Annotated in this window: 43 protein-coding genes and 2 pseudogenes; 29 read left to right on the top strand and 16 right to left on the bottom strand. The window is 53.9% G+C overall.

What is annotated here, in order from left to right; translation table 11 throughout:
• Positions 1 to 106: 106 nt before the first annotated feature.
• A complete protein-coding gene (locus HA48_RS14675; RefSeq protein ID WP_128601982.1) occupies positions 107 to 1120 on the bottom strand; it encodes a LacI family DNA-binding transcriptional regulator in 1014 nt (337 codons plus the stop codon).
• 113 nt (positions 1121 to 1233) lie between these two features.
• Here HA48_RS14675 and HA48_RS14670 point away from each other — a divergent pair, with 113 nt between their 5' ends.
• Positions 1234 to 2064, top strand: coding sequence for an SDR family oxidoreductase (locus HA48_RS14670; protein ID WP_128601981.1), 831 nt, complete (start codon positions 1234 to 1236; stop codon positions 2062 to 2064).
• Between the two features lie 7 nt (positions 2065 to 2071).
• Positions 2072 to 3214 (top strand): phytanoyl-CoA dioxygenase family protein, encoded by a 1143-nt coding sequence (locus HA48_RS14665; protein WP_128601980.1) that lies wholly within the window; start codon positions 2072 to 2074, stop codon positions 3212 to 3214.
• 97 nt (positions 3215 to 3311) lie between these two features.
• On the opposite strand, the gene HA48_RS14660 is transcribed toward HA48_RS14665, so the two are convergent.
• Together HA48_RS14660 and HA48_RS14655 are read right to left on the bottom strand one after the other, a co-directional pair.
• Positions 3312 to 5459: a beta-glucosidase family protein gene (locus HA48_RS14660; protein ID WP_128601979.1), complete on the bottom strand. Its 2148-nt coding sequence runs from the start codon at positions 5457 to 5459 to the stop codon at positions 3312 to 3314.
• 36 nt (positions 5460 to 5495) lie between these two features.
• Positions 5496 to 6155 carry a TetR/AcrR family transcriptional regulator gene (locus HA48_RS14655; RefSeq protein ID WP_208613135.1) on the bottom strand — a complete coding sequence of 220 codons (660 nt, stop codon included), beginning with the start codon at positions 6153 to 6155 and terminating at the stop codon, positions 5496 to 5498.
• Between the two features lie 164 nt (positions 6156 to 6319).
• Here HA48_RS14655 and HA48_RS14650 point away from each other — a divergent pair, with 164 nt between their 5' ends.
• Both HA48_RS14650 and HA48_RS14645 read left to right on the top strand, forming a co-directional pair.
• Complete coding sequence (locus HA48_RS14650; RefSeq protein ID WP_128601978.1) at positions 6320 to 7213, top strand: EamA family transporter; 894 nt, start codon at positions 6320 to 6322, stop codon at positions 7211 to 7213.
• A gap of 41 nt (positions 7214 to 7254) precedes the next feature.
• Positions 7255 to 8331: an NADH:flavin oxidoreductase gene (locus HA48_RS14645; protein ID WP_128601977.1), complete on the top strand. Its 1077-nt coding sequence runs from the start codon at positions 7255 to 7257 to the stop codon at positions 8329 to 8331.
• A 95-nt stretch (positions 8332 to 8426) separates the two neighbouring features.
• Here HA48_RS14645 and HA48_RS14640 read toward each other — a convergent pair whose 3' ends face one another.
• A complete protein-coding gene (locus HA48_RS14640) occupies positions 8427 to 8765 on the bottom strand; it encodes a cupin domain-containing protein (protein ID WP_128601976.1) in 339 nt (112 codons plus the stop codon).
• 556 nt (positions 8766 to 9321) lie between these two features.
• Here HA48_RS14640 and HA48_RS14635 point away from each other — a divergent pair.
• The 10 genes and pseudogenes from HA48_RS14635 to HA48_RS14590 all read left to right on the top strand — a co-directional run bounded on the left by HA48_RS14635 (position 9322) and on the right by HA48_RS14590 (position 20202).
• A complete protein-coding gene (locus HA48_RS14635) occupies positions 9322 to 10308 on the top strand; it encodes an autoinducer 2 ABC transporter substrate-binding protein (protein ID WP_128601975.1) in 987 nt (328 codons plus the stop codon).
• Positions 10309 to 10568: 260 nt separating this feature from the next.
• Entirely contained in the window at positions 10569 to 12089 is a 1521-nt protein-coding gene (locus HA48_RS14630; protein WP_128601974.1) for a sugar ABC transporter ATP-binding protein, read from the top strand.
• The gene (locus tag HA48_RS14625) at positions 12082 to 13071 is read left to right on the top strand and encodes an ABC transporter permease (protein WP_128601973.1); all 990 of its coding nucleotides are present in this window, start codon (positions 12082 to 12084) and stop codon (positions 13069 to 13071) included. Before HA48_RS14630 ends, HA48_RS14625 begins: the two co-directional genes overlap by 8 nt.
• A 1-nt stretch (position 13072) precedes the next feature.
• Complete coding sequence (locus HA48_RS14620; protein ID WP_128601972.1) at positions 13073 to 14026, top strand: ABC transporter permease; 954 nt, start codon at positions 13073 to 13075, stop codon at positions 14024 to 14026.
• A gap of 28 nt (positions 14027 to 14054) precedes the next feature.
• Positions 14055 to 15691, top strand: a pseudogene (locus tag HA48_RS14615) (FGGY-family carbohydrate kinase).
• Positions 15691 to 16311, top strand: a complete 621-nt coding sequence (locus HA48_RS14610) for a KpsF/GutQ family sugar-phosphate isomerase (protein ID WP_128601971.1) — start codon at positions 15691 to 15693, stop codon at positions 16309 to 16311. The pseudogene HA48_RS14615 and the gene HA48_RS14610 overlap by 1 nt, the downstream one beginning before the upstream one ends.
• Positions 16312 to 16483: 172 nt before the next feature.
• Positions 16484 to 16876 carry a VOC family protein gene (locus HA48_RS14605; RefSeq protein ID WP_128601970.1) on the top strand — a complete coding sequence of 131 codons (393 nt, stop codon included), beginning with the start codon at positions 16484 to 16486 and terminating at the stop codon, positions 16874 to 16876.
• Between the two features lie 114 nt (positions 16877 to 16990).
• Positions 16991 to 17566 (top strand): TetR/AcrR family transcriptional regulator, encoded by a 576-nt coding sequence (locus HA48_RS14600; protein WP_128601969.1) that lies wholly within the window; start codon positions 16991 to 16993, stop codon positions 17564 to 17566.
• A gap of 962 nt (positions 17567 to 18528) precedes the next feature.
• Complete coding sequence (locus HA48_RS14595) at positions 18529 to 19005, top strand: nuclear transport factor 2 family protein (RefSeq protein WP_128601968.1); 477 nt, start codon at positions 18529 to 18531, stop codon at positions 19003 to 19005.
• Between the two features lie 189 nt (positions 19006 to 19194).
• The gene (locus HA48_RS14590; protein WP_128601967.1) at positions 19195 to 20202 is read left to right on the top strand and encodes an alpha/beta hydrolase; all 1008 of its coding nucleotides are present in this window, start codon (positions 19195 to 19197) and stop codon (positions 20200 to 20202) included.
• A 188-nt stretch (positions 20203 to 20390) separates the two neighbouring features.
• Here HA48_RS14590 and HA48_RS14585 read toward each other — a convergent pair whose 3' ends face one another.
• Positions 20391 to 21116 carry a type 1 glutamine amidotransferase gene (locus HA48_RS14585; protein WP_128601984.1) on the bottom strand — a complete coding sequence of 242 codons (726 nt, stop codon included), beginning with the start codon at positions 21114 to 21116 and terminating at the stop codon, positions 20391 to 20393.
• Between the two features lie 112 nt (positions 21117 to 21228).
• On the opposite strand from HA48_RS14585, the gene HA48_RS14580 reads away from it, so the two are divergent.
• Positions 21229 to 21996, top strand: coding sequence for an AraC family transcriptional regulator (locus HA48_RS14580; protein WP_128601966.1), 768 nt, complete (start codon positions 21229 to 21231; stop codon positions 21994 to 21996).
• Positions 21997 to 22136: 140 nt separating this feature from the next.
• Here the strand turns inward: HA48_RS14580 and cynS are convergent, their stop codons facing one another.
• The gene (gene cynS, locus HA48_RS14575; RefSeq protein ID WP_128601965.1) at positions 22137 to 22607 is read right to left on the bottom strand and encodes a cyanase; all 471 of its coding nucleotides are present in this window, start codon (positions 22605 to 22607) and stop codon (positions 22137 to 22139) included.
• A 29-nt stretch (positions 22608 to 22636) separates the two neighbouring features.
• A complete protein-coding gene (locus HA48_RS14570) occupies positions 22637 to 23296 on the bottom strand; it encodes a carbonic anhydrase (RefSeq protein ID WP_128601964.1) in 660 nt (219 codons plus the stop codon).
• Between the two features lie 109 nt (positions 23297 to 23405).
• On the opposite strand from HA48_RS14570, the gene cynR reads away from it, so the two are divergent.
• Positions 23406 to 24296, top strand: coding sequence for a transcriptional regulator CynR (gene cynR, locus HA48_RS14565; protein ID WP_128601963.1), 891 nt, complete (start codon positions 23406 to 23408; stop codon positions 24294 to 24296).
• 156 nt (positions 24297 to 24452) lie between these two features.
• Here cynR and HA48_RS14560 read toward each other — a convergent pair whose 3' ends face one another.
• Complete coding sequence (locus tag HA48_RS14560; RefSeq protein ID WP_128601962.1) at positions 24453 to 24668, bottom strand: YdgH/BhsA/McbA-like domain containing protein; 216 nt, start codon at positions 24666 to 24668, stop codon at positions 24453 to 24455.
• Positions 24669 to 25145: 477 nt separating this feature from the next.
• On the opposite strand from HA48_RS14560, the gene HA48_RS14555 reads away from it, so the two are divergent.
• Complete coding sequence (locus tag HA48_RS14555) at positions 25146 to 25709, top strand: TetR/AcrR family transcriptional regulator (protein WP_128601961.1); 564 nt, start codon at positions 25146 to 25148, stop codon at positions 25707 to 25709.
• Position 25710: 1 nt separating this feature from the next.
• Here HA48_RS14555 and HA48_RS14550 read toward each other — a convergent pair whose 3' ends face one another.
• From HA48_RS14550 to HA48_RS14535, 4 genes are all read right to left on the bottom strand, one after another.
• Positions 25711 to 26292, bottom strand: coding sequence for a TetR/AcrR family transcriptional regulator (locus tag HA48_RS14550; RefSeq protein WP_128601960.1), 582 nt, complete (start codon positions 26290 to 26292; stop codon positions 25711 to 25713).
• A gap of 241 nt (positions 26293 to 26533) precedes the next feature.
• The gene (locus tag HA48_RS14545; RefSeq protein ID WP_128601959.1) at positions 26534 to 27952 is read right to left on the bottom strand and encodes an efflux transporter outer membrane subunit; all 1419 of its coding nucleotides are present in this window, start codon (positions 27950 to 27952) and stop codon (positions 26534 to 26536) included.
• A complete protein-coding gene (locus tag HA48_RS14540) occupies positions 27952 to 31113 on the bottom strand; it encodes an efflux RND transporter permease subunit (RefSeq protein WP_128601958.1) in 3162 nt (1053 codons plus the stop codon). Before HA48_RS14540 ends, HA48_RS14545 begins: the two co-directional genes overlap by 1 nt.
• 1 nt (position 31114) lies before the next feature.
• Complete coding sequence (locus HA48_RS14535; RefSeq protein ID WP_128601957.1) at positions 31115 to 32263, bottom strand: efflux RND transporter periplasmic adaptor subunit; 1149 nt, start codon at positions 32261 to 32263, stop codon at positions 31115 to 31117.
• 292 nt (positions 32264 to 32555) lie between these two features.
• On the opposite strand from HA48_RS14535, the gene HA48_RS14530 reads away from it, so the two are divergent.
• The 4 genes and pseudogenes from HA48_RS14530 (at position 32556) to HA48_RS14515 (ending at position 34670) form a co-directional block, all read left to right on the top strand.
• Positions 32556 to 33077, top strand: coding sequence for a GNAT family N-acetyltransferase (locus HA48_RS14530; RefSeq protein ID WP_128601956.1), 522 nt, complete (start codon positions 32556 to 32558; stop codon positions 33075 to 33077).
• Between the two features lie 133 nt (positions 33078 to 33210).
• The gene (locus HA48_RS14525; protein WP_128601955.1) at positions 33211 to 33429 is read left to right on the top strand and encodes a ParD-like family protein; all 219 of its coding nucleotides are present in this window, start codon (positions 33211 to 33213) and stop codon (positions 33427 to 33429) included.
• Positions 33410 to 33591: pseudogene (locus tag HA48_RS22565) on the top strand (type I methionyl aminopeptidase); the annotation flags it as partial. The gene HA48_RS14525 and the pseudogene HA48_RS22565, both read left to right, overlap by 20 nt.
• A 134-nt stretch (positions 33592 to 33725) precedes the next feature.
• The gene (locus HA48_RS14515; protein ID WP_128601954.1) at positions 33726 to 34670 is read left to right on the top strand and encodes an alpha/beta hydrolase; all 945 of its coding nucleotides are present in this window, start codon (positions 33726 to 33728) and stop codon (positions 34668 to 34670) included.
• Between the two features lie 271 nt (positions 34671 to 34941).
• Here HA48_RS14515 and HA48_RS14510 read toward each other — a convergent pair whose 3' ends face one another.
• Together HA48_RS14510 and HA48_RS14505 are read right to left on the bottom strand one after the other, a co-directional pair.
• Positions 34942 to 36189, bottom strand: coding sequence for an MFS transporter (locus HA48_RS14510; RefSeq protein WP_128601953.1), 1248 nt, complete (start codon positions 36187 to 36189; stop codon positions 34942 to 34944).
• A 5-nt stretch (positions 36190 to 36194) separates the two neighbouring features.
• A complete protein-coding gene (locus HA48_RS14505) occupies positions 36195 to 37088 on the bottom strand; it encodes a dihydrodipicolinate synthase family protein (RefSeq protein WP_128601952.1) in 894 nt (297 codons plus the stop codon).
• A gap of 217 nt (positions 37089 to 37305) precedes the next feature.
• Between HA48_RS14505 and HA48_RS14500 the strand changes: the two genes are divergently transcribed.
• The 3 genes from HA48_RS14500 to HA48_RS14490 all read left to right on the top strand — a co-directional run bounded on the left by HA48_RS14500 (position 37306) and on the right by HA48_RS14490 (position 39717).
• Entirely contained in the window at positions 37306 to 38613 is a 1308-nt protein-coding gene (locus HA48_RS14500; RefSeq protein WP_128601951.1) for an aminotransferase class I/II-fold pyridoxal phosphate-dependent enzyme, read from the top strand.
• Between the two features lie 54 nt (positions 38614 to 38667).
• Complete coding sequence (gene leuE / locus HA48_RS14495; RefSeq protein WP_128601950.1) at positions 38668 to 39306, top strand: leucine efflux protein LeuE; 639 nt, start codon at positions 38668 to 38670, stop codon at positions 39304 to 39306.
• A gap of 96 nt (positions 39307 to 39402) precedes the next feature.
• Positions 39403 to 39717: a DMT family transporter gene (locus HA48_RS14490; RefSeq protein ID WP_128601949.1), complete on the top strand. Its 315-nt coding sequence runs from the start codon at positions 39403 to 39405 to the stop codon at positions 39715 to 39717.
• Positions 39718 to 39762: 45 nt separating this feature from the next.
• Here HA48_RS14490 and HA48_RS14485 read toward each other — a convergent pair whose 3' ends face one another.
• On the bottom strand, positions 39763 to 40365 hold the full coding sequence (locus HA48_RS14485; RefSeq protein WP_128601948.1) for a helix-turn-helix domain-containing protein: 603 nt from the start codon (positions 40363 to 40365) through the stop codon (positions 39763 to 39765).
• A gap of 43 nt (positions 40366 to 40408) precedes the next feature.
• Between HA48_RS14485 and HA48_RS14480 the strand changes: the two genes are divergently transcribed.
• Both HA48_RS14480 and HA48_RS14475 read left to right on the top strand, forming a co-directional pair.
• Complete coding sequence (locus HA48_RS14480; RefSeq protein ID WP_128601947.1) at positions 40409 to 41098, top strand: B3/B4 domain-containing protein; 690 nt, start codon at positions 40409 to 40411, stop codon at positions 41096 to 41098.
• Between the two features lie 142 nt (positions 41099 to 41240).
• Positions 41241 to 41807, top strand: a complete 567-nt coding sequence (locus HA48_RS14475; protein ID WP_244182862.1) for a LysE/ArgO family amino acid transporter — start codon at positions 41241 to 41243, stop codon at positions 41805 to 41807.
• Positions 41808 to 42108: 301 nt separating this feature from the next.
• Here the strand turns inward: HA48_RS14475 and HA48_RS14470 are convergent, their stop codons facing one another.
• Positions 42109 to 43044: a LysR family transcriptional regulator gene (locus HA48_RS14470; RefSeq protein ID WP_128601945.1), complete on the bottom strand. Its 936-nt coding sequence runs from the start codon at positions 43042 to 43044 to the stop codon at positions 42109 to 42111.
• A 99-nt stretch (positions 43045 to 43143) separates the two neighbouring features.
• Here HA48_RS14470 and HA48_RS14465 point away from each other — a divergent pair, with 99 nt between their 5' ends.
• The 3 genes from HA48_RS14465 (at position 43144) to HA48_RS14455 (ending at position 45205) form a co-directional block, all read left to right on the top strand.
• Positions 43144 to 43578: a DMT family transporter gene (locus HA48_RS14465; protein WP_128601983.1), complete on the top strand. Its 435-nt coding sequence runs from the start codon at positions 43144 to 43146 to the stop codon at positions 43576 to 43578.
• Positions 43579 to 43587: 9 nt separating this feature from the next.
• Positions 43588 to 44079: a DMT family transporter gene (locus HA48_RS14460; RefSeq protein WP_128601944.1), complete on the top strand. Its 492-nt coding sequence runs from the start codon at positions 43588 to 43590 to the stop codon at positions 44077 to 44079.
• Positions 44080 to 44200: 121 nt separating this feature from the next.
• A complete protein-coding gene (locus HA48_RS14455; RefSeq protein ID WP_128601943.1) occupies positions 44201 to 45205 on the top strand; it encodes an LLM class flavin-dependent oxidoreductase in 1005 nt (334 codons plus the stop codon).
• Positions 45206 to 45353: the final 148 nt, after the last annotated feature.

The raw sequence follows: 45353 nt of genomic DNA, 5'->3' as shown, positions 1-45353 counted from the left end.
GAGTCGCGCTGAGGTCAATATTCGATGAAATAGGGCCATAAAAATGCAAACGAGCATAATATGCTAACGACTAAGCTCAACGTTTCAATGCTTATCAATCAATGCATCAGATGTTGTAAGGCGTTACAACAATCACGCGTGATAACGGTATTTCATCCTCTGTCTCCGGCAAAAAACCATGAAAACGCAGGATTGCGCTAAAGGCCGATCGTGCGTCTTCATTCAGGTCGTGATCAATCACCGCATCCATTTTTTCCGCAGCCAGCAGTCTGCGGTTCTCCTCATCCAGATCGTGACCAATAAAGACTTTTATATCGCGTTGCATTACTGAAAAAGCCTGTAGAATCGCGCTGTTGCCCCCGCCCACGCTGTAAACAGACTGGATAGAGTGATCTTTTTCCAGCGCGTTGCGCATCTGTGTAAAAGTCAGCGAATCGATACCATATCCTTCACTGACGGCCAGGTTCTTCAGATAGGGTGCCTGCTGATTTAGCGCCTGAACGAAGCCCGCCATGCGCTGTTCTTCTCCACGAAAATCCGTACTACCGATCACTACCGCGACCGTTTGCGCCTCTTTCAAAAGCCATCGGGAGAGAAGCCATGCTGCTGTTCGTCCCGCACCGATATTATCCATTCCCACATAGCAAACCCGACTGCTGTTTGGCAGGTCAGTAACCAGTGTAATCACCGGCACGTTAAGCTCCGCCAGCTCTGCAATAGCGCTCTCAAGTAACGGATGATCGCTGGCTTTGAGCAGTACACCGTAGCTGTCATTGCCGCAGCGACGCAGTTCGCGTTGCAATGCTTCAGGCGTCACCTCTTCAAAAATGTGACAACGCAGCGTCAGCCGGAAAGGCGCAAAGCTCTTAAGCTGAGAAAGCAGCGCTGCCACCGTCAGTGAGCTGAAGCGTTCCGGCGCATGCATCACCAGATCGATCGGCAGTGTGCGACCACTTGCAAGGCTGGCGCGCTGCTGTAATTCCAGATCGCTGATGGCCTGAGCAATGCGTCGGGCAGTACGGGGACTCACACTGCCGCGCTGGTGCAGCGCTCTGTCGACCGTAGCTTTACTGACGCCAGACTGAGCGGCGATCTGTTTAACAGAGAATGACCTTGCCATGAATTGAGGTCTTTTTGAGGTTATGTAGGCGTATTGTTAACTGAATGTAATTGCTATGGTCAGGCTAAGCAAGCAGACAACCCCTGGATCACCTCAATATAAAAGGACCACAAATGGACCTGAGTGAAAACAGTAGTTTCAACAATAAAGTGTTTGTTGTTACCGGCGGAACGCAGGGACTGGGCGCCGCTGTTGCCCACCTGCTGGTAAAGCGTGGAGCGCGGGGCATAGTGATTTGCGGGCGTAACGCGAAAGCCGGACGTGAACAGGCAGAACTCCTCAGCCATACCGGGTGTGAAGTGATATTTGTTGAAGCGGATATCAGCTCAGCAGAAGCCTGCAGAAAAGTGGTGGCAGCAGCGGAATCGGCGTTTGGCACGCTGCATGGGCTGGTGAACTGTGCGGGTATGTCCGATCGCGGCACTATCCTCGACACCTCTCCGGAATTGTTTGATGCAATTATGGCGGTCAACATTCGCGCGCCGTTTTTTCTGATGCAGGCGGCGATCAAACTGATGATTGCCACAGGCGTTGAAGGCAGCATTGTCAATATCATTACCATGACTTCTCATGGCGGCCAGAGCTTCCTGACAGCCTACGCCGCATCCAAAGGCGCGCTGGTCACGCTGACCAAAAACGTGGCTTTCAGCGTCATGCGCAATCGTATCAGGGTAAACGGTCTGAATATTGGCTGGATGGACACGCCACATGAGCACGATATTCAGCGGCAATATCATGATGCTGATGAGAATTGGCTTAGCAAAGCTGAGCAGGAACAACCGTTCGGGCGCCTGCTGAAGCCAGCCGAAGTCGCACGTAGCGTAGCGTTTCTTCTTTCTGAGGAGTCAGGAATGATGACAGGCGCGGTGATCGACTTCGACCAAAGCGTGGTGGGCTGCGGCGACAACGGTGGCTTTCAGCCATCACATGCTCTGACTCTGTGAGGTAAAAATGAACACTCTCTTTATCAATGACAGCCATCTCTCCCTTGATAAGTTCGCTACGCTGTGCGCGCAAACGCTGCGTAAAGACGATTTTCCCCTGGCACGTTCCGCCGATAAAAATGTGCTGATCTACCATCGTGAAGATCTGCTGGCCGCAGCAGCTACAGATCGTCAAAGCTTGTTATGTGAGCTGCATCAGGCATTGTCTGCCGGACCGGGCGTGTTCGTGGTCCAGGACTTATACAGCGACGTCTCCGTTATAGACCGCAGCAATAGCGTGTTTGAAGATATTCTCGTCAGTGAAGCAGCAAATGGCGGCGGTGGCGACCACTTTGCCAAAGCTGGCAGCAATGGCCGTATCTGGAATGCGCTGCAAAAAGTAGCAGAGCGTGACGCCGATGTATTCATCGAATACTACAGCAATCCCTTGCTGGCGCTGATTTGCGAAGCCTGGGTCGGCCCCGGCTATGAAATGACGGCACAGGTGAACCAGGTTCGTCCGGGCGGTAAAGCGCAACAGCCGCACCGGGATTACCATCTCGGATTTCAGCTCAATGAGGTAGTCGCCCGTTTCCCGCTGCCGCTGCAGATTCTGTCACAGTACCTGACACTTCAGGGTGCGGTCGCGCACAGTGATATGCCGCCAGAATCAGGGCCGACCCAGCTTTTACCGTGGTCGCAGCAGTATGCAGAGGGCTATCTTGCATGGCGAGATCCGCGTTTTATTGAGTTTTTCCAGCAGCATGCCATTCAGCTGCCACTTAAAAAAGGCGACGGATTGTTCTTCAATCCGGCGCTGTTCCATGCTGCGGGAAATAACACCACGCAGGACCACGTGCGTACGGCTAATTTACTGCAGGTCTCATCTGCCTTTGGCAAAACAATGGAAAGGGTAAATCACGTCAAAGTGATGGAAGCCATCTATCCTTGCCTGCTGAATAAAGCCTTAAGCGGTGAGCAGTTACAGGCGCTCGTGGCAGCAAGCGGTGAAGGCTACTCCTTCCCGACCAACCTTGATACCGATCCGCCGCTGAATGGCCTGGTGCCAAAAACTCAACAGCAGTTGTTACTGGAAGCGTTACAACAACGTTGTTCAGCTGAAGAGTTTATCCGGCAACTGGCAAACCATGAAAATAAGAGGAAAGCATAACCTTACGAATACAACAGGTATGGCGTAGTGCACTGACACATGCGCTACGTCATGCCGTCAGGAACTGAACTCTGTTTTATTCCTGCCCGTGGAAAAATCAGTAATGTATTTCTGACGCAGCCAGCCCGGCTACTGCGTGCAGCACGGCGTCGCTGGCCGTTTTGCAAAGAAGTACTCTGTACTGACCCGCTCTGGTGGTCCAGGCATGTTTTGGTTCATTCCAGCTGGCGACCACTCGCGGCTCCAGATCCAGTTCAACGTGGCAGCTTTCACCCGGCTCCAGATACACGCGTTTAAACGCGGCAAGCCGCGGCACATAGTGATTGTCATCCGGCTCGACAAACAGCAACGGCACGTCTGCACCGCCGCGATGTCCGCTGTTGGTGACCCTGAACGAGGCGGTGAGCTTTTTACCATCGGAGGTGACTTGCAGCTCGCCATACTCAAAGGTGGTGTAGCTCAGCCCGTGGCCAAACGGAAACAGCGGCACCTGTTGCGTGCGGGCGTGCCAGCGATAGCCAACGTCTGAGCCCTCCACGTCGTAATCCATATGGATGATACCGCCTTTAACGGGCGTGCCCGGCAGGGAGGTTGTGCTGGCCGGATCGGTCTGCTCCGGATGCGGCAGCTGCGCCTCAGAGGCCGGAAAAGTAACCGGCAGCCGGCCAGACGGATTTACACGACCAAACAGCACGCCGGCAACCGCCTCACCGCCACCGGAGCCGGGATACCAGGCCTCCAGCACCGCCGGTACTGCATCAAGCCACGGCATCGTCACCGGGCCACCGGTTTCCAGCACCACAATGGTTTTGGGATGCGTTGCTGCCAGCGTTTTGATCAGCGTGTTCTGCGCATCACTAAGTCCCAGCCCCTGCGAATCCAGCGCTTCGGACCGCCACTCATCGGCGAACACGATAACCGCATCCGCCCGGCGCGCGGCGCTGACGGCTTCAGCAAGGTTATCGCCGCTGAGATACTCAACGTCTGCTGCGCCCGATTCTGCGCGTATTGCATAAAGTGGCGACGATGGCTGGTAGACCTTGTCCGTCTGTATGCCCATAAAGTTAACGCCCGGCAGACGCAGACTGCCCACCGGTGTGACGCAGGACGAGCCGCCGCCTGCCAACACGCCGTGATCGGCATGTGCCCCCACCACCAGCAATCTTTGGGCACCGCGCGCCAGCGGCAGCACATCGTCCGCGTTTTTAAGCAGAACGATCCCCTGCTCCGCCTCACGCTGCGCGATCAGCCGGTGTGCCATATAGTCGATATCACCATGCGGCTGGGCTATGTGTTCAACGGCCCCTACAGCAAACAGGCTGCGCAGAATGCGGCGCACCATGTCATCAATACGGTTCTGCGGTACACGCCCCTCCGCCACGGCTCTCTTCAGCGGCTCACCAAACCAGACTTCTTCGTCAAGATTGGCACCGGACTGCACGTCCAGTCCGGCGAGCGCGGCTTTTTCTGCCGAGTGGGTGGCACCCCAGTCCGACATGACCCAGCCAGGGTACTGCCAGTCTCCCTTAAGAACATCACTAAGCAACCAGGCACTCTCAGAAGCCCAGTCACCATTGACCAGGTTATAGCCGGGCATTACCGAGCCTGGCTTGCCCGTTTCGATGGCCAGCTCAAACGCCAGCAAATCGGACTCACGCATGGCGGCTTCACTCAGATCGGAGCTGACGACCACCCGCCCTGTTTCCTGGGGGTTGAGGGCAAAATGCTTGACGGTTGAAACCACGTGCTGCGACTGAATACCTCGCACCGAGTGACCTGCCATGATGCCGGTCAGCAGCGGATCTTCAGAGAGGTACTCGAAGTTACGGCCGCCGCGGGGTTCGCGGATAAGGTTAGCGCCGCCTGCCAGCTGAACATTAAAGCCTTTGGCAAACGCCTCCCGCCCGACCAGCTCACCGGTCTGTTCGGCCATCTCAGGGCTGAAGGTCGAAGCCAGCAGCAGGCCCGAGGCCAGGGCAGTGGCATTATCGCCCGGACGAACATTGCCAAGAGCTGTAACGCCAAGGCTGGCGTCTGTCTGCTGCATGGCCGGAATGCCCAGGCGAGGAATGCCCGGATAGTAAGCAGCTGAGCCTATCGCGCCTTCAGGCAGCGGCTCATTACTCATCGGGATCGCCATCGGCCCTGACAGCCAGGCGTATTTCTCATCTTCCGTCATCTGCGCCAGCACGAGGCTGGCCTTTTCATCGGCCGTCAGGCCCGCTTTCTGCCACTCATGGTTCATCAGCTCTCCTTCTTTTACCGGTGATCTGCCGGCGCGTCAGGCGTTACCCTCCGGCCGGCCTTTTTTAAGTACGCTGACCAGCTGCATTCCTGCTTCAAGAATCTCACTGCGCGGCCGCGAAAAGCCGTCTTCCATCCAGTCCACCGCGATGTTCAGAAGCCCCCGCGCTACCGCTGTTGACACAATATTTTCCGTCACGCTACGCCCGGGGTTGAGCGTCTGCAGCAGGATTTGTCCCAGCATTTCACGCCAGCTTTTGCACACCTCCCGGGCTACCGGGCTGATGTACACGGCCTCAACGGCAAACATGCGCGCATCGTCAGGATCGGTGGTGAAAAAATTGAAAAAGCGCCCGAGCATCTCACGCATTTGAACGTCGGGCTCAGCAGTATTAACAGGTACATCCCGAATGATACCGATGATCCGCTGGCTGGTTTCACGGTGCAGGGCGAGGAAAAGCGCCTCGCTGTTCTGAAAGCTTTCATAAAAGTAGCGCTCCGTCAGGCCTGCTTCTTCGCATACTGCCCTTACGGTTGCATTGTGGAAGCCGCGCTCGGCAAAGATACGTGCTGCCGCATGCAGCAGCTTTTCCCGTCTTTCCAGCCGACGTTCTTCAGCGGAATTGCCGCGATACTGTCTCATAGCGCCTCCTGTAGCGTAGACCGCAATGCTAGATATGACATGATTTGATGTCAAAAAAATTCACCACCCTTTAATCATGTTACTGATCCGGCTTTTCAGTTAACCAGACTGCCATTCTCATTACTGAAACATATTTGACAACAAACAATGTCACAAATAGACTGCCGGACGCATTCAGTTTCTGACATGGACCGTTGTCACTATTGGCCGGAGTAGATATGTCTTTGAAAGATTTTGCGCTTGCGCTGGTCGTTATCGTTGCGTGGGGGTTGAATTTTGTCGTCAGTAAAATCAGCCTGGAAGGCGTGCCGCCTATGCTACTGGGCGCGCTGCGCTTTGCCCTGGTTGTGTTTCCGGCCATTTTTTTCTTCCGCCGGCCGCAAATACCCTGGCGCTGGCTCATCGCTTACGGCCTGACCATCTCCATGGGGCAGTTTGCTTTCGTATTCGAATCCATTAAACAGGGTATGCCGGCGGGCCTTGCCTCAGTTGTACTGCAGGCACAGGCGTTTTTCACGCTTATTCTGGCCTCACTGCTGCTGAAAGAAAAAATGACGCCGGCGGGCCTGACCGGCCTGCTGATAGCCGCAGGCGGACTGCTGTTAATCAGCGTTCAGGGCGCTCACGGGGCTCCGCTAAATGCCATACTGCTGACGCTGCTGGGCGCGCTGTGCTGGGCGTTGGGTAATTTGATCACCCGTCGTTTTCGCGGCGTGAACCCGATGGCGCTGGTTATCTGGGGCGGGCTCGTTCCGCCGGTACCGTTTTTTGCCCTGTCGTGGTTCATCGACGGACCGGACGTTATCGCCGCCTCGCTGCAGCACATTACGCTCACGTCGGTGCTGAGCATTATCTACCTCTCATTTGTCGCAACCCATCTGGGCTTTGGCCTCTGGAGCCGCCTGCTGGCCGTCTATCCGGCAGGTAAAGTGGCACCACTGTCTCTGCTGGTTCCGGTTGTCGGACTGAGCGCCTCCGTCTGCTTGCTGGATGAACACCTTTCCACGTCCCAGTGGTGTGGCTGCGCGCTGGTTATGGCGGGGCTCGTGGTAAACGTTTTTGGCTCGCGTCTGGCTCGCGCCGTCCGGCCACAGCGCGCCTCGGCACGCTGAAACACAGAACAGAACTCACTGAAAACCGCAGGAGAAACCAAGTGAAACCCGATCTGCTTACCCCTCTTACCCTGCCACGCGGCCCGGAACTGGCTAACCGCCTGCTGCTGGCGCCGCTCACCAATCAGCAGAGTCATCCCGACGGCACGGCCACTGAAGATGATTTTCGCTGGATTGAGAGCTGCGCCCGTAACGGCTACAGCATGGTCATGACCTGCGCTGCTAACGTGCAGGCGAACGGTAAAGCGTTTAAGGGGCAGCTCGGCATCTGGAATGACGCTCAGCTTCCCGGACTCACCCGTATGGCGGATATCATTCGCCGGCACGGCAGCGTCTCTTCCGTACAGCTTCACCACGGCGGCATGCGCGCCGGCTTTAACCTGCCGGGCTACGCCGTCGGGCCCAGCGCAAATCCAGCCTACGCCTCCCGGGGGCTGACGCAGGCTGAAGTCAGACAGCTGCGCGATGATTTCATCACCGCAGCGCTCCGCGCGCAGCGTGCCGGCTTTGACGGTGCCGAGGTGCACGCCGCCTTTGGCTGGATCCTCAGCCAGTTCCTGTCGCATACCCTGAACCAGCGTCAGGACAGCTACGGCGGCAGCACAGAAAATCGCGCCCGTCTGATTTTTGAAATCATTGACGGTATTCGTGAGGCCTGCCGCCCGGACTTCCAGATTGGCCTCAGGCTGTCGCTGGAGCGCTACGGCATGCGATTTGAAGATATCCTGTACGTTGCGCAGCGCGCGCTACGAGAGGGCAAAATCGACTATCTCGATCTGGCGCCGTGGGACATCAGCAAGGTCATGGAAGAGGGGGAGTTTGCCGGCCAGCGCGCAATCGACGTTTTTGCCCGCCTGCCACGCGGAGAAGTCAGGCTGGGCGCATCCGGAAAGATTATGAGCGCAGCCAGGGCCCGTCAGGTACTGGACGCCGGTCTGGACTTTGTCATGATCGGCCGTGCCGCCATCCTGCAGAACGATTTTCCGCATCAGGTGCTTCAGAATCCCGACTACATCACGCCCCCGCTGCCCGTCAGCGCCGCTTACCTAACGCAGCAGGGCCTCAGCCCCGACTTTATTAACTACATGCGCAACTGGGATGGATTTGTTGCGGAATGACCTGCCAACGTTAAAAGGAAGGACCATGCTCAGCTACGTTAGCTGTCCTTGGGTGATAATATGACATAACAATTTTGTGCAAATTTGCGACAGGATTAAGGGAGGTCAGAACGATCTCCTCGTGGCGTCGGATGTGAAATAACTATAAATTCAACAGAAGACGCCGTATCATTTTTGGCCTGATGCTTTGCTCCTGGCGGGATTTCCAGCCCCTGCTGAGCCTCTATATGGTGTATCTCACCTTCCAACTCCATTGAAAGAACACCCTTGAGCACAAAGAAAAACTGTCTGGAAACGGAGTGAAAGTGTCGCTTTTCAGCAGTGCCCGGGGGCATTTTTTCATGAATCACCAACATGTCCTGACGGTTAACCAGATACCAGCCATCGCACTCATCGCCCCAGACATAATGCTCCGCATTATCTTTTGAAATCACGACCCTTCTCCTTTAAGCACGTACCTATATTTCAATAACGTAAAATACCGTAACTCAAGCTGACATCATCCAAAGAGCTCCTCCAGTCATAGTATGGATAGTGACGATGTTCATTAGCTCCCTCTGTGGAAATAAGGGCTCAGGATTAGCGGAAATTTCATGCATCACGCAGGCTTGTCGTCCAGGGCAGGCGCACGATTACTCCTCTGCTCTCGTGACCCTGTTCACACTCTGCTCAAATAAAACGCATCGCTGCGGTCTGCCTGCCGGAAAAATCTCTCCCTCACACTTTTATGTTAAATAATTGTTATACCATTAGGCTAATCTTGTTAACAAAAGCTCACTCTACACTTTGAAAACCCACTCAATGAATTCTCAAATGGATATTTTTAACCTTAAATTAACATACATAATTATATAAATTAACAACTTTGGGCATTGCTCACATTCTGCTCAATAGCTTGCGAAAAGGGATATCTCCTTAAGTTAATCTCTGAACGTGGATGTAATAGCAGTAGCCTGTCCCCTTATCAGAACCTCATAGAAAGGTAACGAAATGAAATTCAACCTCGCATTAGTCAGTGCATGTGTGGTTTCCGCATGCATGTTATTTACAACACCCGTATTCGCCGCCAAACCTTATGATATCGCCGTCGTCGCCAAAGTTACCGGCATTCCCTGGTTCACCCGCATGGAGGTCGGCGTAAAAGAAGCGGCGCAGAAACTGGATGTCAACGCTTACCAGGTCGGTGCTTCCACCCCAGATCCGGCTCAGCAGGTTAAAGTCATTGAAGATTTAATCGCTAAAAAAGTTGACGCAATCATTGTGGTACCTAATGACGCTAAAGTGCTTGAGCCGGTGCTGAAAAAAGCCCGCGATCAGGGCATCATCGTATTAACGCATGAGTCGCCGGACCAGCAAATTGGCCAGTGGGATGTAGAAACCATCGACAGCCAGAAATATGCTCAGGCCAACATGGACGAACTGGCAAAAGATATGGGTGGCAAAGGGGGTTATGCTATTTATGTCGGCTCCCTGACCGTGCCATTGCACAATGCGTGGGCCGATGCCGCAATCAAATATCAGAAAGAGAAATACCCGGACATGCATGAAGTGACTTCACGTTTGCCGGTGGCTGAAAATATTGATAAGTCTTACTCCACTACGCTGGATTTAATGAAAACCTATCCTGACCTGAAAGGCATTATCGGGTTCGGCTCGCTCGGCCCGATCGGTGCCGGTCAGGCTGTACAGCAGAAACGTGCGAAAAATAAAATCGCGGTTGTCGGTATCGCTATGCCAGCCCAGGCGGCGCCCTATCTGATGCGCGGTGATATTAAGAAAGTCCTGCTGTGGGATCCGAAAGATGCCGGTTACGCCCTGGTGACGGTTGCCGATCAGCTGCTTCAGGGTAAAGAGGTTACCAAAGACCTGAGTATCGAAAAACTGGGCAAAGCCGATGTAGATATGGATAAAAAAGTGATTCGCTTTAATAAAATTCTTGAAGTCACACCAGAGAATGCGAAATCACTTGGCTTCTGATCGGACGTTTTAATTATTTTATTTTCCGGAGATTCATTATCTCCCGCGCCACACCAGGCAAATAGAAGCAGATACGGCGTCGTATGCTGTGCTGTATCTCAACTTCTGATCAGACAATAAAAATTTATACCCTGAATAATTCGGGTTGGGTCAAAGCAGAACATGCGTGAATCCCTGCGATCACATCATTTGGTGAGGCGGGTGAACGGATGCAGCCATATCCCCGGCCCGAATATACCCGGTATGCTAAAGGATCTGTGATGAATACGCTCAACACGTCCCCTGCCCCTGCTGAAGCCTTTATCAGCCTTGAGAAAATCAGCAAAAAATTTCCCGGCGTATTAGCGCTGGATAATGTCAGCCTGACGCTTAATAAAGGCGAAGTACATTGTCTGGCCGGTCAGAATGGCTGTGGAAAAAGCACCATAATTAAAGTCATTTCCGGTGTCTATCAGCCAGAAAAAGGTGCGGCAATTACGCTGGACGGAAAACTGTTTCATACCCTGACGCCGCAGCTCTCTTCCTGGTACGGCATTCAGGTTATTTATCAGGATCTCTCTCTCTTTCCCAATCTGTCGGTGGCCGAAAATATTGCCATTCATCGTTATCTACCGGGCGGTGATTTTTGGGTACATCGCGAGTCAATGCGCAAAAAGGCTGTGGCGGCGATGCAACGGGTCGGAGTTTCTCTGGATCCGGATCGTAAAGTAGAAAAGCTTTCGATCGCTGACCGTCAGTTAGTGGCAATATGCCGCGCAATCGCCGCTGACGCCACGCTGGTGATCATGGATGAACCTACGGCATCACTGACCCGCACTGAGGTTAATGGCCTGCTGAGAGTGGTGAGTGAGCTGAAAGCCGCCGGCATTTGCGTAGTGTTTGTCAGCCACCGCCTGGATGAAGTGATGGAAGTGGCCGACCGTATCAGCGTGATGCGCGACGGCAAACTGGTCGGCACCTGGCCGGCCAGTGAACTCGACAGCAATGAGCTGGCGTTCCTGATGACCGGGCAGCGCTTTACCTACAGCCACCTGCCGCACCGGGCGCCCGCCGGGGTGACGCCGCTGCTGGAGGTTAGCCATCTGAGCCGCAAGGGCCAGTATCATGATATCTCGCTGTCGCTGCGTCAGGGCGAGATCACCTCGATTATTGGCCTGCTCGGTTCAGGGCGAACAGAACTCTGCCTGAGCCTGTTCGGCATGAGTCAACCGGACAGCGGTGAGATCCGCATCAACGGCAATGCGGTGAAATTCCACTCTAACCGTGACGCTATCCGGCACGGTATCGCCTATGTGTCAGAAGACCGTCTGACGCAGGGGCTAATCATGGAGCAATCCATCTATGACAATACGCTGGTATCAATATTCGACAAGCTGCACACCCGCGCAGGGTTGATGGATCACCGCAAAGCCGCGTCGGTGGTGCAAGATCTGATCCGTGACCTGAACATTAAAGTTTCGGACAGTAACTTACCCGTAAAGACGCTTTCCGGCGGTAATGCACAGCGTATCGCCATCGCCAAATGGGTGGCGACGCAGCCACATATCCTGATCCTCGATTCACCCACTGTCGGCGTAGATATAGCCAACAAAGAGGGGATCTATCGTATTGCACGCGATCTGGCGGAGTCCGGCATGGCGGTGCTGATGATTTGCGATGAGATCCCGGAGGCGTATTACAACAGCCATCGCGTGCTGGTAATGCGCAAAGGCGAACTGGTCGCGGAGTTCGCGCCGCACCAGAGCAGCGAAGCGCAGATTGCGGAGGTGATTAATGGGTAACAGATCTCTCTCGAAACTGCTTTCACAGCACGAATTCTGGCTGGGATTACTGGTTCTGATGTTGGTGATTGGTCTGAGCGTCCGCACCAGCGAGTTTATGACGCTGGGTAACCTGACGGACGTCGCCACCAGCTACGCCATTCTCGGCATTCTGGCCTGCGGTCTGTTTGTGGTGCTGATCGCCGGTGGCATCGATATCTCCTTCCCGGCCGTCACCTCCATCGGCCAATATGTGATGGCGAGTTACATTATCCATCACGGCGGCAGCTTCCCGCTGGCCTTTGCCATGTCGATGGGGACCGGTTTGCTGCTTGGGCTGGTCAACGGTTTTCTGGTTTACTGGCTGCGCGTACCGGCGATCATCATCACTATCGCCACGCTGAATCTGTTCTACGGTTTGCTGGTGTATCTCACCAACGGCACCTGGCTGTACGGTTTCCCCGACTGGTTTATGAACGGCATTAACTGGTTCTCCTTTACTGCCGCCGATGGTTACGACTATGGCCTGACCCTGCCCCTTCTCAGCCTGCTGGGGGTGATCATCGCTACTGGTGTACTGATGAATCGTACCCGCGTGGGGCGCCAGATTTACGCCATGGGCAGCAATCGTGACGCCGCGTCGCGTCTCGGTCTGAATATTTTGCGGCTGCATTTTTACGTCTACGGTTTTATGGGTTTGCTGGCAGGCATTGCTGCCGTGGTGCAGGCGCAAATCACTCAGTCGGTCGCCCCCAACTCCCTGCTCGGTTATGAACTGACGGTACTGGCGGCGGTAGTTTTAGGCGGCACCAGTATGACCGGCGGGCGCGGCTCGCTGACCGGCACCATACTGGGCGTGATGCTGCTGGCCTTTCTGCAGAATGGTTTGACCTTACTCAGCATTTCATCTTACTGGCATCAGGTTTTCAGCGGCGCGATCATTCTGGTCAGCATCAGCAGCACCGCATGGAATGAGAAACGCAAACTGGCAAAGGGGATGTGACATGACAACCTTAAACCGACTCCTCCCCGGCGACCGCATTATCCGTTTGCAGTTGCTGATTACCGTCGCCGTTGCCGTGCTGTTCTCGTTCACGCTGGGCGGCAGCTTCTATAGCATCGGCAATTTCCAGTCGATCGCTTCACAGTTACCGATTTTGGGCATGCTGGCGCTGGGGATGGGGATCACCATGCTTACCGGCGGTATTAACCTTTCCATCATTGCCGGTGCCAATGCCTGTTCGCTGGTGATGGCGGCCATTCTGGTGGCGCACCCTAACCAGCCGCAATATTTCGCGCTGGCGATGCTCGCCGGACTGGCCGTGGCGGTAGTGATTGGCGTGCTTAATGGTGCGCTGATCGCGTATATCGGGGTTTCGCCAATTCTGGCGACGCTCGGTACCATGACGCTGATCGCCGGGTTGAATATTCTGCTGACCAACGGCGCGGTGCTTTCCGGTTTTCCGGCGGCCATTCAGTATCTCAGTAACGGCAGCCTGCTGGGCATTCCGGTTGCCCTGCTGTTATTCCTGCTGGTGGCGCTACTGCTGTGGGTCTTACTGGAACACACCACGCTGGGTCGCAGCCTGTATCTGATGGGCTCCAACGAACAGGCGACGCGCTTTAGCGGTGTTAACACTCACAGAGTCACCATCGCGGTTTACGTGCTCTCTGCGCTGCTCGGATGGGGTGCAGCACTACTGATGATGTCCAAATTTAACTCGGCGAAAGCGGGCTATGGCGATGCTTATTTGCTGGTGACCATTCTGGCGTCTGTGCTCGGCGGAGTTAATCCCGACGGCGGTTTTGGCCGGGTCATCGGGCTGGTACTGGCGCTGATCGTTCTGCAAATGCTGGAGAGCGGCCTGAACCTGATGGGCGTCAGCAGTTACCTGACCATGGCTCTCTGGGGTTGCGTCCTGATCCTGTTTATCGCTCTGCAAAACAGAAAATCATAAGCGAAGGCTTTTTAAGAAAGGAAAGAACATGGCGAGTTATTTTATTGGCATAGACGTAGGAACCGGCAGCGCCGCGCGGGCGTTTTTGATATGACTGGCCGCATGCTCGGCCAGGCCAGCCGTGAGATCACGCTATACCGCCCGAAAGCCGATTTTGTTGAACAGTCTTCTGATGAGATCTGGCAGTCTGTCTGTAACGCTGTGAGAGACGTGATCAGTCAGGCGGATATCAATCCGATTCAGGTAAAAGGCATCGGTTTTGACGCCACCTGTTCGCTGGTGGTGCTGGACAAAGAGGGCAAACCGCTAACCGTCAGCCCGTCCGGACGCAGTGAGCAAAACATTATCGTGTGGATGGATCACCGCGCCATCACGCAGGCAGAACGCATCAATGCCACCGGCCATCGCGTGCTGGAGTTCGTTGGCGGGATTATTTCACCGGAGATGCAGACGCCCAAACTGCTCTGGCTGAAACAGCACATGCCGACCACCTGGAACAACGTCGGGCATCTGTTCGACCTGCCCGATTTCCTGACCTGGCGCGCCACGCAGGATGCTACACGTTCATTATGTTCTACCGTGTGTAAATGGACATATATCGGTCACGAAGACCGCTGGGATCCGAGCTATTTCCGCCAAATCGGCCTGGAAGATTTGCTGGAAAACAACGCGTCGAAAATTGGCAGCGAAGTGAAAACCATGGGTGAGCCGCTGGGGCATGGTCTGACACAGCGCGCCGCCGCAGAGATGGGGTTGATCGCAGGCACCGCGGTCAGCGTCTCGATTATTGATGCCCACGCAGGTAGCCTGGGCATCCTTGGTGCCAGCGGTGCATCCGGCGAATCCGCGGACTTTGACAACCGCATTGCACTGATTGGCGGCACGTCTACGGCACATATGGCGATGTCGCGTAGCGCGCGCTATATCAGCGGGATCTGGGGGCCGTATTACTCAGCGATCCTGCCGGATTACTGGTTAAATGAAGGTGGACAATCCACCACCGGCGCGTTGATTGATCATGTCATTCAGTCGCACCCCTGCTATCAGGATCTGCTTAAACAGGGCAAAGACAGCGGTAAGAATATTTACGAAGTCCTGAACGGCATTCTGCGTAAAATGGCGGGCGAATCAGAGAATATCGCGTTCCTGACCAAAGATATTCACATGCTGCCCTATTTTCACGGCAACCGCTCACCGCGCGCCAACCCGACCCTGACGGGCACCCTGACTGGCCTGAAATTGTCACGCACCCCTGAAGACATGGCGCTGCATTACCTCGCCACCATTCAGGCGCTGGCGCTCGGCACTCGTCACATTATTGAGACCATGAACCAGAGTGGTTACTGCATTGATACCATGATGGCGTGTGGCGGCGGCATCAAAAACCCAATCTTTGTGCAGGAGCACTCCAACGCGACGGGCTGCGCGATGCTGTTGCCGGAAGAGAGTGAAGCGATGCTGCTTGGCAGCGCCATGATGGGTACCGTCGCGGCGGGCGCTTACGACTCGTTGCCGGAAGCGATGGCAGCCATGAGCCGTATCGGTAAAACCATCACGCCACAAACCAACAAAATCAAAGAGTATTACGATCGAAAATACCGCGTCTTCCATGAGATGTACCACGACAGCATGAAATACCGTCAGCTGATGCAGGGAGAAGCCTGATGAGTGCGGAAGAGGAATTTACCCTGGCGTGTCAGGGCTGGCAGACCTACAGCCAGGAGTTACTGGCGCTGCAGCATAATCTCAATGCCACGACCTGGCAGCAGCTGCTGATGCTGGTCACCGGCTGCAAGGGAAAAATTGCCGTGACGGGCGTTGGCACCTCGGGCATTGCTGCGCGAAAAATCGCTCACATGCTGGCATGCGTCGAGCAGCCGGCTGTGTATCTCAGCGCTACCGATGCGGCCCATGGCGATCTGGGCTTTATGCGCAGCAACGATCTGATGATCCTGATCTCACGAGGCGGCAACTCTGAAGAGCTGACGCGTCTGTTGCCGACGCTGAAAACCAAAGGCGTGACGATTATTAGCGTGACGGAGAATCCGGACTCAGCGATTGCCCGCGCCGCTACGCTGGTGGTGAAAACGCATATCCAGCGTGAAATTGACCCGCTTAATATGTTAGCCACTACTTCAATTGTGCTGGTGCTGGCGGTGTTTGATGCGCTGTGCGGCAACATCATGCTGCGCAACGGTTTCGATCAGAAGCAACTGTTGGACGTTCATCCGGGCGGAAATGTCGGTAAAACGTTGCGCGAACAGTCGTCAAATCCACAGGAATAGATCCGGTATAATGCATCCCAGTTAAAGTTAAAGCCTGAACCCACGGCCGAAATCTCAGACTTAAAGCACAGTGGCGTTTCAAAAAAACAGCAAAACTTGCTGATACAGGGTGAGAAAATTTCTTATCAGGCCAGGCGTTTACTAACCCGTTTACCCGAGGAGACCTATATAAATGTCAGTGACTAACGGTGCGCATCATATTGGCTTAGCTGTCAGCAAACTTGAAGAGAGTGCTGAATTCTTCACAAAATTGTTGGGCTGGGAAGAGGTTAAACGACGCGATGATTATCCTGCCATCTTTGTAAAAGATGACTCACTAATGATCACGCTCTGGAAAACGCAAACAGAAGAGCCGCTTAAATTTGATCGTAAAACGAACGTCGGGCTCCATCACCTGGCTTTGCGGGTTAACAGTCAGGAGGCAATGTATCAGCTTCTTGAGGTATTAAAGGAAAATCAGATTGAGATTGAATTTGAGCCAACCCTTCGGGGCGAAGGTCCATCAATGCACATGATGTGTTACGAACCGAGCGGCATCAGAGTCGAATTCTACTACGCTGCATAGTTGCTTTCTGACGTTTCTCTGCAGGAAATGCCCGGCTCAGGACTGAACGTCATTATTTCCGGAAATTTTTCAAAAATCATTGACTGAGTAGAACGTTGGTTCTACTTTTAGCGCATGAACAAGAAAACAACGAATACCCGGGAAAAAATCCTGGAAACTGCCGAGCAGCTTATCTACCAAAACGGCATCCACGCAATGGGCATGGACCTTTTGGTTAAGACCTCCGGCGTTGCCAGGAAGAGTATTTATCGCCATTTCGCAAACAAAGAGGACGTGGCGTCGGCTGCGCTGACTGAGCGCGACGAACGGTGGATGCATTGGTTTAGAACCGAGTCTGATAAAGGTGACACGCCTCAGGAGCGCATTCTGAATATGTTCACCGTTCTGAAAAGCTGGTTTGAGTCTGAAGGCTTCCGCGGCTGTGCGTTTATTAACACGGCCGGAGAGGTGGGTGACCCGGACGATCCTGTGCGGCAGATAGCCAAAATGCACAAACAGAAGTTGCTGGATTATGCGCTTGAACTCAGCGTTCAGTTGAACATTGAACATCCTGAGGCGCTTGCCAGAAAGCTGATGATTCTGTTAGAGGGCGCTATCACAACGTCATACGTGATGGGCGACTGTAGTGCCGCAGATAAGGCGCGGGACATTGCGAAAATGATGCTGGAACAGGCCTCACCCGGAACGTGAGTATCGCAAACAATCTTTAACCCGGGCGCGAAATGCCCGGGACGCTTGCCGGCAGGTTGCACGTTGGTGCCAGGGCCTGCTGTGCCAAAGGGGAAAACCTGACCAGCCCGCAACATGAAGGTTATCCTGGCATTTCGTACACACCTATTTATTAATAATCTTATATTTATGAAGATCAGATAACTGTCTGTTAAAAATATGATGGCAATAAAATAGCTGTCAGACATCAATACAACATGCATCAAACTACCACTCTCTCATCCTATTTCCTCCCCTTGCATATTCTCTGGAAAAATAAATAAAAAGGCAGATTTCTTTTAAAGAGATTGTGAAACTCCCTGCAAAACGGGCTTATGCATAGCCCGTTTAAAACTCAAACTCCTGAAAAATTCGATGCCCTCTGTTACTAAGGAAAAACCGCCATCGGGAACCTTCACGACTGCACTTCGGCTCGTTTAAACCTGTTTATCCCGCGGCTCTATTTTTTGCTCCGCGCGGTATAACACCATTCTTTACTGAGTGTTTTGACCGGTGTTGAAAATACTTATCGACTCAGGTTATTCACCCTCAAGCGACATTTTACGCCCCTCCTCTTCCTGCTTAACGCCCGAAAACAGATAAACTTAAATAGTTAATTATTACTTTAAAAACAGGTAATTAATTGAGTTTTTACGGCAAAGCTGCGCCCCTCAGAATTGTTTATCCAAAAAAAACTGTTGACGAGGTAGAACGATCGTTCTACCTTTAAGCCACAGACAGGGTACGGGGCGATACCGGTAAAGAACTCCGGAATCTGCAGAACGGTTTTCTTATCAGAACTCAGAACGGCATTAACGCCAGCAGCGTGAGCTCTCTTGTCGGAAATTCAGAAGTTATAAAAGATTTTTCTGTAGTGGACCCTTTGTCGGGTCTGCGTAACAAAAACGATTTTTACCCAAATCAAAATTTACAGGAGTTTTACCATGACCGATTCACAAGTACGTCCACCGCTTCCTCCTTTCACTCTGGAAACAGCAATTGAGAAAGTACGCCTTGCTGAAGATGGCTGGAACAGCCGCGATGCAGCTAAAGTTGCACTGGCTTACTCGCTGGATACCAAATGGCGTAACCGTGCTGAGTTCGCAAATAACCGTGAAGAAGCGCAGGTCTTCCTCGACCGTAAGTGGAAAAAAGAACATGAGTACCGCCTGATCAAAGAGCTGTGGGCGTTCGGCGGTAACCGCATCGCGGTCCGTTATGCTTACGAGTGGCACGATGACTCTGGCAACTGGTTCCGCTCATACGGTAACGAGAACTGGGAGTTTGAGGCCGATGGCCTGATGAAGCGTCGCTTCGCCTGCATCAACGACATGCCTATCAAAGAGAGCGATCGTAAGTTCTTCTGGCCACTGGGTCGCCGTCCGGACGATCACCCAAGCCTGTCCGACCTGGGTCTGTAAGTCATTCACCCGCGTCAGGCCCGCGACTGCTGTCATAGCCGGGCCTTTTCTCAACCAGCTGATGTAAAAAAATAAGCGGGTTGTAGCGGGGAAACCAGCTCCGTTTTGCAGGTGAACATTGTTACCGGGGCATTAAAGCTTCCATTTACATAGCGAGCTATGTAATAGCACAATATTAAAGGCCATATTATGAAACTTAAATCCATATTGCTGACTGCCGCAATGGCGGCCGTTTCAGCCAACAGCTTTGCCGATGCACCTCAGCCAGAGCGTCACGTGCAGGAATTCCTGAAGGCGCTGAACGGCGTCGGCGGCAAGCCGATTGAGCAGCTGTCTCCGCAGGATGCTCGTCAGGTACTGATCAACGCTCAGAAAGGCGCAAAACTCCCCGCCGCTGACGTCACCGAAAAGACGATTAACGTTGATGGCGGGACAATCAAACTCAACATCGTGAAACCGCATAACGCGCAGGGAACCCTGCCCGTCTTTATGTTCTTCCACGGCGGTGGCTGGATCCTGGGCGATTTTGCGACGCACGAACGTCTCGTACGTGACCTGGTCAGTGAGTCCGGCGCGGCGGCCGTCTTTGTGAACTACACCCCATCGCCGGAAGCGCATTTCCCTGTGGCAATTAACCAGGCGTATGCGGCAACCCGTTGGGTAGCCGAACACGGAAAAGAGATTGGCGTTGACGGCAAGCGCATGGCGCTGGTCGGCAACAGCGTCGGCGGCAATATGGTTGCAGCCGTGGCCCTTCAGGCCAAACAGTATAAAACGCCAGCTATCCGCTATGAGGTCATGTTGTGGCCTGTAACTGACGCGCATTTCGATACCGGCTCTTATAACCAGTTCGAAAACGGGTACTTCCTGTCGCGTAACATGATGAAGTGGTTCTGGGATGCCTATACCACCAAAGAGAGCGACCGCAATAACATTCTGGCTTCGCCGCTGCGCGCGACCCCCGAGCAGCTGAAGGGACTGCCGCCGGCGCTGATCCAGACTGCCGAACTTGATGTGCTGCGCGATGAAGGTGAGGCTTATGGACGCAAGCTTGATGCCGCCGGCGTTGACGTAACGGTCACCCGCTATAACGGCCTGATCCATGATTATGGCCTGCTGAACGCGCTGAGTGATGTGCCTGCCGTACGCGCCGCGCTTGGTCAGGCCGCTTACGGGATTAGAGAACACCTGAAATAGCCGCATGTAGCTGGCCGGCTCTGCCGGCTGGTCACTGACCCGGCTGGCTGTCGTCCGGATTAGCACGCAAATTCACCGGAACCGGGCCATTTAGCGCTTCTCTTTGCCCCCATTAAGTGCGTGACCCTGCTTAATTGGGGGCTTTTTTCATTCGTGCTCTTTAACGCCGTCCAGTTCGTCCGGTCAGCTTATGCCGCCGACTGACGGTAGCGGTATTCGAGTTTATCAAGGAAGGTGAACAGCACTCTGTTCATTTCACTGTAGTCATTGGCCCGTAACGCATTGCGAGACTGAACAAAACGATAGTCGGCAGCGCGATTTAAATCTCCGTCGGAATTAGCGATCAGCATTTCGACAACTGCCGGCGTAAGTTCCATATGACACTGAAAACCGTAAACCAAACCGGAATAAGCCACTATCTGACGCGGGCACCCTACGCTCCAGGCTATGATCTCCGCCTCAGGCGTAAGTCCGGGCATATCGTTGTGCCAGTGGCCCACTTCAAGCGTACTGCCAAAGTGAGAGAACAGTTCGTGCATCCTTCCTTTATCGGTCATGACGATCGGGAATTTGCCTATCTCTTTTTCCGGGCTGTGGGCAAATGCCGCACCTAATGCTTCACCAATCAGCTGGGCACCCAGGCAGACGCCGATGACGGCTCTGCCCAAATGTACGGCAGAGGCAATCAGGGCCTGCTCGGCGCCGGAATTGAAGTGCGGGCACTCGTCGAGGGTAACGGAAGGATCCTGCGGACCGCCCATGACGATCAGCAGATCAATGTTCCGCGCATCGTCGGGAAGTGGCTGCCCGGCATAAACGCGGGAAAAGGTGACCTTATGGCCACGGATCATGGCCCATGTCTCGTAAACGCCGGGCGCCTCGAAAGTTTCATGCACAATAAAATGTACCCGCACTGGAATAAGCTCCTGAATTTTGGTGTTCATTAAATAAATTGCGCTATTCCGTTAAAGCTCCGGCCTGGATAGCGTTTCAGGGATCATGTTAAACGTAAGAGGGTAATCTGAAATGCCAGTTAGCATGGATAAAGCGCCAAGACACGATGACGAAACGGGCTGGTCAGCCACGGCCATCACTTACCGGCGCGGTGAGGTCGATCTGCCCCATTACCATCTTGAAGGGCAACTACTGTTCGCGATCCGGGGCGTTATGCTGGTTGAAACCGCAGAGAGGCGATGGGTTATTCCACCCCAGCGCGCGCTCTGGATCCCGCCTTTAAGGGTTCACTCATACAGGCTTCTGTCACGTACGGAACTGCGTGCGGTGTACGTCAGCAACCGCCTGATTACTGAATGTTCAGATTTCACCCGCAGTGGCTGTGTTCATGAAATAAACGCGACGCCACTGGTCAAAGAGCTTATTGCCGGGCTTTTTACGGATGTACATAACGGCCTGATAAAGAAGAGGATGGTGCGGTTACTGCTGGAATTACTCTGCGAAGCCCCTCTGACATCGGCAGAACTTCCCATGCCACAGGATGAACGATTATCTCGTGCAGCAAACGAGCTGATGTTCAGGCACCGCTGGGAAGCGTCTTTAACAGATATGGCTGACATTGCTACTATGTCGGAACGATCTTTCTCCCGCCTCTTTTTACGTGATACGGGTTTCAGCTTCAGAACCTGGAAACAGCGCGCCAGAATATATGCATCATTAGACCTGCTCTCTGACAACGTTCCCGTTAAGCAGATCGCCTGGCAGCTCGGCTTTTCATCTCCGGCCACCTTCTCTGCTGCGTTTCATTTAGTGATGGGCGTCACGCCTGGTGAGTTCTGAACTGACGTGACCGTGGCTGGCTGGCTGGCTGGCTGGCCACCTGATTGACATCCGTCCTCATATTCATCGCAAGGCACGGCGGAGATAAGCGCAGAGGCAGCCCGGCCACCATGCAGGCGCCGGGCCGAATCAACGTAAAGTCAGAAAGGCCTGGTGGGCAGATATTTGCCGTCCAGGGTGATCACGGCACGGTGACCGCCTTCCGGATCTTCAACTTTCTTAATGTCCAGCTTGAAGTTAATGGCGCTGATGATGCCGTCGCCGAACTTCTCGTGAACCAGCGCTTTAAGAGTGGGGCCATAGACTGACATCATCTCGTAAAAACGATAGATGGTCGGGTCAGTCGGTATGCCCTCTGCAAAGCTCCCGCGAACCGGGATCGACTGCAGCAGCGCCACCTCATCGGCATTCAGGTCGAGCTTTTTACCCACGACTTCCGCCGCGCTGGCGGGCAGCGGATGCTGGCCAAGCAGGGCTGCCGTCACGAAAGCTTCGGACAGGCCCGTTCCGTCAACGATTTCAGCAAAGGAGAGATCTTTGCGGGCCTTTGCCAGAATGATGGTCTCGGTCAGTGCATGACGTGCGGTCTGGGTTACTTGAGTCTGGATCATGGTCTCTTCTCCTTAAATACGTACGGGGTTCAGGCAACGTGCCTGGCTTGTGTGGAAACTGCGCTTACTTCCGGATTGTCTGCCAGGGACACAAAGGCACCGGTGCGGCCGTCAAAGGCGTCGATACGCCCGCTCTCAATGTCGTAAATCCAGCCATGCAGGGTTACACGGCCCTCTTCCAGCGCCAGGCGAACCGACGGATGCGTCTGGATATTAGCCAGCTGCGCGATAACGTTTTCGCGTACCATAGCCGCAACTCTGGCCGGCTGATCGGCATGCTGGCGGGCCTCATTTACCACCCGCGCGGAGTCGGCATATTTCAGCCAGCTGGACACGGCCGGCATATGGTCCAGGCATTTACAGGTGGCAACGGCGGTCATGGCGCCGCAGTCAGAGTGCCCGCAGATCACGATGTCGTTGACCTTAAGCGCGGCAACCGCATATTCAACTGATGCCGACACGCCGCCTGGTTCCGGACCATAAGACGGCACAATGTTGCCGGCATTACGGATGACAAACAGATCGCCAGGCTCGCGCTGGGTGACCAGCTCAGGCACCAGTCGGCTGTCGGAGCAGGAGATGAATAACGCTCTCGGGCTCTGCTGGTTCGCCAGGTTCCTGAACAGCTTTACGCGCTCAGGAAAAGCGTTCTTCTGGAATTTCAGAAACCCTTCAATAATCTCTTTCATGGTTGACGTCTCAATGTCGTTTGTGTGTAACAGAGAATAAACAGCGCGTGACATAAGGTAAAAGTCTCATTTATTATGAATTAAATCAGGTAATCTTATGAGGTAAGCCATGCTCGCCCGTCACATACGGTACTTTCAGGCTGTTGCAGAACACCTCAGCTTCACGAAAGCTGCCGCCGCTTTGCACGTCTCTCAGCCAGCCCTTTCGCAGCTCGTTAAGCAGCTGGAAGAGGAACTGGGTACGCAGTTGTTTGACCGTACGGGACGTACAACACGCCTGACCGATGCCGGAGAGGCTTATCTGCAGTATGTGCGCCGGGCGTCTCAGGAGCTGAGGGAAGCCACCCGCGCTATTCATGACGTGAGCGATTTGAGCCGGGGATCACTGCGCTTAGCCGTGACGCCGACCTTCACCACCTATCTGGTCGGGCCGCTCATTGAGGCATTTCACTTACGTTATCCGGGAATAATGATTAACGTGCGGGAAATTTCACAGGAGCGCATCGAGGAGATGCTCCTTGCGGGAGATCTGGATGTGGGGATCGCGTTCGGTGAGGTGAACAGTCCGGATATTGACGCAATCACCTTGCTGGATGAGACCCTTGCCCTGGTGGTCAGCACCCGGCATCCACTGGCAAAGTCTGAATCGGTCGGTTTACAGGCACTCAGCACAGAGGCTCTCGTCCTGCTCAGTAAAGAGTTCGCGACCCGCGAACAGATTGACGGCTACTGCCGTAAACACGGCATACATCCAAAGGTAATGATGGAGGCTAACGCGCTCGGTGCGGTAATAGAAATTGTCCGCAGGACACTTTTATCCACGCTGCTACCCGCAAAGACCGCCCTTGCTCAGGCTGATCTGGTCGCGATCGCGCTTAAACCTGAGCGCCTGACGCGCACCGCAGTGCTTATGCAGCGCAGAGATGCATACCAGAGCTTTGCCGCCCGGGCGTTTACTGAGATGGCCGCAGAAGTATCCGCTCAGCTGAGTGTAGAATAAACGTTATCACTCAATAAGACGGAGGCAGAGCGGTTCAGGGATGCCGGCTGCCGTGTCGAAAAAGTCAGTACCTGATCTGTTGTGCAATAAAATTCAGATGCGAAAAAGGCCACCCGACAGGTAGCCTCTTCCGGCACTTCCCTTTGCGACCATCCCTTATTTGTGTAGCTCTGCGGTCATATGGATGATGTTACTGGTGCTGGCCTCGGTGATGGTGTACCGGGCGCCCTGCTGCTGCGCCTGCGCAGCAATTTTAGCTTCAGCACCGTCCAGTGTGGAGCCTGTCGCAGTAACAGTTTGCGCGAAGCCTGATGCTGAGATCAGTGAAAGAGCGGCAACGGCGGCGATTGACATAACTTTGATAGTTTTCATGGTCTTAATCCTTAGTTTGGGTAGTTGATACATGTCTGCTTTCGATGGAACAGAGATTAACTAACCCATGCCATAAGGTAAAAGTCTCAATTATTATCAAGTGAATCAGATAATGTTATGAGTATAGTTATACTCATCGGGCATTTTCTGATGAGCGCGAATCCCGACAGCTCCAGGAAGAGGAAGCAGGCAAGTAGCCTGAAAGCCTTATGGGAAGCCGCCGACAAGGACGGCACGCCCGTCGAAGATTAACGAACCGGATTATCGATAAATGGTCAGGATAGAGATGTTATGTTTAATGTCGTGGGGATTTTTAGTTGGCAAAGATAAAACGTCTGTATACCGTTACTGAATAATCATATACCCCTACCCTGTACACACTCCTGATTCGCCTCTCATTAAATTCACCCTTTAAAATACTATGGTTATATATATCAATAAATAGTAAAATGTTCCTTTCATTTGTCCGGAGTTATTATGAATCGTAGCGATCAAATTCTCGATGCAGCCGAGCAATGTATGCGGCAGAAGGGTTTCCATCAAACGACAATCCAGAATATTGCCAGCCAGGCAGATGTCAGCATTGGTTTGATCTATAAGTATTATAAAAATAAAGAGGCAATTATTGAAGCGCTGGTTAAAAATGTGGTGCAGCGCATGATCGCTTTACTGAATGCCGATTTCGCAAAGATCGCCCATGCGGGCGGAATCATCCATTCCGCACAAGATATTGTGCCCCCGGATGTCGAGAAAAGCATTGTACTGCTGATAGAGATATCGTCAGAAGCCACGCGCAATGAACGGATTCAGCAGATTATGCATGATGCCTGGCAGACTTTGAAAAATAATTTTATTCTGCAGCAACAGGGATTTAATCCGGCATTGGAGGCTAATGTGATTCAAACCCGTTTGTATGTAATGTCATTGGTGATAGATGGGATGATCATTCGTCGCTGTATGAAGCAACGCGACGTACCCATCAGCTTTATGTCATTTTTTGATACGGTTACGCATGACGTCAATCTGCACGCCACCACGTAAATCACTGCAACAGATGGCGGCTAAGAATACCGTCAATGCGCTTCAGTTCTTGCTGGTCCACCTTTTTCTCACCAAATGCACGACAGGCCACGCCATCCACCAGCATCAGCAAAAATTGAATGCGGTTAGTGCGCGTTTGCGGACTCGCCCCGGGACTTTTCTGTGCAAATTGCTTGTCTAGCTCCGCAACCAATAGTTGCTCCTGATGTGCCAGCATTTCCCGGACCGATGCATCACGAGACGCCTCCGAATACATTTCAAGCAATAAACACCGATCCTGAAACGGCCAATCCTGCCAAAATGAAGATTCCGCATCAATAATATCTTTAGTCGTGGTTTGTTGTGGCAAATTGGTCGCTAAAAATACACGCCAACTCACTGCGATACTTTTTATCGTTTCATTGACAAGCAACTCTTTACTACAGAAATAGCGATATATCTGGCCCGCCCCTAAACCCGATTCACGGCTAATATCGGCCATGCTCGTGCCATGAAAACCGGAACGACTAAAACAGTTTTTCGCTGCCGAAATGATTAACTGCTGACGCTGTTGTAAGAAAGTTAAATTATCTGGTTTGCTCAAAGATATCTCCTGAAAACAGACTGCGATATAACGCTATTTATTTAATTTTGGTACATGGTACGCGAGGCAACAGTTCGATGGAACCCCGATAATAAATCCTGCCACAGGATAGGCTCTTGACCGCAACTATGGCGCATTTTTATTCGCGTCTGATACAAGCTCCATGAATGGCAACCCTACAAAGATATGACGTAATTTTGTAGGGTGCTCACTCATGTGCGCCAGCGTGCGCCCAATGAACCTACAGTTTCAGCTTTGACTCCTCCCGCGCCGTGCCGCCGCCCATTACCTTGTAGAAGGTGTTGAGGTTCTGATAGTACGCCTGTTCAACGCTGACCAGGCTGGTCCGCGCGGTATAGAGCGTACGCTGCGCGGTTAACGCATTCAGATAAGTATCTACCCCACTCTGATAACGCAGGTCCGCAAGGTGATAGTAAGTTTGCGAGGCAGCAACGTTGTTACGCTGGCTGGTCAGTTGTTCGTTGATAGTGCCACGGCGAGCCAGTGCATCAGCCACCTCCTGAAAAGCGGTTTGCACCGATTTTTCATATACCGCTACGTAATACTCCTTCTGCGCTTTGGTGTAATTCAGCAAGGAAACATTGTATCCACCTTTAAATATCGGCAGTGAAATACTCGGTGCAAACGACCAAATGCCCGCGCCGTTTTTGAACAACGACGAAAGATCGGCACTGCCGACGCCACCACTGGCGGTCAGTGAAATACTCGGGAAGAAATTGGCACGCGCCGCACCGATGCTGGCATTTGCTGCTTTCAGATTATGCTCGGCCTGCAACACATCGGGACGATTATTCAGAGCGTCCGAAGAAACGCCAGCCGGCACTTCACGCAATGCATGACCAATTGCCTCAATGCCCTGCGGCAGCAGATTATCCGGCACGCTGTTACCCACTACCAGGTCCAGCGCGTTCTTATCCTGCGCCACGCTGGTGGTGTAGCTGGCCACATCCGCCTGTGCAGACTGATAGGTGGTTTCTGCTGAAGCCACATCAACCATCGAATCGACACCGTTTTGCAGACGTTTTCGCGTTACGTCCAGTGACTGGCGCGCACTCTCTGCCGTCTCCTTCGCAATCGCCAGATTGCTGCGGTCGGCTGCTAACTGTAGCCAGTAATCCACGGTACTATACAGCACCGTCAGGCGCGTACTGCGTGCGCCCTCCAGCGTGCCCAGATAGGTTTCATACTGCTGACGCGACAGGCTCTGGTTTTTACCAAACAGATCCAGCTCGAATGAACTGACGCTCCCTTCCGCTGAGTAGGTATTAGTCAGGGCGGTTTGATTGCCCTCTCCTGTCAGTGCGCGTGAGCGAGTCCCGCTTATGCCAGCGCTGAGTGTCGGGAAGAGATCGGCACGCTGCTCACCATACTGCGCATGCGCCGATTTCACACTCGCTACCGCTTCGCGCAAGTCACGGCTGCTATTCAACGCCATCGCGACAACCTGGCGGAGTTGAGTATTCAGCACATAATCCTGCCAGCTGATATCACGGTAGTTAGCCGCTTTCTCTTGTTCGTTGTGCCGGGCATCATCAGCAAGGACGGCTCCTCTGGGACGCTCGTAATGCGGATCCAGCGAAACGCATCCCGTCAGGAAACAGGGTAAAAACACCGCTAAAAGTTTTGCAGACATGGCCATTACTCCTCCGCCTTCACAGTTGATTGGGTTGACTGTGCATCATCCCGCGGAATCGCCGGGAAGACGCGACGGACCAGCACAAAGAACAGCGGTACAAAGAAGATAGCCAGCAAGGTTGCGGTTAAGGTCCCGCCAATAATACCGGTGCCGATGGCGATACGGCTGTTGGCCCCTGCGCCGGTGGAGATCGCCAGTGGCAGCACCCCAGCGGTAAACGCCAGCGAGGTCATGATGATAGGACGTAAACGCAGAGTGGCCGCATGAACCGCCGCTTTAACAAGGTTCTCCCCCTTGCGATAGTGCTCTTCAGCAAACTCCACAATTAAAATGGCGTTCTTCGCCGACAGTCCGATGATGGTGAGCAGCGCTACCTGGAAGTAAACATCATTTTCTAAACCTCGCAGCGTGATCGCCAGCAGCGAACCAATCACCCCTAACGGCACCACCGTCATGACGGAGAACGGCACTGACCAGCTCTCATACAGAGCGGCAAGGCACAGAAACACCACAATCAGTGAGAACGCATAGAGCGATATCGCCTGGTTGCCCGCGAGTTTTTCCTGATACGAGAGTCCGCTCCAGGCGAATGTCGTGCCGGCAGGCAATTTCGTCGCCAGTTTTTCCATCGCAGTGATAGCATCTCCGGAACTCTTACCCGATGTAGCCGAGCCTTGAATCTCGTAGGATGCCAGGCCGTTATAACGCGACAGCACATCCGGGCCATACGCCCACTTCGACGATGCAAACGATGAGAACGGCACCATCGTGGTGTTACTGCTGCTATCGGTTCCACGTACATACCACTGGTCAATGTCTTCTGGCTTACTGCGGAACTGTTGATCGCCCTGCATGTAGACCTTTTTGACGCGACCGCGATCGGTGAAGTCATTGACGTAACTACCGCCAATGGCTGCGCTCAGCGTGTCGTTAATGTCACTGATGGTCAGGCCCAGCGACTGCGCTTTGGCGTCATCAATATTGACATCCAGCTGCGGCAGATCCGGCAGGGAGTTGGCACGAACGGCACTCAGTGCCGGGTCCTGATTCGCGGCTGCGAGCAGTTGATTACGCATTTTCAGCAGTTGGTCACGATCGGTGGCTCCGCGCGCCTGAAGTTCAAAGGTGAAACCATTGGACTGACCAAGCCCGGACACCGACGGTGGCGACAGCACAAAAATCTGCGCATCACGGATACCCGACAATGCCGCCATCGCGCGGCCAGCAATCGCATCGGCGCTGTTCTCACTGCCTTTACGTTCACTCCAGTTCTTCAGCGAGATAAAGCCAATACCGGCGTTCTGACCGCTACCCGCAAAGCTAAAGCCGTTTACCAGCATGCTGACGTTAACGTTAGCTTTCTCACGGGTGGCAAAGTACTGCTGTACCTGGCGACGTACTTCACTGGTACGATTCTCGGTGGCCCCCGGCGCCAGCTGGTACTGCACCATGATGTAACCCTGGTCTTCGGTTGGCAGGAAGCCGGTTGGCAGGCGCATATAAAGCACGGCACAGCCGATCAGCAGCACGCCGTACAGCAGCAAATAACGTACGGAGCCCTGTACCACATGACCGACGCCGTTTTGATAGCGCGCCTGAACTTTTTCATAGCTGCGGTTAAACCAGCCGAAGAAGCCTTTACCGCCACTTTCATGATGATGTGATTTGAGTAAGGTGGCACAAAGTGCCGGCGTGAGCGTCAGCGCCACAATCACCGATAGCACCATAGACGAAACAATGGTGATGGAGAACTGACGGTAGATCACTCCCGTCGAACCGCTGAAGAATGTCATTGGCAGGAATACGGCAGAGAGCACCAGCGCTATACCGATCAGCGCACCGGTAATCTCTTTCATGGATTTTTCCGTCGCCTCACGTGGCGGAAGCCCCTCCTCCCGCATCACACGTTCCACGTTTTCAACCACGACTATTGCATCATCTACTAATAAGCCAATGGCGAGCACCATGCCAAACATGGTGAGGGTGTTGATCGAGTAGCCGAAGAGCGACAGCACGCCAAAGGTGCCCAGTAATACCACGGGAACAGCAATCGTCGGGATAAGCGTGGTCCGGATGTTCTGCAGAAATATGAACATCACAATGACAACTAAAATCACCGCTTCGATTAGCGTCTTTACCACCTCTTCAATAGAGATTTTCACGAAATCCGTGCTGTCGAGCGGATAAGCAATTTCATAGCCCGCAGGCATGCTGCTACGGAATTCATTGATGGTGGATTTCACCTGTTCCGCGGTTGAAAGCGCGTTGGCACCCGAAGCCAGTTGTATTGCCATGCCTGATGCCGGATGGCCATTCGCCAGCACATTGGCACTGTAATCTTCATTTCCCATTTCAACGCGGGCGACATCACTCAGCCGCACCACGGAACCATCAGTCTGGCTTTTCAGCACAATGTTGCGGAATTGCTCAGGCGTTTGCAGACGAGAGCGGGAACGTACCGTTGCCACTAATTGTTGCTCTTTGCTCGCAGGTTGCGCGCCCAACTGCCCGGATGAGACCTGCGTGTTCTGGCTCTCAAGCGCGGCCGTGACATCGGATGGCATCAGGGAGTAGGAAGCCAGTTTGCTGGGGTCAAGCCAGATACGCATTGCATATTCAGCACCGAACACCTGCACACTTCCTACACCCGGCACTCGCCCGAGAGTATCTTCCATGTTACTGACCATATAGTCGGCAACATCAGATGAGCTGCTTTTATTAGTTTTATCGTACACCGCAAGAATGAGCAGAAAGTCGCTCTGCGCTTTCTCCACGGTGACGCCCTGAGTGGTCACGGCGGTCGGCAAGCGGCTCTCTGCCTGTTGCACCTTGTTCTGCACCTGTACCTGAGCAATATCGGGATCGGTACCCTGCTGGAAAGTGACCGTGATTTTCACCTGGCCGGTCGACGCGGTACTGGTGGCGTTGAAATAGAGCAAACCATCCAGTCCGGTGAGCTGCTGTTCAATGACCTGGGTAACGCTGCTTTCCAGCGTTTCCGCTGATGCACCGGTATAGGTCGCCTGGATGCTGATCTGTGGCGGTGCAACATCCGGATATTGCGCAACCGGCAGGCTGTTAATGCTGAGGATGCCAAACATCATGATGCAGATAGCGATTACCCAGGCAAAAACCGGACGACGAATAAAGAACTGAGCCAACATATTATTTGCCCTCGCTGGTCACGGCTTTATCGTCTGACGTTACTTCGACTGCTTTAACGCTCATTCCCGCCTGCACTTTCCCGGTGCCTTCAACGATCAATTTGTCACCGCTGTTTAATCCGGAGGAGATTAGCCACTTGTTGCCAATCACGCGATCGGCCACTACTTCACGGCTTTCAACTTTGTTCTCTTTATCCACTACCAGGGCCGTCGCATTGCCTTTCGCGTTGCGGGTAATCCCTTGTTGCGGCGCCAGGATGGCATCGCTTTTCACGCCATTGACCACGCTGGCGCGAACATACATGCCGGGCAACAGTTCATGTTGCAGATTCGGGAAGAGCGCACGCAACGTAACGGTGCCGGTAGCTTCATCCACCGACACTTCAGTCAACTCCAGCCTGCCGGGGTGATTATAGAGAGTGCCATCTTCCAGTTTCACCGTCACAGGCACGGCATCAGTGTCCTGTTGCAATGAGGCTTGCTGACGTTTCAATTTCAGCAGTTGCACGCTGGATTCGGTAAGATCAACATAGATAGGGTCAAGATCACGAATCGTCGCCAGAGCCGTTGTCTGGCTGGCCGTTACCAGTGCGCCTGGCGTCACCGATGAGATACCAATACGGCCGCCGATCGGCGCTTTAATTTGGGTGTAATTGAGGTTAATGCGCGCGCTTTCCACGGCAGCACGATATTGATCGACTGAAGCGACGTTTTGTTGATAGGTCGCCTGCGCATCATCAGCATCCTGACGCGACACGCCATTCTCTTTCACTAGCGCCGCATATCGCTCAGCTTTTAATTGGCTGCTTTTCACCAGAGCCCGGGCATTCTTCAACTGCGCTACGGCCTGGTCGTAGCTGGCCTGATAGCTTGAAGGATCAATTTGATACAGCACCTGGCCGGCTTTGACTTCATCACCTTCGGTAAACAGGCGTTTAAGAATGATGCCATCAACCTGCGGCCTCACTTCTGACGTCATACTCCCGGTTACCCGCCCGGCAAGTTCACTTTCCAGATTAACGGATTGATTATGCAGTGTTTTTATACCAACTTCTGTGATGGTGTTTGGAGTGGATTGCTGACTATTTTGATCGCAAGAGGCAGCTAATATCATCAGCCCGGCGATCATGCCGCGTTGAAAAGTCTTCATGAAATACCTTGTAGTGAACGTTCATTCTCACAGGAGATTTTAATGAACCCGTCACAAAAAGTACGTAAGCAAAACGAAAAGATTGACATTAGATTGTGCCGTGCAAATCAATGCTACACGGCTTTGTTTCACTCTCTTCCGCTGCAAAATAATCAGGGGATGTTTTCACCCTTAGCGGATATCAATTTACTCAGCGCCCATAGCTTATGCAGCAAACCACGTGATACGTTGATTCATAGATCGTTGTGCATCCAATATCCAGTCAACATACTCACATGAAAAGGAGTGTCAGATGGTTTTAGAAACTGCACGTTTGAGGCTCGAACCCTTCCATGACTCACACTATGAGGGATTAAGGGTGATGGATAATGATGCCGGCGTGATGCGTTATATCAATAATGGCGTTATCAAAACACCGGAAGAGACCTGGGAAAACATCAGGCGTGTTCAGGCCCGATGGGAAAAATATGGTTTCTCGTGGTGGGCGATCAAAGAAAAAGCTTCAGAGACCATCGTTGGTGCAGCATGCCTTCAGCATCTGGCGAATGTAGAGGACGCCCCTTTAGAGATTGGCTGGCGGCTTGTCCCGGATCAGCATGGTAAAGGCTATGCGACAGAAGCAGCTAAAGCGATTATTAATTTTGCGCAAGAGCAGACAGGCGCGACGTATTTAGTGGCGGTTTCCGATCCTGAGAATATCCCTTCTCAGCGAGTGATGCAGCGGTTAGGTATGACTTACAAAGCGATAGAACAGCATTATGACGTGCCCTGTGTTGTTTATGAGCTAAAAATTGATGGCGCTGAGCGGTTGTAATGGGATGGGATGCAATGTCCGCTAAGTGCCAGAAGCGGACGTTGCTTACATCGCGCTATGTTAGTTTGCTGGCAACAGGTCAGTCCCTGATATAAGTTACGATTCACATATATATTGTTATGGTATGTGTACAATGGATATCGTTAAAATTTCCGATTTTTTGCAAAATGACATCCGTGATGCCAGTAAGGCCATGTCACGCTCAGTGAATGCTCAGGCTGAGTACTGGCTCCGCCTGGGTATGTTAAGCGAGCTTTATCCTCATCTGAATCATCATGAACTCAAAATGATAATGCTGGAATCCGCCTCCGGCCGGTTAATGGAAGTGATTAATGCTGCAAGTTCCCGTTAAGACTGCTGACAAGCTTGCCCGTCAAAGGCACGCTGGTGCTTTACTTGCTTCTGTTTTTGACATGCTGCATATGACGATTGTTCCGGGGATTAGCACGATGGAAACAATAACTGGGCCGGACTCTTGATTGTCGAACACCGACAGGCCCGCCCGGCGAGCAAAGATTAATATGTTTCGAAGAGCGAACTTTCAGAAATAATGAATTTATCCGGGGCTGGCCAGCGGATAACCCCAGTTAAAAGACTTGCTGGCTTTTTTGCAAGAGTTAAAAATACCCGCGATTTCCAGGAGCCCTTATGAAAAAACACCTTTGTCTTACATTAATATCCATTTCGTCATTGTTCTTTTTAACTTCTGCTGTATTTGCAGATACTCAGGAAAAACGCATGAATCCGATCCCTCAGGGGGGACCAACTCTACACGACAAATCTTATTCCCCTTCCTTTTCTGATGTTTCTTATGGAGAAGATTCCAGTACTCAGAAACTGGACATCTATCTTCCCATGAATACAAAAGGGCCTTATCCTGTGGTTATTTATGCTCATCCAGGAGGTTTTAAATTTGGAAACAAAAAAATGGCCAGCTTTAGTATCGTGGATGCCATCTTAAAGAAAGGCTATGCATTTGTCAGTGTTGATTACCGGTTATCCGGAGAGAGTCGCTTTCCGGCAGCTGTTCAGGATTTCTTTCTGGCTTCAGAATTTATTACATCACATGCAAATCAATATCAATTGAACCCACAAAGATTATATTTTTATGGAGAGTCAGCCGGTGCAAATATTGTTTCCCTGGCCGGACTAGCTTTCGATGACCCGACATTCAATGCCGGGAAAAAGCATCCTGAAAACTTCATCAAACCTGAGGGCGTGGTGGCACTGTATCCCCCGGTTGACTTCAGTAAAATACAGAATTTTGTGACTGGTCAGGGATGCCCGGTGAATAATGATAACCATCAACCAACCCTTGAAGAGCAGTATCTCGGTGGTACACTGTCTGATAATCAGAAAAAAGTGTATGCGGCTAACCCGGCGATCTATGTAAAAAATAACGCACCATCCTTCTTTATAGAAAATGGGAGTAATGACTGCAATGTTGGCACAGGCCAGTCAGCCATTCTTGTTAGCGCGCTGAAAAAATATAATATCCCTGTTAGTTATAAAATGATTCAGGGAGCAGGTCATGGTGGTTTACCATTTGAAACCAGCGAAAATATCAGACTCATAACTGATTTTCTGAAATAAAGTAGCTGCTGTCATTGTTAACCCACTTTCTCCTGTGCTGAGTAAGTGGGTTAACATGAATTTGACTGTTTCAAATATGAAATGTTTGAAGGCTGGCTGATAAGATTATGGCGCGTCCGCTCTTCGCTCATAACAGACATTGACCTGCAAACCAGTCCGCTTTGTGCCAGAAGCGGACATTGTCTGACTTGCACTGTTGAACTTTCAGCCGGAAATAAACCTTTTATAAAGGCATCCTTTATTGAATGCAGTAAAAGGTAGTCTTTGTTTATTAACACCTGTCCCGTTCGCCGCTTTCCGGAGGACTAAGGGAAGCCAGCGTCCGTTCTGTTATCGCGATGCTGATAAAAGAAGCCAGTACAATGATACCGAGAGCCAGTGGCCAGCCGCTGTCCGTCAGTATCAGCCTGCCGGCGGCGGCCGAGCCCAGCGAGCCCGCCGTGATTTTCAACGCGCCGACCCAGACGAATACCTGCCCCCGGCACTCCGCAGGGGAATATTCGCTCCGCGCGGCCAGGGTAGCGGCAAAAAATCCTGCGTTAAGCATGCCGGTTACAAAAAAAAGCAGAAGCAGAACAGCAAAGTGCATGTTCAGCAGGATTAGAAAGACACCGGCAGCAATGAAACAGGCAAAGCGGACCATGAGGGTATCGGGTTCGCCGCTGAGCGGGCGAGCCATCAGGTATGCGGAGCCGGTAAGGTTACCGCTGCCATAAGCAACGGTCAGATAAGCCGCCGTGGTGGCCGCCACGCCGAGCGCTGGAGCCAGGCTGACGGCCGTGACCGGGAGCACCGCCACGCAAAAGGCCACGGCAAGCGTCAGGTACAGCGTTCTTCTCAGGCGAACATTCCGGACGATAAGCCTCATCGTCGCAACAGGCCCCGGCACCTGCCGGTTTTCACCTGCGGCGGCACCGGAGGTGTGCGGAATGCGCATGATAAAAAAAGCGGCCAGCGCCGTTGCGGCCGCCAGCGCATACAGGGCTGCGGAAGGAGAAAACCAGGCGGCAAGCGCCGCAACCAGGGAAGGCCCGACCGTGCCGCCCAGCCCGTAGGTTGCCACGTCCCAGCCGTGTGCCCGGCGCTGACTTTCCCGGGAACGGCCGGCAATGGCCGGAAGGTGGCTGCTGATGCCGCCCGTAAGCAGCGGCCCGCAGAGGCCAGCTCCGGCCAGCAGGACGCCTGTTATAAAGAGCGGTACGGAGGAGAAGGTCAGCGTCGCCGCCAGGATGAACCCGGTATGAATCAGGCAGGCGGCAGCAATGACGCGCCGGCCGTCATGTGCCGTGTCCAGACGGCGGGCAATGAAGGGGCCGGCAAGGTGAGGCAGCGTGATGCAGGCGGCCAGCGTGCCGGCCCAGGCGGCGGACCCACTTCCGGCAACACACAGAAGGATCACTGCCAGGACGCCTCCCCCGTCAGCCAGCCGGGCAAGCGTGGCGGCCAGCACGTACCGGGCCAGTCCGGCTCTGTCCATACCCTCCGCCCGGGCGCAGCCTGACAGTGCTTCCTCTTTCATGTTCCTTACCTCAGTGCAAGGCTGCGGATAACGGCAGCGACATCTGCAATATCACCGGCAGAAAGCGGACGAAGAGGCCGGGGCAGGCAGTCTGGGTCCGTCAGCCCGAGTGCGCCGGCGGCAGCGGCCATTACGCGGATGCTGCCGCCGTGCTTACGGAACAGGCTCCAGAGCGGCTGCAGGCGATCGCTGAGCTGTACGACCCGCTCACGTTCTCCCCGGGCCGCCGCGTCGGTAATTTCTTTTGCCGCGTGCGGAAACAGGCCGCCGCAGACGGAGTACCAAACCTCGCAGCCAGCGTTGAGTCCGGTTGCGGCGCTGGCGTCGCCGCTGATCCCGACCGTCACCCCGTCAGGCAGCGTCGACTTCAGCCGCTGCACGCGCGCCCGTGCGTCATCCGGCGAAGACGGAACGCCCGGAATTTTAACGGAGCGGATACCGGGCAGCCGGGCGATGCGTCCGTGCAGCTCGTCTGAGAATTCAAAGCGCGTCGTGCCGGGGTTGTCGTAGATGCACACCGGCACCGATACGTGCTGCATCAGCGTCTCAAACAGGCCGAAAACCTCATCATCCCTGAGCGTCTGATACGAAACCGGCGGCAGCAGCAGCGCATCAGCACCGGCCGCCTGTGCGTCATCAGCCAGACGCAGCACCTCATCGGTGCTGACCGAGCCGACACAGACCATGACCGGAATATTTCCTGCATGTGATTTTGCAATGCCGGCTATCCGGCTGCGCTGCGGACGCGTCAGGTAGGCGTAGCTGCCCGTTGAGCCAAGAACGCCAATCGAATCGGCGCCGGCGGACGTAATACGTTCAAGAATGCGAATAAAACCGCGTTCGTCAAAACCGGCGGGTGTGACGGGCGTCAGCGGAAAGGCGCTCAGACCGGTAAACATAGAATGCTCCTGCAGGGTTGATTTGGTTGAATACCGGCGAGAATAGCAGCAGCGTAATTTATTGTCACATGACAATGTTTGCAGGAAAAGATATAATGCCCTCAGGCATTATTTTTATTTACGGCACGGATATTCAGCAGGCACTGTCGGTCAGCAACCAACATTGCCCCCTGAAAATTTCTTTCCCTGAAGGCTGGCTGAGGCCGGAGCAGAGACAATGACAGCATCTGAAATTTTTGAATCCGTCAGGCAGAAAGTCCGCACAGGCAGGCTACAGCCCGGTGACGCGCTGCCGCCCGTCAGGGAGCTGGCCGTCCGCCTCGGGGTGCACCGCAACACTGTTGCCTCAGCCTACAAAAAGCTGGCGGCAGCCGGCATCGCGGTCACTAACGGGCGCTACGGCACCACCATCACACAGCCTGAAGACGTGACGGAACAGGAAGGCCCCGCCAGTCAGACAGTGCTGACTGATGTGTCAGGTGGCAATCCGGAGCCGTCCGTGCTGCCGGACCTGGCGCCGCTGCTGCAGGCCGTCAGCCTGACGCCGCGCAGCTATGGCGGAAGCGTCATCAACCCGTGTCTTGAGAAAGCGGGCCGTGAGTGGTTCAGCCGTGACGTGCCCGGTACGTTTGGCCTCGGCCTCACGCATGGGGCAGTTGACGCCATTGAGCGCCTGATAACCGGCTACCTGATATCTGGCGAGAAAATTGCGGTTGAGGAGCCCTGCTTTCTGAGCAGCATCAATGCCATTCGCAGCCTCGGATACGTTCCGGCCGGCGTGCCGGTTGACCGGCACGGCCTGCTTCCCGGCCCACTGCAGGAGACGCTGGACGCGGGGGCGCAGGTCGTGATCGTCACGCCCCGGGCGCATAACCCCACCGGCTGCAGCCTGAGCCCGGAGCGGGCGGCAGCAATCAGGACCGTACTGGCCGGCTTCCCGCACGTGATGGTTATCGTTGACGATCACTTTTCGCTGCTTTCGGCGCACGAATATCAGAACGTGATTGCTGCTGAAACGCAGAACTGGGCCATTGTCCGCTCGGTTTCAAAATTTTACGGCCCTGACCTGAGGCTGGCGCTGGTCGCCTGCAACCCCGGCACGTCAGAAAGACTGAGCCGGCGCATGGCCTCTGGCACGCACTGGGTCAGCCATATCCTGCAGGACATGACGGAGAAGGCGCTGTCATCTGCGGCCGTGGCGCGCAAAGTCAGCACAGCAGCTGCTCTCTACAGGGACAGGCGTAACGTTCTGCTCGCCGCGCTTCGCGCATGCGGCGTGGAGGCTGCGCGGGAATACGACGGGCTTAACGTCTGGCTTCCACTGTGCAGGGAACCCGCCGCGCTCGTCAGCCTGATGGAAGCGCGCGGCTGGCTCGTCCGCGCGGGCACAGGCTTTTATCTTTCGGAGCCGCAGTACGCTATTCGCCTGACGCCCGGCTCACTCAGCGATGAGCAGTCTGAGGCGCTGGCACAGGACCTGGCGGACGCGCTTCATGAGTCAGGCAACGCGGTCAGCCTGTTCTGACGGGCCGGCCAGGGCATATTTTCTGCGTCACAGACGCAGCCGGAGAGGTAACACATGTTTCATGACTATGGCGTGATAAATTTCTGGACGTTTCTCGCCGGCGCGCTGGTAATCGTGATGATTCCAGGCCCTAACAGCCTGTACGTACTGCGCACGGGAATAAGCCGGGGGATGCGCGCCGCGTACCGGGGCGTTGCCGGTGTGGTGCTGGGAGACATGTTTCTTATTTTTCTGGCCTGGGCCGGCATCGCCACGCTGATTCAGGCAAGCCCGCACGTGTTTACCGCCGTGAAGTACCTGGGTGCGCTCTTTCTCAGCTGGCTGGGCATAAAAATCATCTGGTCTGCCCTCCGTCAGCCTCCGCAGGACGCGCCGGTTCCGGCGGTCAGACAGGAGAACTACTTTCTGAAGGCGCTCATGCTGAGCATCACGAACCCGAAATCTATCCTGTTCTACGTCTCTTTTTTTATTCAGTTTATCGATCCGGCCACGGCACACAGTGCGCTCGCATTCAGCGTGCTGGGCGCGGTGCTGCAGCTCATCAGCCTGTCATGGATGACGTTTTTACTGCTGACCGGCGCGGCGGTTGCCCGCTGGCTGGGCACGCGCAGGCGCCTGGTCGCACTGGTCAATTCGCTCACCGGCCTGCTGTTTATCGGCTTTGCCGCCCGGCTTGCCGCCACGCAGAGCTAAAAGAACCAGTCCACTGAATTCCGGCCGTGGCGGGACGACCCGCGCACAATCAGGGCCTTTTACGGGACGACCCAAAGAGTATAAGGAGAAGTATCTATGGCCTGGTTAATGCTTGTTGCTGCAGGTTTGCTTGAGGTGGCCTGGGCATATTCAATGAAGCTGTCGGAGGGCTTCACGCGCCCGCTTTATACGCTCGCCACCGTGGCCGGCCTGATAGTCAGTTTTGCTCTGCTGGCGACCGCCATGCGCTCCCTGCCGCTGGGAACGGCCTACACCATCTGGACCGGCATTGGTGCTGTCGGATCGTTTATTGTGGGGCTGTATTTTCTGGGAGAGCCCGCGACCCCGATGCGCATACTCGCGGCGGTGATTATCATAGCGGGCCTCGTTATGATGAAGCTCGCGTCCTGACGGCGTGACGCTCTCAGTGATGGCATGTATCTGCCATCACTGTTCTCAGCGGCCCTGTTCGCTCACTGTCATGGTGAATACCAGCGCGCCCTCATCTGCGCAGGCATAGCTGTGCGGCACGTCCGTGCGGGCAACCGCCGAACAGCCTTCCCCGATGATAAAGCTTTCCTCTCCCACCGTCAGCTGCAGGGATCCCTTCACAACGTGGAGAAGTTCGCTTGTGCCATAAGAGTGTCCTCCGGTTTCAAAAATCTCGTTCGGGTGCATTTTCCATTCCCAGAGCTCAACCATGTCCGGGCCGCTTGTGCCGGCAAGCAGGCGCGCGCTGCCTCCATGTTCTCCGTGCCACAGGCAGGGGATGTCATCCGCAGAAATAACGTACACGCTTGGGCTGCTTGCCACGTTAACGATGTCCGCTACTGAAACGCCCATGGCCGACGCCAGCCTGCAAAGCAGTGCGATGCTGGGATTGGCTCTGCAGGCTTCAATTTCCACAAGCATGCCTTTGCTCACGCCCGCCTGCCTTGACAGCTCATCCAGCGACATTTTCCTCTGGCTGCGATATTGCCTGACGGCGGTCGACAGAGCCTCATTAACAACGGAAGCATCAGCGCCCGTCACGGTCGGTATATTGACTTTTTTGTTCACCGGTCATTATCATGTATTGAAATGGTCATTACAGGATTATCTAATGTTCGCAGTACATCCGTCAATCAGCCCTGATGTCGCAAAGCTGGCGCCAGGTTTTCGCGCACTGAGCATCAGCGTGACTGCCGCCCCGGTAGTTAATGCCAGCGTCGGCGAGGTCGCGTTGCGCAGAGCGTGTGAAGACGTCCTCGCCGGTCAGCCTGACTGGGCGGACGCCCATCTGAATGCCTGGTCAGAGGTCTTTCGCGCCTTTGGGGCAAAGCCAAAGCGCACACCCTGCTCGGCAGAGACACTACGCAAACGCGTGCTGAGAGACGGCTCCATGGCGGCCCTTGACCCGGTAGTAGACCTGTATAACGCAGTAAGCCTGCGCTACGCCGTCCCTGTTGGAGGTGAAAACGGAGATGCTTATCGTGGCAGCCCCCGCCTTATAGTAGCCAGCGGAAACGAGCCGTTTGATTCGCTGAAGGATGGTCAGGCCACTGTGGAGTATCCTGATGCAGGTGAAGTGATATGGTGCGACGACGCGGGCGTCACCTGTCGCCGCTGGAACTGGCGTCAGGGGGTGCGGACCCGCCTGAGCGCGTCAGATAAACACATGTGGTTTATTCTGGAAAGCCTGCCTGAAATGCCGCTCGATGCCCTGCAGGAAGCCGGAAAAATGCTGACCTACGGGCTGGAGGCCATGATGCCAGGCCTGCAGTACAGCGTGTCGCTTATCGAAGCATCCTGACCCTGTCTTTGCTCCTGAGCCGGCACAAAATCCCGGCTTATCCAGCGCGGGCGCAGCCCGCGCTTATTCCTGACCTTATTCAGAGTGATATATGTACTTATCTGCAATTCCAGCCGGCTTTGCCACCGGTGCCGGCCTCATTATGGCCATTGGCGCACAGAATGCATTTGCCCTGCGCCAGGGGCTTCAGCGCAACTTCGTCTGGCTGGTCGTGGCCATCTGCTCTCTGGGCGATATTGTGCTTATCCTGTCGGGCGTGGCGGGTATTGGCCGGCTCGTACAGGCGTGGCCTGGCCTGCTGCAGGTGCTGCGTTTTGCCGGCGCGGCGTTTCTGGCTGTATACGGGCTGATGGCGGCATGGCGCGCCATAAAGGGTGCGGAGGCGCTCAAGCCTGCTGACAAAGGCGCCGGAAGCCGTAAAAAAGTGCTTCTGACCTGCATGGCCTTTACGTTTTTGAACCCGCACGTTTACCTGGACACCATGGTGCTCGTTGGCAGTCTTTCCACACGTTATCCCGGCGCAGGCAAGTCGATGTTCGGCTTCGGGGCCTGTATTGCCAGCGTGGTGTGGTTTACCACCCTGACATTCGGCGCGCGATTTCTTCAGCCGGTTTTTCACAGGCCCGTTGCGTGGCGCGTGCTTGATGCTGCGATAGCCCTGTTTATGCTTTCTCTCAGCGCCATGCTGGTTGCAAATCCTATTCAATAAAAAGAAGAAGGCTATCGCTGGCAGCAGTGTGATTTCGTCTGCTGCCATTTACAGTTCCTTTTGCAACGTAACCAGTTCAATACCATGCAATATGAATGTCCGCTTTTCGCTCATAGCGGACGTTCACCTATTTCCGTCCGCTTTGTGCCAAAAGCGGACATTGTCAGTTTGACGGGTGCGAAGAGCGGGCTGTGCGAATATTTAAAATAACCTTCTGTATAAGCAGCATCTACCACCGTAGTTGGTGTAGCTGCTGTAAGCGACCAGCTATTTTAAAGATGAGCTATAAAGCCAGAATATCTTATTCAGACTGCCAGTAAAGCGGTGAGCCGAACGCTTCAAGGTAGTAATCGATAATAGCCCGAACGTTCAGCGGAGGGTGGCGGGCATTCGGATAGATTGCCGCGATATGCTGCGGCTCTGTTTTTATGGATGAGTCAACTTCCGGCAGCAGCACGACCAGTTCACCACTCTTCAGCCGTTCGCCAATCAGCCAGTCAGGAAACAGCACGATCCCCATCCCCCCAAGTGCGGCAATCAGCAACGTTTCAGCATTATTAGATGACATCAGCGGCGAGACGGGATAGTGCACCCATTGCTCCCCATGACTGCGCAGCAGCCAGCGGTTTGGTCCTGAGGAGCCACGATAGACCAGGCATTTATGACGCGCGAGCTCTTCAGGTGATTCAGGTATACCGTGCCGGCGAATGTAATCCGGTGATGCGGCGAGATGATAGAACTGCTGACCAAACACACGTGCATGAAATGAGGAGTCCATTAGCGCGCCAATCCGGAAAATCACGTCAGCCGGATCCCGGTGTGGATCGATGTAATCATCGGTCAGCGTGAGATCAATGCTGAGCCTTGGATATCGCTCCGTCAGACCAGCTAATGCGGGAGCCACATGCCGCTGCCCAAAGAACACCGGTGCGTTTATACGGACTATTCCTGAAGGCTCAAGTGTTCTTTCGTTGAGCTCCCGCCGCGCCTCCTCCAGGCTACCCGTCATGGCCCGCGCATAGCGGATAAAAAGATGGCCGCTTTCTGTCGGGATAATTGCCCGGGTATTGCGGTAAAAAAGTTGCTGCCCGAGAGCATCCTCCATCTGATAGATAATGCGCGAGACCTGAGAGGCAGATATCCCTTCCCGGCGTGCCACCACAGAGAAATTCTGCGACTCATAAACGTCTATGAAAATCAGCAGGGCGCGAATACTGATATTACCGGGCTCATTCATTGATGCATATCCTGCACAGGTGTTTATCTCATTATGGCATTTTTCTCACGTTTGTTAAGGCGTAGTCTTCTCCGCCTGGACAACCGGAGACTAATTGCTATGCATCTGATACTGATTTTAATTGTAATTGCCGGAGGCATGGGACTGTCCGTAGAGGCAGGATTGCTCGGGCCACTGGGTGGAGAGGTCGGTGACCTCTGGGCTACCTTCAGCGTATTTAGTGTGGGTGCAGCGCTGACCTTCCTGCTTATGCTTTTTTTCAGCCCGCGTAACAGCCCGTCGTTCTTTGCGCAGCCTTCCTGGCAACTGCTTGGCGGCGTGCTTGGGCCGATTTACGTCACCATCCTGACTGTGGCAACGCCGGCAATCGGCATCGCCATGACCATGATCGGCATCCTGGCAGGTCAGGTTTTCAAGAGCCTGATCATTGATCACTTCGGCCTGCTCGGTACGCCGCACAGGAAAATAGACAGTAAACGCATCATCGCGCTGATTTTCATCATTGCAGCGCTGGTTATGGTTGCACAGGGGTAAGGTAACGTTATGACTTTTATCATGATTCTTCTCGCCGTCGTCGGCGGTACCATGCTGAGTATCCAGGCGGCTATTAATGGGCAGCTGGGCAGTAAGGTCGGAGTATTCAAAAGTGCATTCCTGACGTTTTCGATCGGTGCGCTGGTGACGGGGCTGCTGATTCTCTTCTTCGAACCCAAACACGCCCTGACCCTGATGGACGTGCCTAAATGGCAGCTGCTGGGTGCAATGTTTGGCGTGCCGTATATCGTCATTATGGTACTCGCCGTCCAGCGCATTGGCGCTGCGGTTGCCACGGTCGCCGTCATTTTTGGTCAGCTGACCATGAGCATGTTGATTGATAACTTTGGCTGGCTGGGGAATGAGTCGATTCCGTTCTCAATGAGCCGGCTCGGCGCCGTTGTCTTCCTTGGCATCGCGCTCTTCTTCATTTACTCCAGCAGCAAGCCCAAAGCCGCACCGGCGAAAAAGACTCTGCAGCAGGCGGCCGCTAACGAATAAGTTCAGTCAGTCCTGATAATCACACTTTGAGAGGTTCCGGGAATGAATCCGGAACTTCCGCCCTGCCGGCTCCTGCAGCCTGCAGGGAAATTCTTAACCTGAAGAATTGAAAGGAAGCCAGATGAAGAACTATGACTCTGTACCTCTTTCGGTACTCGATTTATCCCCGATCACGCAAAACTCAACCGTCGCACATTCCCTTCATCGCTCAAGAGAGTTGGCTCAGCTTGCCGAAAGAAAAGGCTATTTTCGTTACTGGATGGCTGAACACCACAACATGCCGGACATCGCCAGCGCATCCACGACAGTCGCTCTCAGCCATATTGGCGCACACACATCGACTATCCGTATTGGTTCTGGCGGCATCATGTTGCCAAATCATGCACCGCTCATCGTGGCAGAGCAGTTCGGCACGCTGGATGCTCTCTACCCCGGCCGCGTTGATATGGGACTCGGTCGTGCTCCCGGCACTGACCAGCTCACCATGCGTGCGCTAGGGCGTGATTCAATGTCACGCGGGCTCGACTTTCCGGATCAGCTGGACGAACTGATGGCGTTAATGGCGCTCCCGGAGCCACGTCAGATGCTTCGCGCTATTCCGGGTTCAGGCTCGGACGTGCCAGTGTGGCTGCTGGGGTCAAGCATGTTCAGCGCACGTCTGGCAGCCCAAAAGGGCCTGCCACTGGCCTTTGCCGCACATTTTGCCCCGGACGCCATGAATGAGGCCATCAACACTTATCGCCGTGAATTTAAGCCTTCAGCGCAGCTGCAGCAGCCCTATGTACTTATCTGCGTCAATATTGTGGCTGCCGAGTCTGCCTCTCAGGCCGAATACCTGAGCAGCACAGAGAAGCAGAAATTCCTTAATCTCATCCGTGGAGTGAACGTTCAGCTTCCCCCTCCTGTGGAGGAGATGGACGAACTATGGACAAGTCATGAGAAAGCCGCAGTTGCCTCCCTGCTACGTGAGTCAATCTGGGGTGATAAGGCGATTGTCCATGAACGGTTGCAAAGCCTCGCAGAGAGAACCGGCACGGATGAAATTATGGTGAACTCCTGGATTTACGATCACCAGGCGCGTCTCAACTCATATGAAATAGCAATAGACGCATGGCGCAGTCTCTGATGACAGGGTCATGACAAACTGAGATTGCTATCTTCGAATGAGCATAAGTCTTTTGACAATGGATTGTATAGCCATGTTCATTAACGTCCGCTTCTCGCACATAGCGAACATTGACAGCTAACTAAGCAGTTGCCATCAGACCCCAGCC

Origin of the sequence: Pantoea wallisii (assembly GCF_002095485.1) — a bacterium.
Lineage (GTDB): Bacteria > Pseudomonadota > Gammaproteobacteria > Enterobacterales > Enterobacteriaceae > Pantoea > Pantoea wallisii.
The sequence above is the reverse complement of the archived record's forward strand: the minus strand, read 5'-3'. Positions and strand labels throughout refer to the sequence as shown.

What these genes read in the sequence shown, in the direction of transcription:
- HA48_RS14675 (WP_128601982.1), bottom strand. Translation starts at nt 1,120, where the DNA reads ATGGCAAGGTCATTCTCTGTTAAACAGATCGCCGCTCAGTCTGGCGTC.
- HA48_RS14670 (WP_128601981.1), top strand. Translation starts at nt 1,234, where the DNA reads ATGGACCTGAGTGAAAACAGTAGTTTCAACAATAAAGTGTTTGTTGTT.
- HA48_RS14665 (WP_128601980.1), top strand. Translation starts at nt 2,072, where the DNA reads ATGAACACTCTCTTTATCAATGACAGCCATCTCTCCCTTGATAAGTTC.
- HA48_RS14660 (WP_128601979.1), bottom strand. Translation starts at nt 5,459, where the DNA reads ATGAACCATGAGTGGCAGAAAGCGGGCCTGACGGCCGATGAAAAGGCC.
- HA48_RS14650 (WP_128601978.1), top strand. Translation starts at nt 6,320, where the DNA reads ATGTCTTTGAAAGATTTTGCGCTTGCGCTGGTCGTTATCGTTGCGTGG.
- HA48_RS14635 (WP_128601975.1), top strand. Translation starts at nt 9,322, where the DNA reads ATGAAATTCAACCTCGCATTAGTCAGTGCATGTGTGGTTTCCGCATGC.
- HA48_RS14630 (WP_128601974.1), top strand. Translation starts at nt 10,569, where the DNA reads ATGAATACGCTCAACACGTCCCCTGCCCCTGCTGAAGCCTTTATCAGC.
- HA48_RS14625 (WP_128601973.1), top strand. Translation starts at nt 12,082, where the DNA reads ATGGGTAACAGATCTCTCTCGAAACTGCTTTCACAGCACGAATTCTGG.
- HA48_RS14620 (WP_128601972.1), top strand. Translation starts at nt 13,073, where the DNA reads ATGACAACCTTAAACCGACTCCTCCCCGGCGACCGCATTATCCGTTTG.
- HA48_RS14610 (WP_128601971.1), top strand. Translation starts at nt 15,691, where the DNA reads ATGAGTGCGGAAGAGGAATTTACCCTGGCGTGTCAGGGCTGGCAGACC.
- HA48_RS14605 (WP_128601970.1), top strand. Translation starts at nt 16,484, where the DNA reads ATGTCAGTGACTAACGGTGCGCATCATATTGGCTTAGCTGTCAGCAAA.
- HA48_RS14600 (WP_128601969.1), top strand. Translation starts at nt 16,991, where the DNA reads ATGAACAAGAAAACAACGAATACCCGGGAAAAAATCCTGGAAACTGCC.
- HA48_RS14595 (WP_128601968.1), top strand. Translation starts at nt 18,529, where the DNA reads ATGACCGATTCACAAGTACGTCCACCGCTTCCTCCTTTCACTCTGGAA.
- HA48_RS14590 (WP_128601967.1), top strand. Translation starts at nt 19,195, where the DNA reads ATGAAACTTAAATCCATATTGCTGACTGCCGCAATGGCGGCCGTTTCA.
- HA48_RS14580 (WP_128601966.1), top strand. Translation starts at nt 21,229, where the DNA reads ATGCCAGTTAGCATGGATAAAGCGCCAAGACACGATGACGAAACGGGC.
- cynS (WP_128601965.1), bottom strand. Translation starts at nt 22,607, where the DNA reads ATGATCCAGACTCAAGTAACCCAGACCGCACGTCATGCACTGACCGAG.
- HA48_RS14570 (WP_128601964.1), bottom strand. Translation starts at nt 23,296, where the DNA reads ATGAAAGAGATTATTGAAGGGTTTCTGAAATTCCAGAAGAACGCTTTT.
- cynR (WP_128601963.1), top strand. Translation starts at nt 23,406, where the DNA reads ATGCTCGCCCGTCACATACGGTACTTTCAGGCTGTTGCAGAACACCTC.
- HA48_RS14560 (WP_128601962.1), bottom strand. Translation starts at nt 24,668, where the DNA reads ATGAAAACTATCAAAGTTATGTCAATCGCCGCCGTTGCCGCTCTTTCA.
- HA48_RS14555 (WP_128601961.1), top strand. Translation starts at nt 25,146, where the DNA reads ATGAATCGTAGCGATCAAATTCTCGATGCAGCCGAGCAATGTATGCGG.
- HA48_RS14545 (WP_128601959.1), bottom strand. Translation starts at nt 27,952, where the DNA reads ATGGCCATGTCTGCAAAACTTTTAGCGGTGTTTTTACCCTGTTTCCTG.
- HA48_RS14540 (WP_128601958.1), bottom strand. Translation starts at nt 31,113, where the DNA reads ATGTTGGCTCAGTTCTTTATTCGTCGTCCGGTTTTTGCCTGGGTAATC.
- HA48_RS14535 (WP_128601957.1), bottom strand. Translation starts at nt 32,263, where the DNA reads ATGAAGACTTTTCAACGCGGCATGATCGCCGGGCTGATGATATTAGCT.
- HA48_RS14530 (WP_128601956.1), top strand. Translation starts at nt 32,556, where the DNA reads ATGGTTTTAGAAACTGCACGTTTGAGGCTCGAACCCTTCCATGACTCA.
- HA48_RS14525 (WP_128601955.1), top strand. Translation starts at nt 33,211, where the DNA reads ATGGATATCGTTAAAATTTCCGATTTTTTGCAAAATGACATCCGTGAT.
- HA48_RS14515 (WP_128601954.1), top strand. Translation starts at nt 33,726, where the DNA reads ATGAAAAAACACCTTTGTCTTACATTAATATCCATTTCGTCATTGTTC.
- HA48_RS14510 (WP_128601953.1), bottom strand. Translation starts at nt 36,189, where the DNA reads ATGAAAGAGGAAGCACTGTCAGGCTGCGCCCGGGCGGAGGGTATGGAC.
- HA48_RS14505 (WP_128601952.1), bottom strand. Translation starts at nt 37,088, where the DNA reads ATGTTTACCGGTCTGAGCGCCTTTCCGCTGACGCCCGTCACACCCGCC.
- HA48_RS14500 (WP_128601951.1), top strand. Translation starts at nt 37,306, where the DNA reads ATGACAGCATCTGAAATTTTTGAATCCGTCAGGCAGAAAGTCCGCACA.
- leuE (WP_128601950.1), top strand. Translation starts at nt 38,668, where the DNA reads ATGTTTCATGACTATGGCGTGATAAATTTCTGGACGTTTCTCGCCGGC.
- HA48_RS14490 (WP_128601949.1), top strand. Translation starts at nt 39,403, where the DNA reads ATGGCCTGGTTAATGCTTGTTGCTGCAGGTTTGCTTGAGGTGGCCTGG.
- HA48_RS14480 (WP_128601947.1), top strand. Translation starts at nt 40,409, where the DNA reads ATGTTCGCAGTACATCCGTCAATCAGCCCTGATGTCGCAAAGCTGGCG.
- HA48_RS14475 (WP_244182862.1), top strand. Translation starts at nt 41,241, where the DNA reads ATGGCCATTGGCGCACAGAATGCATTTGCCCTGCGCCAGGGGCTTCAG.
- HA48_RS14470 (WP_128601945.1), bottom strand. Translation starts at nt 43,044, where the DNA reads ATGAATGAGCCCGGTAATATCAGTATTCGCGCCCTGCTGATTTTCATA.
- HA48_RS14465 (WP_128601983.1), top strand. Translation starts at nt 43,144, where the DNA reads ATGCATCTGATACTGATTTTAATTGTAATTGCCGGAGGCATGGGACTG.
- HA48_RS14460 (WP_128601944.1), top strand. Translation starts at nt 43,588, where the DNA reads ATGACTTTTATCATGATTCTTCTCGCCGTCGTCGGCGGTACCATGCTG.
- HA48_RS14455 (WP_128601943.1), top strand. Translation starts at nt 44,201, where the DNA reads ATGAAGAACTATGACTCTGTACCTCTTTCGGTACTCGATTTATCCCCG.